The sequence below is a fragment of the Pseudomonas sp. TWP3-1 genome (genome assembly GCF_049896625.1).
Classification (GTDB): Bacteria; Pseudomonadota; Gammaproteobacteria; order Pseudomonadales; family Pseudomonadaceae; genus Aquipseudomonas.
Window position 1 is genome coordinate 169073 of record NZ_JAFCUQ010000010.1, and the last position, 53144, is coordinate 222216.

Below are 53144 nucleotides of genomic sequence, written 5' to 3' on the forward strand. Positions count from 1 at the left end.
CTTCACCTGCCATCACATCCTGATGGATGGCTGGAGCAACTCGCGGATGTTCGGCGAGGTGTTGCAGGACTACGCCGGGCACCCGGTGCCGGGCGCTCAAGGGCGTTACCGGGATTTCCTCGACTGGCTGCAACGCCAGGACAAAGCGGCCGCGCAAGCATTCTGGCGCGGGCAACTGGCGCAACTCAGCGAGCCCACCCGACTGGCCTCGGCCTGCCACGGCAAAACCCTGGCGGGCGCGGGCAAGGGCGTGCATCGCCTGACGTTCGACGCGGCATTCACCGCTCGGCTCAACGGTTTTTCGCGGCAACAGCAAGTCACGCTCAACAGCGTGGTGCAGGCGGCATGGTTGCTGATCCTGCAGCGTTACACCGGCCAGGCCACGGTCGCCTTCGGTGCAACCGTTTCGGGGCGCCCGGTGGATCTGCCGGGCATCGAACAGCAACTGGGCCTGTTCATCAATACCTTGCCGGTGATCGCCAGCCCGCAGCCAACAGTCAGCGTGGGTGACTGGGTGCGCAGCGTGCAGGAGCAGAACCTGCTGCTGCGCGACTTCGAGCAAACGCCATTGCAGGACATTCAGCGTCTGGCCGAGCTCAGCGGTGAAGCGCTGTTCGACACGTTGCTGGTGTTTGAAAACTATCCGGTTTCGGAAACCCTCGAAGCCAATCCTGGCGGCTTGCGCTTCGGCGGTCTGGAGCACCGTGAGCAAACCAACTACGGCCTGACGCTGATTGCCGGCGCCGGCGAAACCTTGAGTCTGGACTTCAACTATCTTACCGAGCAGTTTGCCGAGTGCAGCATTGTCGGGCTGGCCACGCATCTGCGAGAAGTCCTGCAGCAATTCCTCGATGCGCCGCAACAGCGCTTGGGCGAGGTCGGGTTGCTGTCTGCCGCCGAGCACGCGACGCTGGCGCAGTGGAACGCCAACCATGGCGCCTACCCGGTCGAGCGCCTGATTCATCAAAGCTTCGAAGCGCAGGTGGCCAGCCGTCCACAGGCACTGGCCCTGAGTCATGGCGGCGCGACCCTGAGCTACGCCGAACTCAACCAGCGCGCGAATCAGTTGGCCCGCCATCTGCTGGCGCTGGGGGTCGGTGCCGAGGTGCGCGTGGGCGTGGCGATGCCGCGCTCGGCCGAACTGGTGATCGCCCTGATGGCGGTGCTCAAGGCGGGCGGCACCTATGTGCCGCTGGATCCGGACTACCCGGCCGACCGTGTGGCTTACATGCTTGAGGACAGTCAGGCGAAAGTCCTGCTGACCCAGCAGTCGCTGCTGGCGCAATTGCCGCAGACCGACGCGCAGGTGGTGTTGGTCGAGGCGGGCGGTCAGGCGTTTGCCGACGCGGCGCTCGACAACCTCGACGCGCAGGGCGACTCGGCCAATCTCGCCTACGTGATTTACACCTCCGGTTCCACCGGCAAACCCAAAGGTGTGGCCATTGCGCACCGTAACGTGCAGGCGCTGATTCATTGGTCTGCCGAGGTCTACAGTGAGGCGGATCTGCAAGGTGTGCTGGCGTCGACATCGGTCTGCTTCGACCTGTCGGTGTGGGAGATTTTCGTCACCCTCGCGCGCGGCGGATCGATCGTCATGGCGCGCAATGCCCTGGAGTTGCCGGACCTTGCGGAGCGCGATCAGGTGCGGTTGATCAACACCGTGCCCTCGGCCATTGCCGCATTGCAACGCAGCGGGCAGATTCCGCACGGCGTGCGCATCATCAACCTGGCCGGTGAGCCACTCAAGCAGAGCCTCGTCGACACGCTGTACCGCGAGACTGCGGTCGAGCATGTCTACGACCTGTACGGGCCATCCGAAGACACCACGTATTCGACCTGGACGCGCCGCGAAGCGGCGGGTCAGGCGAACATCGGCCGGCCGCTGGTAAACACCGCCGCCTACTTGCTCGATGGCCAGTTGCAGGCGGCCCCGATCGGGATCGCCGCCGAGCTGTATCTGGCCGGCGACGGCATCACGCGCGGCTATCTATTGCGCCCGGGACTGACTGCCGAGCGCTTCGTGCCCAACCCGCTGTCGACGACCGGCGAGCGTATGTACCGCACCGGCGACCTCACGCGTTTGCTGGATGATGGCCGGCTCGAATACGTCGGTCGCATCGACCATCAGGTCAAGGTGCGTGGCTTCCGGATCGAGCTGGGTGAAATCGAAGCCCGCCTGCTGGCGCAGGAGAGTGTCCGCGAGGGCGTGGTGCTGGCGGTGGATGGCCACAGTGGTCAGCAACTGGTGGCGTATGTGGTGCCAAGCGACTGCAGCCTGAGCCTCGTCGAACGGGATGACTTGAGCGAAGCGTTGCAGACCTCGTTGAAAGCGCATTTGCCGGATTACATGGTGCCCGCGCAATGGCTGTTCCTCGAACAGTTGCCATTGACCCCCAATGGCAAACTCGACCGCAAGGCCTTGCCGGCACCGGACGTCAGCCAGTCGCAGCGTGAATATGTGGCGCCGTCGACGCCGCTGGAACAGCAACTCGCCAAGGTCTGGCAGGACATTCTGAAGATCGAACGGGTCGGCGTGACCGACAACTTCTTCGCTTTGGGCGGCGATTCGATCATCTCGATCCAACTGGTCAGCCGTGGCCGTCAGCAGGGGATTCGGTTTACCCCGAAAGATCTGTTCCAGCAGCAGACCGTGCAAAAACTCGCTGCTGTGGTATCGGTCGATCATGCAGATTCTGCGAGCGACGCTCCTGCAGACTATCCGTTGGCCCAACTGGATCAGGCGCAACTCGATGCGTTGCCGGTACCGGCCGACATGATCGAGGATGTTTATCCGCTGTCGCCGATGCAGGAAGGCATGCTGTTCCATACGCTGTCGGATAATGGCAGCAGTCTTTACATGCAACAGGTCAGCCTGCCGATCAAGGGCCTGGACGTGGAGCGCTTCCGCCAAGCGTGGGAATTCGTCATCGTCCGTCAAGCGATTCTGCGTACCAGTTTCCATTGGCAGGACGGTCTGGCCAAACCGTTGCAAGTGGTGCATCGCCACGCCCCCTTGCAGATGGAGGTGCTCGACTGGCGTGAACGGGATAGCAGCGAAGAGCTGATCGCCGAATTCGCCAGCAATGACCGTGCCCTCGGCTTCGATCTGGCCGATGCGCGCTTGCAGCGGATCACCCTGCTGCGTCTGAGCGACGAGCAATACCAGATGATCTGGACCAGCCATCACATTCTGATGGACGGCTGGAGCAGCTCGCGGCTGTTCGGCGAAGTGTTGCAGCACTACTCGACGGGCACGGTCAGCGGCGAGAACGGGCGTTATCGCGATTTCATCGCCTGGCTACAGGCGCAGGATCAGGACGCGCAGGAGTTGTTCTGGAAAGCGCGGCTGGCGCCGGTCAGCGAACCGACCGCGTTGAGTCAGGCGCTGCATCCGCGCCACGCCGCCGATGTCAGCGGCCACGATGCGATCTACTCCAATTGGGATCAGCAGCAGACTGCGCGGCTGTTGCAGTTCTGCCGCGACCTGCGCATTACCCCGAACACGTTGATCCAGGGCGCGTGGCTGCTGTTGTTGCAGCGCTATACCGGCCAGCGCACGGTGACCTTCGGTGCCACGGTTTCCGGGCGCCCGGAAGGTCTGGCGAATGTCGGTAACATGCTCGGCCTGTTCATCAATACCTTGCCGATCATCCAGACGCCGCAGGCGGATCAGCGTCTGGCTGACTGGCTGAACGAGGTGCAGGCTTACAACCTCGACATCCGTGACTATTCCCAGGCGCCGCTGGCCGATGTGCAGCGCTGGTCGAATCTCGGTGGCCAAAGGTTGTTCGACAGCATCATCGTGTTCGAAAACTTCCCGATCGATGATCGTCTGCAGGAGGAAAACGACACTGATCTGACCTTCGGTAAATCCATTGGTCACGGCGTCACCAACGTGCCGATGGACCTGGCGGTAATGCTCGGCGACGAGCTGTCGATCGAGTATTTGTACCTGCGCAGCCATTTCAGCGCCGAGGCCGTGGAAGGCATTCGCCAGACCATGGAAAACACCCTCGCCGCGATGATGGCGGCGCCGTACGAGCGCCTCGGTAATTTGCAGCGCCTGAGCATCGAGCAATGGCAAGCGGCCCAGTCCTGGAGCTCCGAGCCTGCGCACACGCATCAAGCGGCGCTGTTGCCGGAACTGATCAGCCGTCATGCGCAACAGCAGCCGCACGCCATTGCGCTGCAATGCGCCGGGCTGAGCCTTAGTTACGCCGAACTCGAACAACGTGCCAACCGCCTGGCACATTGCCTGATCGAGCACGGTGCGGGGCCGGAAGTGGTGATCGGCGTGGCGCTGCCGCGTTCGCTGGAAATGGTTGTCAGCTTCCTTGCCGTGCTCAAGAGCGGTGCGGCGTATGTACCGCTGGACATCGATTATCCGCCTGAGCGTCTGGCGTTCATGATCGAGGATTCACGCATGGCGTTGCTGCTGACCCAGAGCAGCCTGCGTGCCACGCTGCCGGTCCCCGAAGGGCTGCTGCGGCTGGAAATCGACCACCTCGATGCAAACCTTTACGCCGATCACGCGCCGATCTGCCGCGCACAGGAACAAAGTCTGGCGTATCTGGTTTATACCTCCGGTTCGACCGGCCGGCCGAAGGGCGTCGCGGTTACGCAGGGGCCGCTGAGCATGCATTGTCAGGCCATCGCCGAACTGTACGAAATGGACAGCAGCAGTTGTGAACTGCACTTCATGTCGTTTGCTTTCGACGGCGCGCATGAGCGCTGGTTGAGTACGCTCTACAGCGGTGGTCGTCTGGTCATCCGCGACGGCTGTCTGTGGACGCCGGAGCAGACTTACGCGGCGCTCCACGAATATGGCGTGACGATTGCCTGCTTCCCGCCGGCCTATCTCAAACAACTGGCGGAATACGCAGCGGCCAGCGGCATTGCGCCGCCGCCCGTACGCATTTACTGCTTTGGCGGCGACGCCGTGCCGGATCAGACCTTCGAACAGGTTAAGGCAGCGCTGCGTCCCGAGTACTTCACCAATGGTTATGGCCCGACCGAAACCGTGGTCACGCCGATGCTGTGGAAAGTGCCTGTCAGCCAGCACTGCGAGGCGGCTTATGCGCCGATCGGCCGTGCGGTCGGCGCGCGTTCGCTGTATGTGCTGGACGAGGATCTGAACCCGCTGCCGCCAGGTTTTGCCGGCGAGTTGTACATCGGTGGTTATGGGGTCGCCCGTGGCTACCACGGCCGACCGGATCTGACCTGCGAGCGCTTCGTGCCCAACCCGTTCGCGGCCGGCGAGCGGCTGTATCGCAGCGGAGATCTGGTGCGCCTGCGTCAGGACGGCGTGGTCGATTACGTCGGACGCATCGACCATCAGGTCAAGGTGCGCGGATTCCGCATCGAGCTCGGTGAAGTCGAAGCCAGTCTGCGTCAACTGGAAGGGGTCAGCGATGCACTGGTTATCGCCCGCGACAATGCTTCCGGCAAACAACTGATCGGTTACGTGGTGACGCCAACCGGTGAGGACATCGGCGATGAACTCAAGGCCGGGCTGCGCGCCACGCTGCCCGAGTACATGGTGCCGGCACAGATTGTCTGCCTGAGTGCTTTCCCGGTCACGCCCAACGGCAAACTCGACCGCAAGGCGCTGCCGGAACCCGACTTCACCAGCGATGAATACGTTGCGCCACGCAACCAGCAGGAAGCGCTGCTGGCTGAGATCTGGGCTCAGGTGCTGCAGGTCGAACAGGTAGGCATCAGCGACAACTTCTTCGAGCTGGGCGGCGACTCGATCCTCAGTTTGCAGGTGATTTCCCGCGTCAGGAACCATCCGACGTTACAGATGGATTTGAAGCTGCGCGATCTGATGCGTTATCAGACCATCGCCGGCATCGTCGAACAGGGCGTGGCGAAGGAGGGCGGTGAGCAACCGCAGGTGGACCTCACGCAAGTGGCGAGTGAAGGTTTGTTCAATCTGTTGCCGATTCAGGAGTGGTTCTTTGCCGAGGGCATGGCCGAAGCCCACCACTACAACCAGTCATTGTTGCTCAGTGCGCGGCAGCCGCTCGATCTGCAAGCGCTTGAGCAAGCGTTGGGCTGGATCGAAAAACACCACGATTCCTTGCGCCTGCGTTTCACGCAAGAAGGCGGGCGCTGGCTGCAACGCTATTGCACCGCCCCCGGGCAGGAAGAAGCGTTGCTCTGGCGCCGAGAAGCCGAGAACAGCGAGCAGGTCGAAGCGCTGGCCAACCTCGCCCAGCGCAGTCTGAAACTGGATGACGGGCCTGTGTGGCGGGTGATGCACGTAGCCTTGCCGGACGGTCAGGCGCGACTGTTGGTGGTTATCCATCACCTGGTGGTCGACACGGTGTCCTGGCGGATTCTGCTGGATGATTTGAAAGTCGCTTATGAAGCATGCGTGCAAGGTCTGCAACCACAGTTGCCGATTCGCAGCAGCAGTTATCGGTCGTTTGCCGAGGCGTTGCAGGCTCAGGCGCCGCTGATCGCCGAGCAGGAACTGGCGTACTGGCTGGAGCAACTGGATCAACCCGGCGTCGACCTGCCTTGCGACAACCTGCGTGGCAAAAATCAGGTGCGCCAGCAGGCGCAGGCGCGGCTCAAGCTGTCGCGCGAACACACCGAGCAGTTGCTCAAGCAGGCACCGGCGGTCTACCGAACGCAAATCAACGACCTGCTGCTGTCGGCTCTCAGTCGCGCGCTGTGCCGCTGGAGTCAACAACCGTCGGCGCTGATTCTGCTGGAAGGGCATGGTCGCGAAGACCTGTTCGAGTCCATCGACCTGAGCCGCAGCCTCGGCTGGTTTACCAGCATGTTCCCGGTACGGCTCAGCCCGGACAGCGATGACATCGGTCGTTCGATTGTCAACGTCCAGGCGCAGTTGGCGGCGGTGCCGAACAAAGGCATCGGCTACGGCGTGTTGCGGCATCTGGCGGGGGCCGGGGTGTCCAGGCAACTGGCTGATCTTCCGCAGGCACGGGTGACCTTCAACTACCTCGGGCAGTTCGACCAGAGCTTCGACGAGCAGGCGCTGTTGGTGCCGGCGTTGGAGGAGACTGGCGACAACTACAGCCTCAAGGCCAACCTGGGCAACTGGCTGGAAATTGTCGGACAGGTGTACGACGGCCAATTGGCGTTGCGCTGCATTTACAGCAGCCAGCGTTACCGGGCCGGCACCATGGATGCGCTGATGCAGGACTTTCAGCGTGAGCTCGAAGCATTGATCGAGCACTGCATGGCGCGCGTGGGCTGATCGCCGCGCAGTTGGTTATTTCCGGGGGGCGCTGCCGAGGCGCCCCCTTTTTGCTGACACAAGGATTCTGACGATGTCATTACACCCTGATCTGGAAGCCTTTCTCGACCTCGCTCAAGACAGCCAGGACGCGGGCCTGCCGGCCATGCACCAAATGACCCCGACGCAGGCACGCGAGACCTTCGAGCAGACCACCGCGCAGTTGCGCTGGAGTGCGCCCGAGGATCTCGACGTGCAATCCATCAGCGCCACCGCGCGCGACGGTGCGCCGCTGGCTCTGCGCTTATACCGCCCGCACGGTGAGCCTGCGCCGCTGCCGCTGCTGGTGTATTTCCACGGTGGTGGATTTGTGGTTGGCAGCCTCGATTCCCATGACGGTGTGTGCCGCGAATTTTGCCGGCGGACGCCGTGCGCGGTGCTCTCGGTCGGCTACCGACTGGCGCCGGAACAGCGTTTCCCGACAGCGCTGGAAGACGGCGAAGACGCCCTGTCGTGGGTGGCCGAGCAGGCTGTTGCACTGGGCCTGGACACCGGGCGCGTGGCGTTTGGCGGCGACAGCGCCGGTGCCACGCTGGCCACGGTATTGGCGCTGCAAGCGGTGGTGCAACCGCACACCGTAGCCATCGCGCCGAAGGCCCAGTTGTTGTGCTATCCGGTCACCGATGCCTCGCGCGCGCATGATTCGCGGGCACTGTTCAGCGAAGGCTATTTGCTCGAAAACGATACGCTGGACTGGTTCTATCAGCATTACGCACGCAGCCCCGAGGACTATCTGGATTGGCGGTTCTCGCCGTTGCTCGCCGAGGATCTGCACGGCGTGGCGCCGGCTATCGTGGTGTTGGCCGGGTTCGATCCGTTGCTGGATGAGGGGCAGGCTTACGTCGACAAGTTGCGTGCGCATGGGGTGAGTGTCGAGCTCGAACATTGTTCGGAGTTGACTCATGATTTGCTGCGCCTGCCTTCGGTTGTGCCTGAGGTGTTGCAGGTGCATGAGACTTTGAGTCGGGCATTGGCTCGGGCGTTGGGGTGAATATCCGTTGCTGCGGTGATGGCTGCTTAGGGTTCCGCCCTTACGGCGGGTCACCTTTTCCAGACGCCGAAAAGGTAACCCAAAAGGCTTTACCCTGACGTCCGGCCCTCGCTGTGGCTCGGGTTCCTTCGCTGCGAGACTGATCCGGGGGCATCGCCTCCGGTTGGCTGCGCTGCACCTCCTCTCGATGTGTTTGGCTGCGCCAAACGTCGCTTCGCTCCTACCCCCGGATCAATCCCTCCGCTCAGCCTGCCGACGGGCGCTCGAGATCAAGAGCGGTACGCGAGCTAACGCTCATTGTGTTGAGTGGTGAGGGGCTTTTGATGTGGCTTTTGATGTGGCTTTTGATGTGGCTTTTGATGTGGCTTTTGATGTGGCTTTTGATCTCCAGCCCCATCGGCAGGCCGTGCGGCGAAGCCGCATTCATCGAGAGGAGGTGCAGCGCAGCAAACCGGAGGCGATGCCCCTGATGGGCGCCGGAGCGAGGGAACACTGAGCCTAAGCGAAGTGCCGTACGCTAGGGAGAAGCCTTTTGGGTTACCTTTTCGGCGTTTGGAAAAAGTGACCCGCCGTCAGGGCGGAACCCTAAGAAGCCGTTACCGCAGCAACGGATAATCACCCAACCCCCAACCCCCAGCCAAAAAAAAGCCCCACCAAAGCAGGGCTTTCTTACAAACCAAACGAAAAATCAGAAATCAGCCTTGACCGACATCACGAAGTTACGCGGATCGCCATAGAAGTTACCAAAACCTTCAGTACCAATGGTGGCGTAGTAGCGCTTGTCAAACAGGTTGTTGCCGTTGAGCGCAACCGACCAGGTGTCGTCGATGCGGTAGCCGATGCGACCGTTCCAGACGGCATAACCGGCGCCTTCAATGTTGTCGCCGCCCAAAGGCGAGGTGCGGTAGGTGCCGGTCTGCGCGTTGACGCCGGCGCCGATGGTCACGCGATCCAGCGGACCGCTCAGGCTGTAATCGCCCCAGACGCGCAGCAAGTGGCGCGGCACGTAGGAGTTGTAGACCACGCCGTCCTGGGTCGCGTCGGCATCTTCCAGTACTTTGGTCTGGGTGTAGGTGTAGCCGGCCAGCAATTGCAGGCGGTCGATCACTTCACCGCTGATTTCCGCTTCGAAGCCCTGAGCGCGGACTTTGCCGGAGTTCATCGAGCAGGAACTGTCTTCGCAACGTAGATCATCCTGTGCCGCATCTTTCTGCACGGTGCGGAACAGGTTGAACTGGCTGTTCAAGCGACCGTCGTACCACTCACCCTTGATCCCCAGCTCGTAGCTTTGCCCGACCAGCGGTTTGAGGGTGCTGCCATCGAAGCTCTTGTAGCCGCCCTGCGGGGTGAAGATATCGGTGTAACTGGCGTAGGCCGTCAGGTTGTCATTGAGATCCAGCAGAATCCCGGCGAACGGGGTGACCTGGCCGGTTTCGGTGGATTTGGTGTTGACCGGGGTGCCTTCGCCACGGAAGTACTGCACCGAATCGGTATCGGATTTGTACCAGCTGACACGGCTGCCCAGCACCAGCGTCAGTGGGTCGGCCAGTTTCAACCGGGCGATCGAGTAAGCGCCGTATTGCTTGATGTGCATGTCCACCGGGCCGCCACGGGAGGCGTTGGCCAGGTAATAGCTTTCGTCAGGCTGCGGCAGGTGGTGATTCGGATTCAGCACGTTCTGACGCTGTGGCAGTGCCGCCACGGCGTAGAAGTCATCCTTGTGCGAGCGGCTGGCGTTGGCGCCGACAGTCAATTCGTGCTGCTGGCCGAAGGCGTCGAATTTGCCGTCTACGTAAGCGTCCAGACCGTAGTCGGTCTGCTCGTAATCGTAGGTGCTGCCCAGCATCAAGGTGTTCGAGCTGGTGGCACCTACCGGTACCGCGCCACTCGGGAAGGCGTATTCCATGTCCTGGGTGTTGCGCGAGAAAACCCCCGCGACCTTGAGCGACCAGTCGTCATTGAACTGGTGTTTGACATCGCCGAAGTAGGTCGCGCGTTTGCTGCGCTGGTTGTTCCACGAAGTGTTCAGGCAAGTGGAGCGCTTGAGGTGCAGGTCGGAGCCATCGGCGTAGCGTGGCAGGCCGCCCCAGCACGGCGTGGCATCGACGTCTTCATAGGCCATGCCCAGGCCAAGCGTGGTGTCGGGGCTTAGGTCGAAATCCAGAGCGCCGTAGTAGATCTGATCTTTGCGGCTGGCCACGTCGTAGAAGTACTGGCGGGTCTGCTGGGTGACCACTGCACGGCCACGGATGGTCCCGGCGTCATTCAACGGGCCGCCGGTGTCGACCTGGCCGCGATAGTTGTCCCACGTTCCCGCCGACAGCGACAACTGGGTGTGCGGGGTGTCCTGGCCGCGTTTGCGAACGAAGTTGACTCCACCGGCTGTGCCGCCCGCGCCTTTCATCATGCCGGCTGCACCGCGCAGCACTTCGACGCGATCATAAATTGCCATGTCGCTGTTGAAACTGTCGGCCTGCACGTAGCTGCTGCCGATATCCAGCGGCACGCCGTCGTACTGGTACTGGCCGGTCATGCGGAAACCGCGCGAGTAGAAATACTTGCCGCCCATCGGCGAGTCATAAACGGTGATGCCCGGCGTCTTTTCCATCACTTGTTCGATGGTGTTGAGGTTCTGGTCATCGAGCATCTTGCGGGTCATCACCGTGACCGATTGCGGCGTCTCTTTGAGCGAGTGCTCGCCCTTGCCAATGGTCACCGCGCCGGTGGTGTAGGAGTTGCTGCCTTCGGTGGTCGCCGTCAGGTGCTGCCCGCTGATATTGGTGGGTGCCAATTCCATCGCACTGCCGGTTGCCGGTGCGATCACGGTCACGGTGTTGCCGTCACGCTGATGACGCAGGCCGGTGCCCTTGAGCATGGCCGCGATTGCCGCATCGTCCGCATAGCGACCGCTGAGGGCGCTGGAACGCAGACCTTGCAGGCTTTCCGGGCTGTAGAGAATTTGCACGCTGGTCTGCTGACCGAGGGTCTGCAGGGCCTGAGCCAATGGCTGCGCCGGGATGTTCAGCGTCCATTCCTGAGCCTGGACATAGGGGGTGACGGCCAGCGTCATTGCCAGGCCGAGGCCGGTGGTGGCCAGTCGGGAGCGCGTCGCGCCGTGCATGATCAAGGCGCGGGCCAGAGGGCGGAGCATGAATCGGGATGCGGACATGAGGTTAAGACCTTGGCAGGTATAGTTGTTAATGGTTCTTATTCATCTCATTAAGACGAGGAAGCCGCGGTAAACCGGAAAACAATTTTTCCCGGTCTGGCCGCGGCTTCGTCGATCACGCGCTTTGCAGTTCGCTTTTGACCTTGCCGGCCTCCATGCGCACCAGTTGATCGGCGACGTCGAAGTACCGGTCGTCGTGGGAAATCACGATGATGGTTTTGCCCAGTCGTTTCAGGTCGGGCAGCAACTCGGTGTAGAAAATCCGTCGGAATGTCGGATCCTGATCCGCTGCCCACTCATCGAACACCAGCACCGGACGCTCTTCGAGCCAGGCATTGACCAGCGCCAGACGCTTGCGCTGGCCGGTGGACAGGTCGGTAGTGCTGAACGCGCCGTCGCGCACGCTGACCTTGTGCGCGATTTCCAGCCGTTCGAGGTAACGCGTGGCGTCTTGCGGCACCTGACGGTCGCCCTGGATCAGGTCGTCGAACAAGTAGTAATCGGCAAAGATCGTGGTGAAATTCTGGCGGTAGTCATCGCGGTTCAGCGCGCTGATCGGCTGGCCATTGACCTGAATCTCGCCTTCGGTCGGCGCGTACAGCCCCAGCAGCAGTTTGATCAGAGTGGTTTTGCCGCAGCCGTTTTCGCCAACGATGAACACGATGTCTCCCTGCTCGATACGCAGGTTGACCGGCCCCAGACGAAACGGCTCGCTGCCTTCCACGGCCGGGAAGGCGTAGCGCACATTCTTCAGTTCCAGGCTGTTGACCGCGCCAGGTTTGCTGCCTTGGTCGTCCAGCAGCAGATGCGGCTCAGGCGAGGAAAACTGCTCGCTCAATTCGGCGATCCGGCGAAAGGCGATCTGCGCGCGGCTGATGATCGGCAGCGTACTGACCAGATGTTCCAGCGGCCCTTTCATGTACAGCAGCACCAGCACGAAGCCGCTCATGACCGCTTTGTCGCTGCTGGGCCAGAACGATTGCAGCGCCAGGGCCATGCCGATCACCACAAAAAACAGCATCGAGCCAAACGACTTGGCGATCACGAAGGTGTTGATCGATTTGATCTGGGTGTCGCAGATCTTCTCGGCGGTCTTCTGGATGCCCGAGACGAACATGCGTTGGCGGCGCGGGCGATGAATGCGCAGTTCCTTGGCACCTTCGGCAATCGCGTTGTAGTGTTTTTGCAGCTCGTCCTCGGAGTCCCGCGCGGCATAAAAACCGCGCATGCCCTTGGCCCGGGCAATCGCCTGAATGGTCGTGCCGATCGCGATCGCCACTAGCATCATCAGGAACATCGGCCACGACAGCATCGCCAGATAACCGAGGCAGCCGAGGGTCACGGTCAGGGAAATCGCCAGTGGCGCAAACGCAAAAGCGAAGTCGCTGATGGTATCGACGTCGTGGGTCAGTACCGGGATCAGGCGATGGCTGCGGTAGCGTTCGATCTGGTCGATCGGCGCCGACAGCACTTTCTCTCCGAGGTCTTTGCGCAGGCGCGCGATGATGTGCTGACCGACGTAGTTGGTGCCGATGTCGGACAGGATCGTGGTCAGCAAGGCGAGCACACACAGGCCGGCAAAAATCATCACGACAGTGCGGGTCAGGCCGTCGGATGAGTGCAGGGCGTTGTTGATGGTCGCCAGCAGCACGGTGACGCTCAGGCCGCCGAGCATGCCAAGCATGATGGACACGGAGACGATCAGTCGGAAGGGCTTGAGCAGGGCGAACAATTCGTTGATCGCCCCACGCGTTGGCTTGGTCATGGAGGATTCCTGCTTCGGTGCGGAGGGAGTGCCGGTACTTAAGGAAAACGATTGATCACGGGGTTTCTTTAGACGACCGCAGACAGGCTGCGGTCGTGGCAGCGAGGATCAGAGATCGCGCACTACGCGAAAGCCGAGCCAGTCGCCCTTGCTGGTCGGCCAACTGCTGTTGCGGTTGCCGGAACGGGAAAACACCGGGGCTTCGCCCCAATCGTTGCCGCGCATGACCTGGCGCTCACAATTTTCCTGAACCCATGGGCTGCCATCGGCGGGCACGCCGGAGTAGTCCTTGTGGTAACAGTCGGCGGTCCACTCGTAGACATTGCCGTGAGCGTCATACACCCCGAACGCGTTGGCCGGGAACGTTCCGGCGGGCGAGGTGAAGTTGTAGCCGTCGGCGGCGCCGTAGGTGTTGGCGTGGCGCGAAATCTGATAGTCGCTGCCCTTGTCGAAGGGGAACGGGAAGGAACCGGTGCTGCCGCCACGCGCGGCGTATTCGCGGATCGACTCGCTCGGCAAGCGATACGCATGACCGGTCTTTTTCGACAGCCAATCGATGTAGCCCTGGGCTTCGGCGACATTCATGCACACCGCCGGATCGCGCTCGGTCTGCTTGAATTCGGGCTTGCCGGCGGTGCAGCGGCGACCGGGGCGGTCGTCAAAGTCGTAGGGCTTGGCCCCGGTTTCGCGCACATACGCGTCCCATTGGCCGACCAGTACCTGAAAGCGGCTGATGGCGAACGGCTTGCTGAACGTCACTTCATGGCGTGGACTTTCATCCGGCTCGCGACCGACTTCGTCGTCCGGCGTGCCCATGGTGTAACTGCCGGTCGGCAACACCACCATTTCCGGGCAATCCTTGCAGTCCTTGAACACTTTGCCCGCAGCGGGTGGAGTGGTGGCGTGCGCGGTACCGGGCAGGAGTGCCGCGCAGAGGGCGCTCAGGGCCAGCGCGGGCAGTGCCGTGAACGGGTTGAAGGCGTGAGGCTTTTTCATGAGTCTTCTCTGTTAAAGGAAACGGGTGCGCAGCGTCAGGCGCGCAGCGTTTTGCCCAGCACGGCGACGAACCGGTCCACTTCGGCTTCGCTGTTGAGCAGGCCGGGGGCAGTGCGAATCACCGGTCCCGCGTCACGGCTGACCGCATCGCAGATCACGCGGTTTTTCATCAGCAGCGCGGCCACTTGATCGCTGTCGCGACCCTTGACCCGGAAGAAACTGAAACCTGCGCTGAACTGCGGATCGAGCGGGGTCACCAATTCGATGTCCGGCTGTTCCTGCATGCGCTGTTTCAGATAACTGTTGAGCTGGTGGATGCGCGCCTGGACCTCGACCTTGCCCAATTGCAGATGCAGCTTGAAAGCTTCGTCGACGGCCCAGCGATGCTCGAACGCGTGATAGCCACCCGGCGTCATGGTGGTGCCAAAGTTCGTGGCTTCGGAGAAGGTCGGCACGCTCGGGCTGACGTATTTGAGCTGTTCGCTGCGGCTGCAGACGATGCCTGTGCCGCGCGGCCCGAACATCCATTTGTGCGTGCCGGCGATGAAGAAGTCGCAGTTCATCTGCGGGAAACTCAGGTCTTCGACGCCGAAACCGTGGACGCCATCGACCACGTAGATCAGCCGATCCGGGTCTTCGCGATCACGGTTGTGCTGATCGACGAGGGCTGCAATCTCGCTGATCGGCAGCTTCACGCCGCTGCCCGAATGCACCCAGGTCATACCAAGGACGCGGGTTTCGCGGCGGATGTTTTTGTTGATGGTGTCGAGCACCTGATCCATCGATATGGTTTGCGGGCGCTCGAACAGCGTCAGCTTGCGTACCCGCGTGCCGTCGCGCGCGCTACGAAAGTCGAGAATGTTGCGGGTGGAGTAATGCTCGTGAACCGTGGTCAGGATTTCCTGATCGGGACGCACCTGCACGCTGCCATAAATCATCGCCAGCCCTTCGGTGGTGCTGCCGGTGAGGGCGATCTGGCCAGACTTGGCTTGCAGGTATTTACCGGCCCAGACCCTGACGTTTTCTTCGCGCTTTTCGGTGACACCCAGATCCCAGTCCATCGCCAGTCCCGGATTGCGGTCAATCGCCGCGCGATGCATGGCGATGGCGTCGCGTACCGGTTTGGGATGCGAGGTGACGAGGAAATTGGCGAAGTGGATTGCCTCCGGATCCTGCTCGAACAGCTGGCGCAGTTGCGCCCACTTATCGGCTGGCACGGCTGGCTGGCTGCTGCCCTGGGTCTGCGTCCGGGCCTGGGCGGTCAGGCTGGCACTGAGGGGCAGGGCGGCGGCGAGTACGCCGGCCTGCTTGAGAAATGTGCGCCGATCAGTCATGGCTGGCTCGCGTCCTGACGCACGGCAAGCGCAGGTCTGGCGGCTTTCTGGACCTGTTCCCAGACCCGCAGGAAGTTGCCGCCCCATAGTTTGGCGATATCCGCTTCGGAGTAACCGCGCTGGATCAGTTCGGCGGTCACGTTGCGGATTTCCCCGACGTTTTCCCAGCCCTTGAGACCGCCACCGTCATTGAAGTCCGAGGCGATGCCGACATGGTCGATGCCGATCTTGCGCACGGTGTAATCGATGGCATCACCGAGATCCTTGAGGGTGGCTTTCGGTTCTTCTTCAAGGATGCCGTAAAGGCCGCTGGCGTACTGGCCAAGCTTTTGTTCCGACCATGCAGTAATGATCGGATCGCCCGGCATCAGGGCCATGGCGAGGTTGGGCAGCGGCGGCAGATCGAAGCGCGCACGCAACGCGTTGAGCTTGTCCTGAGTGCCTTGGGTCAGCGGCTTGAGGTATTGCGAGAACCCGACCACCTGCACCACGCCGCCGCTGTTCTTGATCAGTTGCAGTTCTTTGTCACTGAGGTTGCGCGGGATGTCCACCGCCGCCCTTGGCGCCGAGTGCGAGGCCACCAGCGGCGTTCGGCTGAGTTGCGCGACTTGCTCCAGACCCTTGGTCGACATCTGCGAAACGTCGATGATCACGCCCAGATCGTTGAGGCGGTGCACGGCTTGTTTGCCGATGTCCGAGAGGCCGTCGAGGGCATCGGGCGAATCATTGAAAAACGGCAGGGGGCGCGAGGAGTCCGCCCAGCTGTTGTTGCCGATGTAACTGAAGCCGAACATACGCATGCCACGGCCGGCCCACAGGTCGAGTTTGCTCAGGTCATTGCCCAGCGGATAGGCATTGAGCATGCTGATGAAAATCGCGAACTTGCCTTCGCCGTGCAGGCGGCGGAAATCATCGGGGGTGTAGGCGATGCCGACCTGATTGGGGAAATCGCGTACCAGACCCGAGATGATTTTGAAGCGCACTTCCTGCTGATTGCGTGCCTCTTCGACAAAGCCATCGGTAGGGCGGTGGGGCGCGTTCGGGCCGTTCCACATTTCCGGCCAGCCAAACACCGTCAAGGCTGCGCCGGACAGTCGGCCGCGGTTGGCCTTGATCAGATCGAATTGTCCGGAGCCGTCCTTGTCGGCTTCGTTGCCATGGGCGCCGAAACTCAGCGGCACGGTGATATGGCTGTCGAAGGAAATAATCCGCTCCTGCAGTTCGGTTGCCTGTTTCATCACCTTGACCGGGTAGCCCGGGTTGTTCCGGAACCAGTAATCCCAAGCCAGATAGCCCGCGCCGGCGCTGATTGCCAAGGCCAGCGGCAGGCCGATGTATAGAGCCTTTTTCGAACGTGGTTTTGTCATTGCCATCTCAGTCAGGTTCGCCGTCAAGGTGCAGGCGCAGGGGCCTTTGCTATCTGGGAGGAACGACTGAGAGGCGGAACAATTTAGTGCCTCGCAAAACAACCGCGGCAGCCGGCGCGGGATCTTTTCCGGCAGTCGATAAATTTACTGCCCCAGCAAACGTTCTAGCTTGGATAAAGCCTGCTTCATGGCTGACACAGGTAGGGCAATGACGATCTCTCGACGCTGGTTCATGGCGGGCATGGCGCTCACGGGCGCTGCGCTGCCTGCCGCTTTTTATGCACATCGTGAGCTGACTCGCGAGGACGAGCCGATCACCCCGGGCGAGGCCACGGTCGACCTCGCGGATACGGCCGGTCAGCAGTTGGCGGACAATCTGTGCGGGATCTGGGACATCCGCTTCACGGGTGCTGATGCCGGGCTCGCCGGTCTGCCACGTGACGGCGTGGAACTGTTTCTTGATATTGCCCACCGTGGCCGTGGCTTGCGCGGCTGTCTCGACACCGGCAGCCGTTTGCGCACGGAGGCGCCGTCGCAGTATCTGGTGATTGGCGATCTGGCGCCTGGCAATGGCGCCGAGTTGTATTGGCGGCTGATGCGCACCGATGCACCGCAAGCGCCGGCGGTGTATGAGCTCAAGGTGAAACTCGACGAAGTCTGGGCCGCCTTCGGCAATGCCGGCAGCGGCACGCTCACCGGGCAAGTGCTGAACCTCGATCGTCCCTTGGGGTTGCCGGAGCTGGACAATCGTTTCATCGCCATCAAGCGCCGGTTTCCCGAGGCGCGCGAGCGCACTGGCCTGAACCCGACATTGCTGGCGTGGCTGGTGTCCCCCGAGCATCGGTTGTTCCACCAGCTCTGGCATGCCTCGCGGGACAAGTGGCACAAGCTGTCCGAGAAAAAGCGTGACGCGCTGCGCGGCATTGGCTGGCAGCCCGGGCCGCGAGACAAGGAGCGCGATGCCCGTGGTCCGCGCAAGGATCGCAATGGCTCGGGGATCGACTTCTTTTTCATGCACCGGCACATGCTTGGCATTGCCCGCTCGATGCAGGATCTGCCCTCGTGGTTGCGGTTCCCCGCGCCGCAACCGGAACTCGAACGTGATCGTCAGGGTTTCGCCCGCTACTTCGACAATCACGACGGCGACGCCTTGCCGCCGACCTGGGTGACCGAGGGCGACGACGAATACACAAAATGGGTCAGCGACATCAAGGCCGCCGAGACCTACCACAGCAATTTTCAGGTGTGGGAGTCGCAATACAGCGACCCGCGTTATCTGTCGAAACTGACGCTTGGCCAGTTTGGTTCGGAAGTCGAACTCGGCCTGCACGACTGGCTGCACATGCGTTGGGCCTCGGTGGCGCGCGATCCGTCGAACGCCATTCCGGTGCCGATGGCGCGGGATCAGGCGGACTTCGCGGCGCGCTGGTATGCGCCGGAAAACGACTTCCTCGGCGATCCGTTCTCATCCCATGTGAGCCCGGTGTTCTGGCGTTTCCATGGCTGGATCGATGATCGCGTCGAAGACTGGTTCCGCGCCCACGAGCGGTTTCATCCGGGCGAGGTGAGCCGGCTCGAGGTCAACGGCGTGCCGTGGTTTGCCCCCGGGCGCTGGGTGGAGGTGGACGACCCTTGGCTTGGCCCGGACACCCATGGTTGCAGCACTGTTCCCGGCCTGCAGATGGGGCGCTCGGTGGAAATGGATCCGGAAACCATGAAGCTGGCGTTGCGCATCACCTTTGGTGACGAAGACAACATGGCCGATCTGTTGCGCAAGGTGCCACAACGACCGTGGTACGCCCGGCATCTGAAGGTCAAGGGACGCCAACTCTGAGCACAAAAAAATCGCAGCCCGGGCTGCGATTTTTTTTGCCTTGAAAAATGCCTGAACTCAAATGACTTGCCAGCCTCCGCCCAAGGCTTTGTACAAGGCGATGCTGGCTTGCAGGCGTGACAGGCGCAGTTGCACATTCAAGTCCTGGGCGGCATACAGCGTGCGCTGGGTCTGCAACACCGTCAGCAGATCTTCGGCACCGGCCTGATAGCGGCTCTGGGCGATGTCGAAGGCGGTTTGTGCCTGACTCAGTTCTTCGGTTTGCCACTGTCGCTGTTCGTCGAGGCCGCGAATACTGGTCAGGGCTTTCTCCACGTCTGCAAAGCCGTTGATGATCGCGCCGCGATAGGACTCGAGTAATTCTTCCTGGCGTGCGCTGGCCTTGTCGCGTTCGGCACTCAGTCGACCGTTGTTGAAGATGGGCGCCACCAGCCCCGACGACAAGTTGTAGAACGTCGTACGCAACAGATCAGACGCCAGATCGGCCCCGGTGCCGAGGCTCGCGGTCAGCGTAACCTTGGGCAACATCGCCGCGCGCGCGACGCTCACGTCGGCCTGCGCGGCAGCGAGTTTCGCCTCGGCACTGGCGATGTCCGGGCGCCGTTGCAGCAGGTCGCTCGGCACACCGCTGGCAATCTGCGGCCAGTGCAGTTGTGCGAACGATTGGCGGGGTATCGCCAGCGTTTGCACTGGTTGGCCGAGCAGGGCGGCGAGGGTGATCAGCGCCTCGCGCGCCTGCTGGTGCACCAGTGGCAATTTGCGTTGCTGTTCGGCCACCAGACTCTTTTGCTGGGCCAGTTCCAGCGCCGTGGCGCTGCCAGCGTCGTAGCGGGTTTGCACCAGATGTAGGACGCTTTGCGCATTCGCCAGATTGAGTTCGGCGATGCGTGCCTGCTCGCGCAGTGCCAGCGCCTGGGTGTAACTGTTGGCGACCGCGCTTTGCAAGGTCAGCTGCACCGTCGAGCGATCGAACTCACTGGCCTGCACGCCGAATACCGCGCTGTCGCGGGCCGCACGTTTGCCACCCCAGAAATCGATTTCGTAACTGGCGCTCAACTCGGCGTCGTAGTAATCGAGCGAGCGGTTGTCTGGATTGACGTCGAGTTGGCTGTAGCCTTTGCCATGCAACAATTTCTGGCGATTGGCATTCAGGCCGGCTTTGATTTCAGGCAGTAGCGGCGCGCCGGCAATCGTGGCGCTGGCCTCGGCCTGTCTGACCCGGGCGACAGCGGCGGCCAGATCGTGGCTGCCGAGTTGCGCCTGTTCGATCAGGCGTTCGAGTTCCGGACTGCCGAACTGCGTCCACCATTGTCGATTGTCTTGCGTGGCTGCTTGAGCCGCGGGCGATTGCCAGGCAGCAGGCGCTTGCACGCCACTTTCGGGACGCGCCGCCGGGGTGCTGCAAGCCGCCAGCAACAGGCTGGCGGCGAGGAGTGTCAGGTGGGCTTTCATAGGTCGATCATTCACTGGTAAGGGCCTTGACCGGATCGAGCCGGGCTGCTTTGCGGGCAGGCATGAAGCCGAAGATGACGCCGGTGGCCAGCGCGCAGCCGAAGGCGCCGCAGACCGCGATCCACTGGAATGCCATGGCCACGCCGCCGAGTTGCAGCGCGCCGCCGACCAGCAGCGCCAGACTGATTCCGGCAATTCCTCCGACCACCGAGAGCATCACCGCTTCGGTGAGGAATTGGCGCAGGATGTCGCGCTGGCGGGCCCCGGTGGCCATGCGGATGCCGATTTCACGGGTACGCTCGCGGACGGTCATAAGCATGATGTTCATCACGCCGATGCCGCCCACCAACAGGGAAATGGCAGCGATCGCCCCGAGCATCAGTGACAGCGTGCCCTGGGTGCGTGCCTCGGCCTGAATCATCGCGGCGTTATTGGTCAGCTCGAAATCCTTTTTGCCGTTATGCCGGCGCAGCATCGCTTGCTCGATCGCCTGCTCGGCCTCCTTGACCTTGCGCGCGTCTTTGGCGGCGATCACCACGTATTCCGGATTGCGGCTGCCGAACAACCGGGTGCTCGCGGCGGAGTAGGGCACGGCGATGCGGTTATCGCTGTCCGAGTCGCCGGAGCTGGAGCCTTTTTCGGCGAGCACACCAAGCACCTGAAACGGTACGTTTTCGATCAGGATGTACTGGCCCACCGGGTCGGCCACATCCTTGAGCAGCTTCTCGCGCACCTTGGCGCCGATCACCGCCACGGCTGCGGCGCTGTCTTCGTCGGCCTGAGTAAAGTAACTGCCCTGAACCACCGGCCAATTGAAGATGCTCGGGAAATTGGTGTCGTTGCCGCCCACGTAACTGGAGTGGTCAGCACTGCCGAAGCGCACGCCCGCGGTTGCACCATTGACCGGCATGATGCGATCGACCTGAGGCAGAGCAGCCAGCTCGGCGACGTCGTCAAGGGTGATGATGCCCGGTGGCGTGCGCGGGTTGGGCGCGGCGCCACTGAGGTAGATGATGTTCGAACCGAAGGCGCCCATCTGCGCCATGACCTGGCGTTTGCTGCCTTCGCCCACAGCCAGCATGACCACCACCGATGCCACGCCGATGACAATTCCGAGCAAGGTCAGGGCGGTGCGAAAACGGTTGACCCACATCACACGCCACGCCGCTTGCACCGCGTCCAGCAGTTCGCCTTTCCACGCGCCAGTCTGGGTGCTGCCGCTGTTCAGGCGCTGGCGCAGATCCACCGCTTGCAATGCGCCGGGATCGGGATTGTGCGGGGAGACTGAATGCTCGGCGCTGTCGCTGATGATCAGACCGTCGCGGATTTCGATGATGCGGTTGGCGCGCTGCGCGACCTCGCGGTCGTGGGTGATGAGTATCACCACGTGACCCTGGCCGGCGAGTTCGTCGAGCAGGGTCATGACTTCGGCGCCACTGTGGCTGTCGAGGGCGCCGGTGGGTTCGTCGGCGAGGATGATATGGCCGCCATTCATCAACGCTCGGGCAATCGAGACGCGTTGCTGCTGGCCGCCGGACAACTGATGCGGCCGGTTGCCGGTGCGCTCGGCAAGGCCCAGGCGGCCAAGCAATGCGCTGGCCCGGGCATGCCGCTCGGCAGCCGGGGTACCGGCGTAAATGGCAGGCATCTCGACGTTTTCCTGAGCTGATCCGGAAGGGATCAGGTGGTAGCCCTGGAACACAAAACCGAACGCCTCACGCCGCAGCCACGCCAGTGCGTCGGTGTCCAGTTGTGCGACGTTTTCACCGGCAAACAGGTACTCGCCGCTGGTGGGACGGTCGAGGCAGCCGAGGATGTTCATCAGCGTCGACTTGCCGGAGCCGGAGGCGCCGACGATGGCGACGAATTCGCCGGCATGAATCGATAAATCGATACCGCGCAATACCTCCACCAGTGGGCTGTCGTTACCGCCGTAAGCTTTGCGGATCTGACGCAGATCGATCAGGGGCGTGTGCATTCAGCCTCCGCTGCCGGTGGCCGGGCTGCTCAATACATGTTCGCCTTCGGCAAGCCCTTCGAGGATTTGTGTGCGCAAACGGTCGCTGATACCGGTGCGTACTTCGCGCGATTGAATCTCGCCGTTAGCGGCAACAATCTGTGCGCGTTGCCAGTCCGTGCGGTCGCTGCGTTGCAGGGCGGCGGAGGGCAGGGTCAGGGTGTTTCGCGCCTGTTGGGCGACGAAGAACACCTGGGCGGTCATGTCGGTCATCAGGGCGTTGTCGGCGTTTTCGACATCGAGCAATACGGTGTACAGCACGACACGCTCGCTGCCGCTGCGGCCGCTGGTGGGGCTGGCGCCCTGACTCTGTTCGAGCGGACGCGGCGGCACCGGCAGAATCTGCCGCACGGTGCTGCTCCAACGCCGTGTACCGCCGCTGAGAGTGGTGAAGTACGCGGTCATGCCCGGTTTCACATGGCCGATATCGGCTTCGGAGACTTCAGCCCACACCGTCATCGGTGACAGGCGCGCGATGCGCAGAATCAGCGGGGTCTGCTGCTGCGCGTTGAGCGTCTGGCCTTCGCGGGCACCCACCGCCACCACGGTGCCGGTCATCGGCGCATAGATGCGTGTATAGCCGAGCTCGGCTTCGTCGCTGCGCAGGCTCGCCTGGGCCTGGCGGATCTGCGCCTGAAACATATCCACTCGCGCCTGAGTCGCGCGAACCTCGGCGCGGGCAGTCTGCACGTCTTCTTCGCGAGTGGCGCCGCCAGCGGCAAGCTTTTGCTGGCGCTGATATTTCTGTTGCGCCAGATCGTGCTGGGCGCGTTGTTCCTGCAACTGGGCCTTGAGGTTTTCAATGGAAAAACGCCCGGCGTCGAGCTTGGCCTTTTGCGTGGACGGATCAATCTCCACCAGCAACTGACCTTCCTTGACCGCATCGCCGGCCTCGACGTGGATTTTCTGGATCTGCCCGGACGCTTGCGCGCCGACATCCACGTAGCGCCGTGGTTGCAGGGTGCCCAGCGCAGTCACGCTGTTTTCGATGTCGCCGCGCGTCACCTGCACGGTAGCCAGCGTGTCCCGGCCCGGCGGCAGAACTTGCCAGGCGGCTGCGGCAATCACAGGGATCAGACAAAGGGCGGCGAACAGGGCGCGTCGGGCGGGGCGGGGACGTTTCATGCAGGGTTCCGGCCAGTGAAATTCGGCCCGTCGTTCAGCTGGCTGAACGCTGCCGCAAGGCGCGACAGACACGGGGAGCTGTCCTGTAAACGATGAGTGAGCGCGGGAATTTAAGCGTCAACACACCAAGTTACAGGTTGCCGGGCAGGACTATTTGGTCAGCAAAGACAATCACTACTTTAAATCTATATGAGAATTACTATAAATTACGCACCTCAAGCTGCCACCATCTTGCTACTGCACTCCAGGCGTTAGCAGAGCGGTGTGCTCAAGGACAGAAACCGCGCTTTTCGCGGCCGGGAGTCATGTTGGAAAACTACTATCGCGAGCTGGTGTGTTTCCTGAACGCCAAGCTGGGCAACCGTCAGGTTGCCGAAGATGTGGTGCATGACGCCTTTGTACGGGTGCTGGAACGCTCCAGTGATACACCGATCGAGCAACCGCGGGCTTTCCTTTATCGCACCGCGCTGAATCTGGTGATCGATGACCATCGGCGCAACGCCTTGCGTCAGGTCGAATCGCTGGAAGTGCTCGACAGTGAAGAGCGCTATTTCACGCCGTCCCCCCACAGCACTCTCGATCACAGCCAGCGTCTGGAAATGCTCCAGCGCGCCTTGGCGGAGCTGCCACCGCTGTGTCGCGAAAGTTTTCTGCTGCGCAAGATCGAAGGCCATTCGCACCCGGAGATCGCTGAGCATCTGGGGATTTCCAAGGCGCTGGTGGAAAAACACATCGTCAACGCGATGAAACATTGCCGGTTGCGCATCAAACAATGGGATGCCCATTGAGCTGTTGCCGGTAAATTTTATTTCACTGTCCTCGTTCCTACTCAACAGACGACCTGCTGTTCCCGCTCAAGGGCCGGCCGGTCACCCAAGCTCTTCCTCCCTGCTGTTGAGGGGTTCATCCAGAGGACACTGGAAATGACACAGGCAATTGCATCGCCCATCGTTCACGACCTGATCGGCGTCGGCTTCGGCCCTTCCAATCTGGCGCTGGCCATCGCTCTGCAAGAGCGCGGCCCGATCCAGGGCGAACTGGATGTTCTGTTTCTCGACAAGCAACCCACCTACAGCTGGCACGGCAACACCCTGTCGACCCAGAGCGAGTTGCAGATTTCCTTCCTCAAGGATCTGGTGACCCTGCGCAATCCGACCAGTCCGTACTCGTTCGTCAACTACCTCAAGCAGCACGGGCGCCTGGTGGATTTCATCAACCTCGGCACCTTCTACCCGTGCCGCATGGAGTACAACGACTACCTGCGCTGGGTCGCCGGGCAGTTCACCGAACAGAGCCGATACGGCGAAGAAGTGCTGACCATCGAGCCGGTGCTGCACAACCATCAGGTTGAAGCGTTGCGAGTGATTTCCCGTGGCAGCGACGGCCAGCAATTCGTGCGCACCGCGCGTTCGGTGGTGGTCAGTGCTGGCGGCACGCCGCGCATTCCCGAAGCGTTCAAAGCGCTGAAGGGTGACGGCCGGGTGTTCCACCATTCGCAGTACCTGTCGCAAATGGCCAAGCAACCGTGCGTGAACAATCAGCCGATGAGCATCGCGATCATCGGTGGCGGGCAGAGCGCGGCGGAAGCATTCATCGATCTGAACGATTCGTTCCCGTCGGTGCAGGTCGACATGATCCTGCGCGGCTCGGCGCTGAAGCCGGCGGACGACAGCCCGTTCGTCAACGAAGTGTTCTCGCCGGAATTCACCGACCTGATCTTCCAGCAAAAGAGCAGCGAGCGTGAGCGGCTGGTCAACGAGTACCACAACACCAACTACTCGGTGGTCGACATCGACCTGATCGAACGCATCTACGGCATCTTCTACCGTCAGAAAGTTTCCGGTGTCGCGCGTCACGCGTTCCGCACGTTGACCACGGTCGAGAAAGCCACCGCGACCGACAACGGTATTGAACTGGCAGTGCGCAACAACGCCACCGGCGAAGTTACTGTGCGCACGTACGACGCGGTGGTGCTGGCCACCGGTTACGAGCGGCAGATGCACCGCAAACTGCTGGCGCCGCTGGAAGAATATCTGGGCGACTTCGAGGTTGATCGCAACTACAAACTGATCACCGACGAACGTTGCAAGGCCGGTCTGTACATGCAGGGCTTTTGCCAGGCCAGCCACGGCCTGAGCGACACGCTGCTGTCGATCCTGCCGATCCGCGCGGACGAGATTGCCGGCTCGCTCTATGAGCATGGCAAGCATCGTGGGCATCGTTCGATGGCGGATCTGTTGTTGGCGACTGCCAGCTAAAACCTGGTTGTCTGTAAGGGCCTCATCGCGGGCAAGTCGAATCGTCGCACCGCCGCTCCCACAGGTTTCTCCAGTGAACATAGATTTTGTGTCCACCCGAGATCCCTGTGGGAGCGGCGGTGCGACGATTCGACTTGCCCGCGATGAGGCCCTGAGCAACAGCACAAAACTGTCAAAGCTGAACCCTTCCTGAACATCCGCCACATTCCCCAACCTCATTCCTTTTGCGGGTTTACTCTCCAGAAATCGGGGCGTAAGCTTCGCGCGTTTTCATCAATAGCGGAGACCCACAGTGGGTACTTGTTCGAGTGACAGTTGTCGGCCGGTCTCGGTAACCGGCAGATTCTCGGCAAGATAACGCGCATCTTTTTGTGCCGTTGTCTCGCCGAACAGCGAGCAGCGGCATCCCGATCCTGACCGATTCCGGTCATGTCCCGACGTCCTTCTCATCGACACTGAAAAGAGCGTGATTACGACCTCATCGTCGTCATCGCAGCCCTATCGACACGCCTGTCTTTTCTGACTGGCGCGCCACGCCTTGCCGTGCCGGTTTTCCGGTAGGCAAAGGCAGGCTCGTACCTGCTTGACGGTTTCCCGGCTGACCATAGGGGCAACAGCCATGAAACTTACGCTCAAGGAATTTTTCGCAGGCTTTCTGCGTAACCGCCACATCGCCCGGCACTTCCGCCGACTGGCGTTGCTGGAAACCATCAACGACACCACGGTCAGCCGTGAAGTCCCGCCGACGCTGGCCAACGTGTTGGTCGATGCCGCGCATTGCGACAGCGGCCCGCTGCTGTCGTCGCTGGGCACTCACTCCGACGGCCTGACCGACATCGAAGTCGAAGCACTGCGTGCGCAACACGGCCTCAATGAAGTCGAACACGAGCAGCCGCTGCCGTGGTGGACCCATCTGTGGCACTGCTACAAAAACCCGTTCAACCTGCTGCTGACCCTGTTGGCGGTGATCTCGTGGCTGACCGAAGACCTCAAAGCCGCCACCGTGATTTTCTCGATGGTGGTGCTCTCGACCCTGCTGCGCTTCTGGCAGGAAAGCAAATCCAACCAGGCTGCCGACGCGCTCAAAGCAATGGTCAGCAACACCGCTACGGTGCTGCGCCGCGATGCGCCGCGCGCTGAATTGCCGATCAAGCAACTGGTGCCGGGCGATCTGATCGTGCTCTCGGCCGGTGACATGATTCCCGCCGATTGCCGGGTGCTCAGCGCCAAGGATCTGTTCGTCAGTCAGGCAGCGATGACCGGTGAATCAATGCCGGTGGAGAAATTTCCGCGCCAGCCCGATCGCGACACACGCAATCCACTGGAGCTGGAGAACATCCTGTTCATGGGCACCAACGTGGTCTCCGGTACGGCGGTTGCGGTGATCCTGACTACCGGCAACAGCACCTATTTCGGCGCATTGGCCCAGCGCGTTGGCGCCACCTATCGCGCGCCGACTTCGTTTCAGCAGGGCGTGAACAAAGTCAGCTGGCTGTTGATCCGTTTCATGTTCGTCATGGCGCCGCTGGTGCTGTTCATCAATGGTTTCACCAAGGGCGACTGGACCGAGGCGTTGCTGTTTGCGCTGTCGATTGCCGTGGGCCTGACCCCGGAAATGCTGCCGATGATCGTCACCTCGACCCTGGCCAAAGGTGCAGTGTTTCTGTCGCGCAAAAAAGTCATCGTCAAACGCCTCGACGCGATCCAGAACTTCGGTGCAATGGACGTGCTGTGCACCGACAAGACCGGCACCCTGACCCAGGACAAAATCTTCCTGGCGCGCAATGTCGATGTCTGGGGTGAAGACTCGGATGACGTGCTGGAAATGGCTTACCTGAACAGCTACTACCAGACCGGCCTGAAAAACCTCCTCGACGTGGCGGTGCTGGAACACGTGGAAGTCCACCGCGAACTGAAGGTCGGCACGGCGTTTCGCAAGATCGATGAAATCCCGTTCGACTTCAATCGGCGCCGGATGTCGGTGGTAGTCGAAGGGCGTGGCGAACCGCATCGGCTGATCTGCAAAGGCGCGGTGGAAGAAGTGCTGGCGGTGTGCAGCCGTGTGCAGCACGGCGAAGTAGAGGAAGCTTTGAGCGATGAATTGCTGGCGCGAATTCGTCAGGTCACATCAGCATTCAACGCTGAAGGCTTGCGCGTGGTGGCGGTGGCAGCTCGCTCGATGCCTGAAGGTCGCGACACTTACAGCCTGGCCGATGAGCAGGAACTGACCTTGATCGGTTATGTAGCGTTTCTCGATCCACCAAAAGAAAGCACCGCGCCAGCGCTCAAGGCTTTGGCGGCACACGGCGTCGCAGTGAAAGTGCTCACAGGCGACAACGAACTGGTCACGGCGAAAATCTGCCGCGAAGTCGGCCTCGCTCAGCAAGGCCTGCTGATGGGCAACGACATCGAGCGCATGAGCGACGCGGAACTGGCGGTGGCGGTGGAAACCACCAACGTGTTTGCCAAACTGACGCCGTCGCACAAAGAACGCATCGTGCGCATCCTCAAGGGCAACGGTCATGTGGTCGGGTTCATGGGCGATGGCATCAACGACGCCCCGGCATTGCGCACCGCTGATATCGGCATTTCCGTGGACAGCGCGGTGGACATCGCCAAGGAAGCCGCCGACATCATCCTGCTGGAAAAAAGTCTGATGGTGCTGGAGGAGGGCGTGCTCGAAGGACGGCGGACCTTCGCCAACATGCTCAAGTACATCAAGATGACCGCCAGTTCGAACTTCGGCAACGTGTTCTCGGTGCTGGTGGCCAGTGCGTTCATTCCGTTTCTGCCGATGCTGCCCATGCACCTGTTGGTGCAGAACCTGCTGTACGACATTTCGCAGATCGCGATCCCGTTCGATAACGTCGATGAAGAAATGCTCAAGCAGCCGCAGCGCTGGCAGCCCGGTGACGTCGGGCGCTTCATGCTGTTCTTCGGGCCGATCAGTTCGATCTTCGACATCACAACTTTTGCTTTGATGTGGTACGTGTTTGATGCGAACACTCCGGATCACCAGACGCTGTTCCAGTCCGGCTGGTTCGTGGTCGGGCTGCTGACCCAGACGCTGATCGTGCACATGATCCGCACGCCGAAGATTCCGTTCCTGCAAAGCCGCGCAGCCATGCCGCTGCTGGTCATGACCGGAATCATCATGGCCGTGGGCATCTTCCTGCCGATGGGACCGCTGGCGCACTATTTCAAACTGCAGGCGCTACCGTCGCTGTACTTCGTGTTCCTGCCGATGATTCTGCTGGCGTACATGGCGCTGACCCAAGCGGTGAAAGGTTTCTACATCCGCCGGTTCGGCTGGCAATAACAGCACTGCCAATTTCTGTGGCGAGGGAGCTTGCTCCCTCGCCACAGGTCGGTTCATCAAGGATTTCATCATGCAAGCCATCAACAACCTCAACCTGACCTCGCTGATCGACACCCTCGTCAGCCTCAGCGCGGCGTTCATTCTCGGCGGTCTGATCGGCTTTGAGCGCCAGTACCGGCAACGCACGGCGGGCCTGCGCACCAACGTGCTGGTGGCGGTCGGTGCGGCGATCTTTGTCGACATGGCCAACCGTCTCGCCGGGGCCGAAGGCGCGGTGCGCGTGGTTGCTTACGTGGTCTCCGGCATCGGTTTTCTCGGTGCCGGGGTGATCATGCGCGAAGAGGGCAACGTGCGTGGCCTCAACACCGCTGCGACGTTGTGGACATCCGCGGCGGTCGGCGCCTGTGCCGGCGCCGATCTGCTTGCCGAAGCGGTGCTCGGCACACTGTTCATTCTCGCGGCCAATACCTTGCTGCGACCGATCGTCAACAACATCAACCGCCAGCCACTGGACGTGGTCTCGGCAGAAGTCACCAACATCGTCTATGTGATTGCCCGACGTTCGCAGAAAAAAGCCGTGCTGGCCTTGCTCGAAGCCGAATTGGAACGCAGCAACTACCCGGCCAGCGACGTCGATGTGCATGCGTTTGGCGCCGACGAAATTGAGGTCGAAGCCACCCTGGCGACCACCTCGGTGGACGGTGATGAACTGGATGCACTGGTGGCGCGGATCTCGACTTCTACGCTGGTGGTGCAGGCGTTCTGGAGTCCGAGCACGACCGAATAAGCGTTGCTGGCCAACATATCGCAACGCAACAACCCGGATGAATGACTGGTTTTTTAGGAAAAGTCCTACAGAAGACTTCGCGTGGCGTGCGTAACCTTGGCGACCCTGAAGCAGCCACCGCCCGGGTAATCCACCGTGATCCACAAAGACTTGCGCATTCTGATCGCTGATCCACAGCACTTTCAGCGAATGATGATCGAGCGATCGTTCAATCGCCTCGGCTACTACCGCATCGCTCCGGTGCAATCGCTTATCGAACTGCTGACGCTGGTTGACAGCGAGTGCACGACGTTCGACGTGGTGCTGGTGAATGCAGATCTGGCGGCAGGTTCGCTGAATCTGGCGGAATACCTCCTCGATAACCCGCAGGTTCGTCAGTGGCTGATCTATAACGAGCCTTTGAGTGATGCGGCAACGCCGGACCTCCAGACAATCGAGCGTTTGATGTCGCGGGTCGAAGCGTCACGCAAGCAGGAGGTTGTGACCTGGAACCAGGCGTTGCCCATGCAATGCAGGGCGTGAACACAGTTTTCAGCCGGCCGCAACTGTCAGATCTGACAGGTAGATTGATCGCGATTCCCGTGCAACAGTCGTTGAGCAGCCACCGTGGCGCCAGCGTCCTACGTCTGTATGGGGAGGGGTAATGAATAAAGCGCTGATTGCTGACGATCATCCGGTGATCCAGAGCGCCGTCAGTCTGATTCTGCAAGCGTTGGGCTTCGACACGATTTATCTGGCGACCAGCGGTGTGGAAGCCTTGTCGGTGATTCGCGAACACCAGCCGGATATCGCGATCCTGGACTTGAAACTCGAAAAAGGGAGCGGCTTGGAGGTGCTTGAGCGTATCCGGTCGAGTGGCTTGAGTAGCCGGGTGCTGGTCTACTCGGCGGCGGGAAATGACCACTACATGCAGCGCTGCAGGCACGTCGGGGCAATGGGTTACGTCAACAAGGCAGCGCCATTGCAGCAGTTGCGCGATGCCATCAAGGCTCTCATGACCGGTTACACCTTTTTCCCTGAATCCGCATTCAACGGGAGCAGAGGTACGCCACACAGCAGTGAGCGCCAGATGATCGATCAATTGTCCGATCGGGAACTGCAGATTCTGGTCCAGCTGGCCGCTGGCAAAGCCAACAAGGACATCGCGGTCGAGATGTATCTGAGCCATAAAACCATCAGCACTTATAAAACCCGCCTGATGCTGAAACTTGGGCTGAGCTCGCTGGTGCTTTTGCGCGAATTTGCCACGCGTAACGGGCTGATCTGATGGCGCGCGCATGAGGCCGGGCGAAGTTGTCCTCGCGCTGCTTTTGGTAATCGGGATTGCGGCATGGGCCAGCGCCACGCCGCAGGAACTGGAAGTACTCCCCCGCGCCAGTCTTGAAAACGTCCATCTGCAACTGGACGGCAGAGACCAACAATGGCTACGCAAGCTTGCGCCATTGAGCATCGGGGTTTCAGGTGCCGATTACGCGCCGTTCGAAGTGACGCGCAATCAGCACGAGCTGGAAGGTCTTTCCGCTGATTACGCCGACATGCTTGGGCAACTGTTGAATGTTCCGGTCAAGGTGCTGCGTTACCCGAACCGTGATGACGCCATGGCCGCGCTCAAGTCCGGCACTCTCGATCTGCTGGCTACTTCGAACAATTTCGAGCGTGCCGACCCGGGTTTGACGCTGTCTCGCGCCTACGCCGAAGATCAGCCCATGTGGGTTATCCGGCACAACGCGCTGCTGCCGGCGGACCTTGCGGGCAAGCGCATCGCCATGGTTGAAGACTACTTGCCCGCGTCGACCATTCGGCAGGCATATCCCGGCGCCGTGCTGATCACGTATCCCTCGATTCTCGATGCCCTCGGTGCAGTGGCATTCGGCATGGCCGACCTGTATCTCGGCGACTTCATCAGCTCCAACTATCTGATCAACACCAACTACCGCAATGACCTGCAATTGGCCGGGCCTGCCGGGCTGGACGCCAATCCGTTCGCTTTTGCAATGGCACACGGCAATGCCCGATTGAAGCGCATCGTCGACCAGGCGTTGCTGGCCATCCCCATGGAACAGCGGCAGCTCATGGAGCAGCGCTGGAGCGCTGGCCGCGCCGACATGAGTGGACAATTGCGCGTGAGTCTCAGCCCTGGTGAGCACGATTGGCTCGAACAACATCCAGTGGTGCGGGTCGGTGCCATTGAGGATTTCGCCCCGCTGACATTCTTTGATGCTGATGGGCAGTTGCAAGGTCTCACTGCACGATTGCTGGATCTGATCACCCAGCGCAGTGGACTGACATTCGAGATCGTGCGCGGGCAGTCTCTGGATGCTCAGGTCGAGCAGCTCAAGAGCGGGACGCTGGATGTGTTGCCCGTGTTGACGCCGAGCCGCGAGCGAGAAACCGAGATGCTGTTCACTCGCGCCTACCTGAACAGCCCATTTGTGTTGATCACTGGTACGCAGGCCCATGCACCGCGCAGTCTGGGCGAGATGGCAGGCAAGCGCCTGGCGCTCTATCGCAACAATCCTCTGCGTGACTACCTGTTGGATCTCGTGCCGGATATTCGCCTGATCGAGTTGCCGAGTCCGGCGCAGGGCACGCAGGCGCTCCTTGAAGGTCAGGCGGACGCGACGTTGAGTTCGCTGCTGGTCGCGCGCTATCTGATTGATCACCGGTACCGCGAGCGATTGCGCATCGTGTCCACCTTGGGCGATACCCCGGCCAGAGTGGCCATGGCCACTGCGCAGGACGCACCGCAACTGCATTCAATTCTGAACAAGGCACTGCTCAGCATCACTCCACAGGAGATGGACGATCTGCTATCGCGCTGGAGTCATAACGTGGTTGTGCAGGACAGTTATTGGCTGCGCCATCGCCAGCAAATCCTCCAGGGGTTTGCGATGGCGGCGGGGTTGTTGCTGCTGGCCCTGCTGTGGATCGCTTTTCAGCGCCGACAGATCCGTCAGCGTCAACAATGGCTACATGAGTTGCAGCAAGCCAAGCAAGCGGCCGATGACGCCAACCGCGCCAAGACGACTTTTCTGGCCAGCATGAGCCACGAAATCCGCACGCCGATGAGCGCGGTGATCGGCACTTTGGAGCTTGCCCGCAAGCGTGCCGATGAAGGTGTCACTGATCATCTGGCTATTGAAGTTGCAGCCAGTGCCGCCCAGCACGTGATGGAGGTGATCGGCGATATCCTCGATATCGTGCAGATCGAAGCCGGGCGAATGTCTCTAGTGCCTGAGCGCGCCAATTTGCGCGACGTAGTGTTATCGGTCTGTCGGATTTTCGAGGGCCTGGCAGGGGAAAAGTCCCTGCGGTGGAACGTCGATGCTGATCCGCGCAGTGACATCGAGGTGCTGATCGACCGGACGCGATTCATGCAGGTTTTGTCGAACTTGCTGAGCAACGCGATCAAGTTCACCGACAGTGGCGAGGTGAGTTTGCAACTGCGCGTGGCTGCCGGTGGGGAAGGCCTGCTCTCGGTCAGCGTATTTGTCAGAGACACCGGTATCGGCATCAGTGCCGCAGACCTGCGGCAGTTGTTCAGTCCGTTTGTCCAGGTGGGCAATCATCCCCAGGCACCGCGAAGTGGTTCCGGGCTGGGTCTGGCCATCAGCCGCACGCTGTGTGAAATGATGGGCGGGCAGATACGCCTTGCCAGTGAGCCGGGGCGGGGGACGCGGGCCAGCATACAGGTGCAACTGCCGATAGCGTCCGCGCGAGCCGCCGACGTTGTAGCGGCGCAGGTTACTGCGCCGCAGCATCGTCAATTTGAAGTTTTAGTGGTGGACGATAACTCGGTAAACCGTTTGGTGCTGTGTCTGCAATTGGAAGAGTTGGGGCACCGTACGTGTAGCGCCAGCGATGGCCCGGCGGCCTTGGCATTGCAGCAAGGGCGGCATTTTGATGCAGTGATCACCGACATCAATATGCGCGGGATCAATGGTTATGAGGTTGCGCAAGCGATTCGCGAAGCAGAGGCGAGAGCTGGCGGGGGACGCTGTCTGATTCTCGGCTATACCGCCAACGCACAAGTCGAGGAAAAGCAACGCTGCCTCGATGCCGGCATGGATGATTGTCTGATCAAACCGATCCGCCTGGACGATTTGAGTCGGGCTTTGAGCCGCGCAATACCCTGCGCTGGCGAGACTGTCCGTTCTCAGGCCGACGCCTCGGCCGAGATCGACCTTGACCCCTTGCGGCAATTGGCGGGCGACGACCATTCGCGCATTGATCGTCTGCTCGATGAGGTTTTACGCAGCCTGCACGTCGACCTGCAATGTCTGCACGACTTGAGCCAGCAACACGATCACGCAGGCCTGAGCGATCTGGCCCATCACATCCAGGGCGGCGCGCAAATGGTCGGTGCGGCGCGGGTGGTGAATGCATGTCACGACCTTGAGCAGGCGTGCCGCGATGGCGAGGCGGCTGTAGTGGCTAGCGCAGTCGAATCACTGCGCGAAGCCATGCACAGCCTCGCGCAGCGTATTCATTCCTGATAGATCAGTCGGTTGGGGCGCCATGCCTTGGATCGAAGATCTGCGTCTATCGTTCTGCTGGTAGAACGATGCGGCTGCTTTTAACCGGCTAGTGCGACACAGGTTGCAGATTTATGATGAATTCATCAGACCTTTCTTTCAGGAGTCCGAATGAAAAACATCATCGGTATCTACACCAGCCCTCGCGGCCATTGGGTCGGCGACGGTTTTCCGGTGCGTACGCTGTTTTCCTACGACAACCTGGCGCAGCACATCAGCCCGTTTTTGTTGCTGGACCACGCCGGCCCTGCGGAGTTTTCTCCAACCACCGAGCGCCGTGGGGTAGGTCAGCATCCGCATCGCGGCTTTGAAACGGTCACCATCGTCTATAAAGGCGAGGTCGAGCATCGTGACTCCACCGGCAGTGGCGGCAAGATCGGCCCAGGGGATGTGCAGTGGATGACCGCTGCTTCCGGGATTCTCCACGAGGAATTTCATTCCACAGACTTTGCCAGAACCGGCGGCACGCTGGAGATGGTCCAGCTGTGGGTCAACCTGCCGGCCAAGGACAAAATGGCCGCTCCGGCTTACCAGACGATTCTTGACGGTGACATCCCGAACATTGCGCTCAAGGACGATGCCGGCAGCCTGCGCCTGATCGCCGGTGAGTTCGACGGCCACACAGGCCCGTCTCGCACCTTCACGCCGATTGATCTGTGGGACCTGCGCTTGAACGCCGGCAAGTTGCTGACGCTTGATCTGCACGACGGTCGCAACACCGCTCTGGTTGTGTTGCGCGGCGCTGTGCGGATCAACGATCAGCAAGTCGCTGCTGCTGGCCAACTGGTGTTGTTCGAACGCGCTGGCCACGAGCTGACGCTGCAAGCCGAGGCCGATGCCATGGTGTTGGTGCTCAGTGGTGAGCCGATTGATGAACCGATCGTTGGTCACGGCCCGTTTGTGATGAACAGCGAGCAAGAGATCCATCAAGCCTTCGCTGACTTCCAGTCCGGGCGGTTCGGCCGGATGCCTGTCTGAAATCTACTAACCCTGTGGGAGTGCGCCTGCTCCTGCAGGGTTTTGAAGAGGTTTTGAGGACCGTATACATCCCGCCAAATCAATTGCTCCTACACTGAGCCCAATCTGTGCGATCTTCTCGCGATTGGCCCCTGTCGGAGTTGTTTGATGCTGTCTCTGCTCACCGAACATCCGTTGTTTTGTGCATTGATCCTGATCCTCGTCGACCTCGGGCTGTGGCGGCTGATCAGCTCGCGCGGCAGCGAGTGGAAGCTGCTGGTGCGGGTGCTGATTTTCACCCTGTTCAGCATCGTGCTGTTCAACGAAGGTCTGAATCCGATGGAGCCGGCGCCGTGGGCCGACAACGTGCCGCTGCATCTTGCTGCGACCGGGTTGCAGATTGGCTGGTGGCTGTTCGGTGCGCGGACGCTGACGGTGTTGCTCGGCGCGGTGATGATGCAGCGGGTCGGGCACACCGGGCGCTTGTTGCAGGACTTGCTGGGTGCGGTGATCTTCCTGATCGCGATCATTGCGGCATTGGCCTACGTACTCGATCTACCGGTCAAAGGCGTGCTGGCGACTTCCGGCGCTTTGGCGATCATTGTCGGTCTGGCGTTGCAGAGCACCTTGAGCGACGTGTTTTCCGGGATCGTCCTCAACACCACCAAGCCCTATCAACTGGATGACTGGATTTCCATCGACGGCACCGAAGGGCGGGTCACCGATATCGACTGGCGCGCCACGCGTCTGCAAACCAGTCAGGGCAGCATGGCGGTGATTCCCAACTCGCTGGCGGCCAAGGCCAAGATCATCAACTTCAGCCGCCCGAGCGACATGTTCGGAATCTCCATCAGCCTGCAAGTCAGTCCGCATGCGCGGCCGAACACGGTGATCGAAGCGCTGGAGCGCGCCATGCAGGGTTGCCGTCCTTTGCTCGACCACCCGGCGCCGAACGTGTCACTGAAAAGCTCGGCCAGTGGCGGCGTGGAGTATGAAATCAGTGGCTTCGTCGCTTCGATGAACGAAAAGCGCACGGTGCGCAATCAACTGTTCGATCTGGCCTATCGGCACTTGCAGGCGTCTGGAGTCAACCTGTTGTCGAGCGTCGAACCCAGCCCGCCCGCGCACCTGTCGCGGCCACGCGGGTTGCTCCACAGTTCGCCGATTTTCTCCACGCTGCGTGAGGAAGAAAAAGAAACGTTCAGCCAGAACATGACCCTGCAAACCTTCCGTGCCGGCGAGACGATTCTCGGCGCAGGCGAGGTCAGCGATCACTTGTTCATCATTGAATCCGGCGTGGTCAGCGTGACTCTGACGCGCCACGGCGTACCGTTCGAATCCGGGCGCATGGGGCCGGGCGAGGTGATCGGCGAGGCCGGGATTCTTTCCGATTCATCAGTGCCGGCCGCTTTCGCCGCAAAAACCTTTTGTGCGATGTATCGCATCGAGAAGACATATCTCAAGCCATGCCTGGACGCTCGCCACGACATCAACGACGCCATGCAGACGCTGCTCGATTATCGCCTGCACAAAGCGCAAGCGCTGACGCAGGACGCGCCGGTGATCGTGCCGAAGAAGGGCTTTTTGCAGTGGCTGCGCAATCGGGTATGAGCAGGCAAATCCAACGCAACCACTTCGGCACGGTGGCGGTCACAGCTTAACCGTCACTGGCAGGAGCTTGCGTCGATGAAAAAGCTGCGGATCGCCACCTACAACGTCAACGGGCTGCGCGCGCGGCTGCCGAATCTGCTGGAGTGGCTCAAGCGCGAACAACCGGACATCGTCTGTCTGCAAGAACTGAAGCTGGTCGACACTGCATTTCCCGCTGCAGAACTTGAGGCGGCGGGCTACGGTGCAATCTGGCACGGTCAGGTGGCGTGGAACGGTGTGGCGATTCTCGCTCGCGACGCGCAACCGCTGGAGAGTCGGCGCGGCTTGCCCGGCGATCCGGATGACAATCAAAGCCGATATCTGGAAGCCGCCGTGCACGGCATTCTGGTCGGCTGTCTGTATTTGCCCAACGGTAACCCGCAACCGGGGCCGAAGTTCGATTACAAACTGGCCTGGTTCGAACGCTTGATCAGCTACGCCAAGGATCTGCAACGCAGCGATCATCCGGTGGTGCTGGCCGGTGACTACAACGTAGTGCCCACGGATATGGATATCTACAACACCCGCTCATGGCTCAAGGATGCACTGCTGCAACCTGAGAGCCGCGAGTGCTATCAGCGCCTGCTCGATCAGGGCTGGACCGATTCGCTGCGGCATCTGTATCCCGAGGATCGGCTGTATACGTTCTGGGATTATTTCCGCAACCATTGGCAGAGCAATTCCGGGTTGCGCATCGACCATCTCCTGCTCAATCCGGCGCTGAGTCCTTATCTGCATGAGGCCGGGGTTGATGCGTGGGTGCGCAACGAACCTCACGCCAGCGATCACGCGCCGACCTGGATTCGCATCGATTCTCGCAAGAAGCGATAGTGGCGATTGGCGAAATCAATTGTCGAAGCGTGGCTCGGATCCCGTATACATGGCGACCATCAGCGGAACGATCCGCAGCCACTGCATAAGGACCGAGCAATGAGCGAGCCACGCCTGACGGACGTCAAACTGTATCTGCAACGCCTGGGTTTCGAGCAACCTCCCGCGCCGACACTCGATACCTTGCGCCAATTGCAACTGCGCCACACCGGGGTTTTTCCCTTCGAAAATCTTTCGACCATCAGCGGCGAAGCGGTGCTGATCGATCTGCCATCAGTGCAGCAGAAAATTCTGCACGATGGACGGGGCGGTTATTGCTACGAACTCAACAGTCTGTTTCTGGCGCTGCTGCTTGAGCTGGGTTTCGATGCGCGTGGTATCAGTGGTCGGGTAGTAATGGCTCAGCCCGAAGGTGCATGGACGGCGCGCACGCACCGCGTGAGTCTGGTGACCATCGACGGGGTGCGTTACATCACTGACGTAGGCTTCGGCGGCATGGTGCCCACCGCACCGTTGTTACTCGACACTGAAAGCGAGCAAGCCACGCCGCACGAACCCTATCGCATCGAAAAGCAAACTGACGGTTACATGCTCTCGGCCAAGGTCGCTGGCGAGTGGCGCCCGATGTACCTGTTCGATCTGCAGCGCCAGGAAGACATCGATTTCACCCTCGGCAACTGGTACGTCTCGACGCATCCGGAATCGCCGTTCGCTAACCGTCTGATGGTCGCGCGCACTGGCGATGGCTGGCGGCGTACGTTGAACAACGGGAGTTTCGCGATTCATCGTATGGGTGCCGAGAGCGATCGGCGCGAGGTGGTGGATGTAGAGGATCTACTCGATCTGCTTGAGATTGAGTTCGGAATACGGGTCGCGAGCCCGCAGTTGTTGAGGCCGGTGCTCAGACGCCTTATCGACCCCGGTCAGGGATCCTCAGCGTAAGCATCGACCTGGATAATGAAGTGATCGATACTGGCCCACGACTCTCGTTGCCTGACCTCTGTTTCCTCTGAGCCAATGCTGATCAGGTAGTTGATGCCTGTTGTTGGATCTCTGAAGCCATTTTGGGTCGAGTCCCAGACACAACAGGCGCGCGTGATCGGCGATATCCCGAAGTGCTGCTCAAGGTACTTTTCGGCTTTCGAAGCATTGGCTCCGGAAACTTCATAGCTGGCTGAAAATGGCTGGCCCATGCGGTCCAGTGCCTGCTTGCAGCCTTGAAATTCAACAAATGATGGCTTGTCTCCGAGCCTCGACAGAAAGTCATCACAAGTAAAGTCGGCGCTGGCGCTGTTGGCAATCACCAACAACAGCGCGGGTATCAATCGAGCAAGGATTAGCTGTTTCACTTATTTCTCCACCAGCAGTTCGCCGACATATTTGCCGCCTTCACCTTTGACTCGTCGGCTAATCAGGTAGTCGTAGACGTCATTCCATTTGGCCAACTCATAGAAGGTTACGCAGCCCTCGGAAATGTGGCCAACGTGAATGTAACGGCTGCTATTGCCCTTCTTGCCCTGTAGTTCGATTGGAAACCAGACGTCTGTGCAATGCAGATTGGCTTTGACCTTGTAGCCGCCCGTCGGCACGTTGGCATGGGAGCGGTCGGGGGCCATGATCCGGTGGCGGCCAGGAGGTATCGGCGTGTAGTTCTCATCCCAGATGGTATTGAGTGTCACCTTGGCCGTCTGGCCGTTGAAGCTGACTTGCGCCCACTGCTGCAGGCGCCGGCCTTTGAACTCTGATACGGCATATGCCGGAGCACCCACATATTTGACTTTCACGGTTGCCTGGCCAGAGGTCGGGGCGTCCGTCAAAAACTGCATCGCGTTTTCGCTTTTCAGGCTGGCAGTCTCTCCGGCGAACTCCGAGTTGCCATCGGCAATCCGGAAATACGTCCGACCTCCGGACTCTTTGATGAGGGTGACTTTGGTGAACTCGCACAAGGCCACCAGCACGCCGGTCGAATCCAGCTTTACCGCCAGCCAACCGTCGTCGTTCGCGCGCTTGGTGTACTTGGTGATGACGGCTGCAGTGTGAGTACTGCCGGACTGGGCGTTCGAGGTTGCCCGGTTATTGCTCAAGATTGCCTGCGCCATGCGAGTTACAGCTCCTTTAAGTTTTCAGCTGATCGACGTTGAATACTCAAGCAAGGTCGTCGGGTTCAAGATGAAGTTGCTCGCTGGCACGGGTGGATACCCGCCTGGTCAGTCCGAGTTCATTGGTTACTCCGCGAAATACGATGCCCGATGCCGTCGTGATTTTGTAAGCGAAGTCCGGGACCGGTTCCCCGTCGGCGTCCAGCAAAGTGAACTGCTCGTCGAAGCCCAAGTTGATCGGTAGAACGGGGCTGATCGGCGCGCCACCGCCGCTATGGCCAATGATGACGGTTCCGGAACCACCGACGATAACGTCGCCGTGGGAACCCAGGCTGCCTTGAATGGCTGCATTTTTTCCGTTGATGAAGACAGTGGCGGAGGTATTGCTACTGATTGCGCTGCCGCAGGAGGCCGGGTCACCCAGTCGGGCGGCTGGCAAGCCGTCAAAAAATACGTTCGGGGAGCCGGCGGTGATGGTCTGTCCGGCGTGTGCCGGGCACGAGGTGGCGTCTGTTGCGCGTGCGGCTGGTTTTCCACTCATGCTGAAGTCCTTTTCTGGGCCTTGGGGGCGGGATCTACCGTTAGTCCATACGGCGTCGTGGCTGGATCCTGACACGCGCGGGGCGAGGACTCAACCTTGTTCGTCGGTTGCGGATTAGATGACGCACGGCTGTAAAGTTGTATACAACTCTATGGACATTTGTCCTGAGTCTTGCATACAGTGTGCGCATAACAAAAACCAGGGAACCCCCCAACCATGAAAACGCCCCATGTTTCACACCAACGGCCCGAGGACGAGAATCTCGGGGTCGGCGCGAATATGGCTTACGGCCTGCAACATGTTCTGACCATGTATGGCGGTATCGTCGCGGTGCCGCTGATCATCGGCCAGGCGGCCGGTCTGTCGCCGGCAGACATTGGTTTGTTGATTGCTGCTTCATTGTTTGCGGGGGGGCTGGCGACGCTGCTGCAAACCCTCGGTGTGCCGTTTTTTGGCTGTCAGTTGCCGCTGGTGCAGGGCGTGTCGTTCTCTGGTGTTGCGACCATGGTCGCGATTGTCAGCAGTGGCGGGGAGGGTGGCTTCCAGTCGGTGCTCGGCGCGGTGATTGCCGCGTCACTCATAGGACTATTGATAACCCCGGTGTTCTCGCGAATTACCAAGTTCTTCCCGCCGCTGGTCACCGGGATTGTGATCACCACTATCGGCCTGACGCTGATGCCCGTGGCCGCACGCTGGGCGATGGGCGGCAACAGTCACGCGCCGGACTTCGGCAGCATGCAGAACATCGGTCTGGCGGCGGTCACGCTGGTGCTGGTGTTGCTGCTGAGCAAGGTCGGCAGCTCGACCATCTCGCGCTTGTCGATTCTGTTGGCGATGGTGATCGGTACGGTGCTGGCGGTGTTCCTCGGCATGGCCGATTTTTCCACCGTCACCCAAGGCCCGATGTTCGGCTTCCCGACGCCGTTTCACTTCGGTATGCCGACCTTCCACTTCGCAGCGATCCTGTCGATGTGCATCGTGGTCATGGTGACGCTGGTGGAAACCTCGGCGGACATTCTCGCCGTCGGTGAAATCATCGGCACCAAGGTCGATTCCAAACGTCTGGGCAACGGCCTGCGCGCCGACATGCTGTCGAGCATGTTTGCACCGATCTTCGGCTCGTTCACTCAAAGTGCCTTTGCCCAAAACGTCGGGCTGGTGGCGGTGACCGGGATCAAGAGCCGCTTTGTGGTGGCCACCGGGGGCTTGTTTCTGGTGATCCTCGGCCTGCTGCCTTTCATGGGACGGGTGATCGCGGCGGTACCGACTTCGGTTCTGGGCGGCGCCGGCATCGTGCTGTTTGGCACCGTGGCGGCGAGCGGCATTCGTACGCTGTCCAAGGTCGATTACCGCAACAACGTCAATCTGATCATCGTCGCCACTTCAATCGGCTTCGGCATGATCCCGATTGCCGCGCCGAGTTTCTACGATCAATTCCCGAGCTGGTTCGCGACCATTTTTCACTCGGGCATCAGTTCGTCGGCGATCATGGCGATATTGCTGAATCTGGCGTTCAACCACTTCACCGCTGGTAACTCTGACCAGCAGTCGGTGTTCGCAGTCGCAGAGGAGCGCACCCTGCGCTATCGCGACCTGGCGGCACTACGCGAAGGGGACTACTTCTGCGACGGCAAACTGCATGACTGCGACGGCAAGGAAGTCCCGGTGATTGAAGTGGACGCGGATCACGGCCACGGTGCGCCTAAATTGCAGAGTAAAAGCAGCGAGCATGTCTGACTGCTTTGACGTTTGAAAAAGGGCCGATCTGGTGACAGATCGGCCCTTTTCATTTGGGCGGATATCAGTCGACCGCGTTGAATCTCCGGTTAAATGCCACCACGTCGGCGTGGGAAGGATTACTGGCGAAGAGTTCAGGCAAGCGCACATTAAACTCCTCCCGTTTCGGCGCTGCGGCTCCTTTCACTGCTGCGGCCAGTGCCGGACGCATTTGAGCAGCCGTGTAATCGCAGCAGTAAGCTGGAGTGCATGGCTGTTGCCGCCATGAATCCTCAAGGCTTGCGCTGTCCACCGGATCGAAGCCAACGTCGTCAACGAGCTGCATCACGAGCGTTTTCTGATGGGCATCGTCGCCCGCCACAGCTACGCCCAGACGGCCCTCTGTCCCTTTCGGCTGACCAAGATTTTCCAGCGAGTAAGCCAGGAGATTATTGAATGCCTTGATGACGGGTCGGCCGATCTGCTCGCTGACCCAGACGCTTTCCGTCTGACCCGATTCCAATGAGCGAATCCGCGCGTCTCTCAGGCCTGGGTAGTAGTTGCTGGTGTCGACCACTGGAACCGAGGAGGGCAGTTCGGATAGCAGGTCTTTTGGCAGCGTTGCCATTGCAGGCAGAGGAACGGCAAGTATCACAGCATCGGCGCCGTCTATTGCGCCTTTGAGGTCGGCAGGGGTGACGCCGGCTTCTCTTGCAAAGCTGCTGACGGCAGCTTTGCCCCGGGAGTTGGCCACGCTGACTTGATGGCCAGCAGCGGCGAGCCGACGAGCAAGATTGCCGCCAATAGATCCGATTCCAACGATAGCGATTTTCATGGTTTGTCCAGAGACTCAAAGTCCGGCTACGGTATTATCGATGCTGCAAAATTCGCAAGAACCGACGTTTTTGTCTGTAACCCACCAAAAGGTAAGTGATGATGGATCGCGAGTGGGAATGTCAGAACCCAATACGGCGCCAGGCATGGTCCGCCGCTGTCAACGCCACCCTTCGCGTGCTGGAGGGAAAGTGGAAGATCGTCATCATCAATGAGCTGATGGCCGCCAAGGGCCGTCCGCTTCGGTTTTCCGAACTGGAGAAACTGATTCCTGATGTCACGCAGAAGATGCTGATCCAACAGTTAAAAGGGCTGCAACAAGACGACATCGTCCATCGAACCGTTTATCCAGAAGTGCCTCCACGGGTGGAGTACGCCCTGACAGAGCTCGGTCATGCACTTGCCCCGACGATGACTGCTCTCATCGACTGGGCTGAACTCCGGCACCTGCACCATCTAGAGCGTGCCAAAACCGATGCCCCATAGTGCCTCTCAGGCACGCCGTCCCCCCTCAGTGGAGGTCTGCCGCGTGACACCTGCGAAAGGGGCGGCTAATGACTAAATTACAATTTGGTCACAAGTTGTCAACCACCTTGGGGATGAGTAAGCTGCTCGCATGAATCAGCCATCAGTTTCTTCGCCCAGCGCCCGAGGCCCCGTCGATCACGACATTCGAGACCAGATTGTCGCGGCGGCCAACGAGCATTTCAGTCAGTACGGTTATGGCAAAACAACCGTTTCTGACCTGGCCAAGGCCATCGGATTTTCCAAGGCTTACATCTACAAATTCTTTGAGTCCAAGCAGGCGATTGGTGAAGCAATCTGTAAAAATTGCCTGACGGAGATCGTCACGGCAGTGGAGCAGGCCATCAACGTAGAGGGCATTTCGCCGACCGAACGGTTTCGGCGTCTGGTCAAAACCGTGATCGCTACAGGTGTGAGCCTGTTCTTCAACGACCGGAAACTCTATGACATCGCAGCGTTTGCGGCGTCAGAGCGCTGGCCCAGTTCAGAACTCTATGACGCTCAGATCAAGAACTTCGTGATGCAAATCGTGCGTGAAGGGCGAGAACTGGGAGAGTTCGAGCGCAAGACACCGCTGGACGAAACGGTAGAGGCGATTCATCTCGCGCTGCGGCCCTTCATCAATCCTTTGCTCTTGCAGCACAACCTCGATGTTGTTGAGCAAGCCCCTTCTCTGATCTCCAGTCTGGTTCTGCGCAGCCTGATGCCTTGAACCTTTGCTGACGGATGCACTACGCATCCGTCTCAGCTTGTACGCCTGAAAAACCGATATCAGTCTTTTCTGCTGTGTTCTGATCCAGTGGAAAGTATGCACCTGTCCGATTAGTGACGATTGACTTAATTGGTCACTTGAATGAGCATGACGCATCCGTTACCGGGAGATCTTTATGATCCTGCGCCATCGCTTGTCACTCGCTGTCATTCTCGTCTTGCCGTTTGCCCTGGCCGCCTGCAACAAGGCCACGCCTGCCGATCCTCGCCTTCAAGTGCCTTTGGTGCGTATCGGTGTGGTTCAGCCAGCCGGGGCCGCTGCACGGATATTCACGGGTATCGTCGCGGCGCGCGTTCAGAGCGATCTCGGTTTTCGAGTGCCAGGGAAAGTCTCGGAGCGTCTGGTGGATGCCGGGCAGACTGTAAAGCGCGGTCAGGCACTCATGCGCATCGATGCCAACGACTTGACGCTGACGGCGAGGGCGCAGCAGGCAGTGGTTCTGGCGGCGACAGCTCAAGCCCGGCAAGCCGTCGATGATGAGCTTCGCTACCGTAAGTTGGTGTCCGTCGGGGCGGTGTCTGCTTCAGCGTACGCAGGGTACAAAGCGGCTGCCGACTCGGCGAAGGCCCAGCTCAACGCTGCCCGAGCTCAAGCTGATGTGGCAAAAAACGCGACCGGTTACTCGACGTTATTGGCTGATGCCGATGGCGTTGTGGTGGAAACCCTGGCTGAGCCGGGACAGGTGATTGGCGCTGGTCAGGTGGTGGTGCGTGTTGCTCACTCAGGGCAGCGCGAGGCGGTGATCCAGTTGCCCGAAACGCTCCGTCCAGCCCTGGGTTCTGTGGCTACGGTTGAGCTCTACGGACCCAACCAGCGTGGCGGCAGCGCTCGTTTACGTCAGTTGTCCGATTCTGCCGACCTGCAGACCCGAACCTTTGAAGCGCGTTATGTGCTGGAAGGGGATCTTTCCCAGGCCACTTTGGGTTCGACGATATCGGTGGGTATCGCGGATTCGAATGTGGTTGATGCCAGGGAGTTACAAGTGCCCATCGGAGCCCTTTATGACGCGGGTAAAGGCCCCGGTGTCTGGGTGGTTGAGGGAGAGCCGGAGCATGTGGTGTGGCGCCCGATCAGCGTTCGCAGCCTGAATAACGAGGACAGCGTGCGCGTGGCGGGCGATCTGCAAGTGGGTGATCGAGTTGTCGCACTGGGTGCGCATCTTTTGCGTGAGGGAGAGAAAGTCAGGACTGAACTTGTCGGTACGACGCAAAAGATGCTGGGAGAGGTGAGTCGATGAGCGGCTTCAATCTTTCGGCGCTGGCAGTACGCGAGCGCTCAATCACCCTGTTTTTGATCCTGCTGATTTCTGTAGGCGGGTTGTATGCGTTCTTCATGCTGGGCCGTGCGGAAGACCCCGCGTTCACCATCAAACAAATGACGGTGGTCACCGCCTGGCCTGGGGCGACGGCCCAGGAGATGCAAGACCAGGTGGTCGAAAAACTTGAAAAACGCATGCAGGAACTGCGTTGGTACGATCGGACTGAAACCTTTACTCGCCCCGGACTGGCGTTCACCACGGTTTATCTGCTGGATAGCACGCCGCCCTCAGCCGTTCAGGAGGAGTTCTATCAGGCGCGCAAGAAAATCCTCGATGAGCAAAAGGGGTTGCCGTCCGGGGTGATTGGCCCGATGGTCGATGACGAGTATTCCGATGTGACCTTCGCGCTCTATGCGCTCAAGGCCAAGGGTGAGCCGCAACGCCTGTTGGTGCGCGAAGCCGAGAGCTTGCGCCAGCGTCTGCTGCATGTGGCGGGTGTGAAGAAGGTCAATATCATCGGTGAGCAGGCCGAGCGCATTTTTGTCGAGCTGTCCTACGAGCGTCTGGCGACACTGGGCATTTCCGCACGAGACATCTTCAGTGCCTTGAACACGCAAAACATGATGACGCCGGCCGGCTCGGTAGAGGCGAAGGGGCCGCAGGTTTTCATTCGCCTGGATGGCCCATTTGATGACCTGCAGAAGATTCGTGATACCCCACTGATGGTGGAAGGCAGAACCCTGAAGTTGTCCGATGTGGCTGAGGTCAAACGCGGTTATGAGGATCCGGCGACGTTCCTGATTCGCAACAATGGTGAGCCGGCATTGTTGCTCGGCGTGGTCATGCGCGATGGCTGGAACGGTCTGGATCTGGGGAAGTCGCTGGAGACCGAGGCGACAGCGATCAACGAGCAGATGCCTTTGGGCATGAGCCTGACCAAGGTCACGGATCAGGCGGTGAATATTGGCGCATCCGTCAACGAATTCATGCTGAAGTTTTTTGCGGCCCTGGGCGTGGTGCTGCTGGTGTGTTTTCTCAGCATGGGCTGGCGGGTCGGCGTTGTGGTTGCCGCGGCGGTGCCGCTGACCCTGGCGGCGGTGTTCATTGTGATGGCGGCCACGGGCAAGGACTTCGATCGAATTACTTTGGGGTCGTTGATTCTGGCGCTGGGACTGCTGGTGGACGATGCAATCATTGCCATTGAAATGATGGTGGTGAAGATGGAGGAGGGCTACGACCGAATCAAGGCGTCTGCTTACGCCTGGAGCCACACGGCCGCGCCGATGTTGTCGGGGACGTTGGTGACGGCTATCGGTTTCATGCCCAACGGGTTTGCCAAGTCGACAGCTGGTGAGTACACCGCGAACATGTTCTGGATCGTTGGCATTGCGCTGATCACTTCATGGGTGGTGGCCGTGGTGTTTACCCCTTACCTGGGGGTCAAACTGCTGCCGCAGATCAAAGTGCCTGAAGGCGGGCATGCGGCGATTTACGGTACGCCGAACTACCAGCGGTTCAGGCGCCTGCTGGGCAGTGTGATCCGCCGCAAAGGTCTGGTGGCTACATCCGTCGTTGGCCTGTTTGTAGTTGCGATTCTCGGCATGGGTGTGGTCAAGAAGCAGTTCTTTCCAACGTCCGACCGGCCTGAGGTGCTGGTTGAGGTGCAGATGCCTCACGGCACGTCTATCGAACAGACTGATGTGGCAGCGGCCAAAGTCGAGGCGTGGCTGGCTCGGCAGCCGGAGGCCAGGATCGTCACCGCTTACATTGGTCAGGGCGCGCCGCGCTTCTATTTGGCAATGGCCCCTGAGCTACCCGATCCATCCTTTGCAAAAATCGTCGTGCTGACCGCGAGTCAGCAAGAGCGCGAGGCGCTCAAGCTGCGCCTCAGGCAAGCCGTGGCCGATGGCTTGGCGCCTGAAGCCCGGGTGCGCGTGACGCAGTTGGTATTTGGCCCCTATTCACCGTATCCAGTGGCCTTTCGGGTGATGGGCGCGGACCTTGCTGTGTTGCGGGATATCGCCGCGCAAGTGCGTGAAGTCATGACTGCCAGCCCCATGATGAGGACTGTCAACACCGACCTGGGCGAACGCGCGCCGGCACTTCATCTCACGCTGGATCAGGATCGTCTGCAAGCATTCGGCTTGACCTCGGCCGATGTCGCGCAACAGCTGCAATTTCTGCTCACGGGGGTGCCTGTCACCGAGGTGCGTGAGGACATTCGTTCGGTGCAGGTGGTCGCTCGCTCGGCGGGAGATACGCGTCTGGATCCAGCGAAAATTGCCGCCTTCACGCTGACCGGCGCCCATGGGCAGCGCGTGTCGCTGTCCCAGGTCGGCGCGGTGGATGTGCGGATGGAGGAGCCCGTTCTGCGACGTCGTGATCGTACGCCGACCATCACCGTGCGTGGTGACGTGGCTGAGGCTCTTCAACCTCCCGATGTTTCCAATGCCTTGATAAAGCAGCTGCAGCCCATCATCGACAAACTGCCGGCGGGGTACCGGATCGAGTTGGCCGGCTCGATCGAGGAGTCGGGTAAAGCGAACAAGGCATTGCTGCCGTTGTTCCCGATCATGATTGCGCTGATGTTGCTGACCATCATCATCCAGGTGCGCTCGATGTCGGCAATGATGATGGTGTTCGCCACCGCGCCGTTGGGCCTGATTGGAGTGGTACCCATTTTGCTGCTGTTCCAGCAACCGTTCGGGATCAACGCCTTGGTGGGGCTGATTGCCCTGTCCGGGATTCTGATGCGCAACACGCTGATTCTCATTGGCCAGATTCACTCCAATGAGCAATCCGGCCTTTCGCCTTACAACGCTGTGGTCGAAGCCACTGTGCAGCGCGCGAGGCCGGTGATCCTCACGGCGCTGGCGGCGATGCTGGCGTTCATTCCGCTGACCCATTCGGTGTTCTGGGGGACGCTGGCCTATACCCTGATTGGCGGTACGTTTGCCGGCACCGTGCTGACCCTGGTGTTCCTGCCAGCGATGTACGCCCTCTGGTTCAAGATCAAGCCTGAGCCAGCGCATACGGAAGACTGAAACGAAAAAACCCGCCAGAGGCGGGTTTCTTCGAGGATTCAAAGACTGGAAAAAAATCTCTGAATCTATGTTTGGCTCCACAACCTGGACTCGAACCAGGGACCCAGTGATTAACAGTCACTTGCTCTACCAACTGAGCTATTGCGGAATTGGTGCGTATGTTACTGATTCAAAAAGAGAAGTCAAGCATCAGTTATTAACTTTCACGATTCATCAGGACGGACGGTGGTTTGTCAGCGATTGGCGGTTACCAGAATCGCCCGAGAGGTCTACCATGGCCGCCCGGAAGTGGTCACACGCGCTGCCGGCCATTCGCCGATAAGGTACGCGCCACATGAATCACACATCACTGCACATCGAGGTGTCCGCATGACCACCGCTCAAATCAGCCTGCCCAAGGGCGTCGGCCCGCACGCCGAAAAACTCTTCGATGCGATCACTCAGGCCAGCACCGCTGAAGAATTGAACCGCGCGGGCGGCAAGGCTGAAGGCTTTGTCCTCGGCCTGGAAACTGCCAAAGCCATCAAAAGCCAGATCGCCGAGTCGCTGTACGTAGTCTACGACGACGCTGCCACCCAGCGCGCAACCGAACTGGCTTAACCGCCGAACGTGACGGTGCCGAGCATCAGTTTGGCGTAGAGCATCGTCGCGCCGAGTTGCACCAGCCACAGCGCCAGGCCGCCGAGAAACACTCCAGCCGCGACTTGCAGCACCAGATTGTTGCTGCGTTTGGCCGGGGAGCGGGGGATGAAGTCATCCATTTCGTCGCGGTCGGCACGCAGGTCATCGTTTTTCATGTTGTCTCTCTGAAATATCGTCTGTGTGCAGTCTAGAGCTTATGGACGGTTTTCTTCAGACAAATAAAAACGGGAAGCCCTGAGGCTTCCCGTTTTTCGTCACGCAACCGGATCAGATCACCTGAACGATGGCATCGGTTACCGCTTTGATGTTGCGCTGGTTCAGCGCGGCCACGCAGATGCGGCCGGTGTCCAGAGCGTAGATGCCGAACTCGTTGCGCAGGCGATGCACCTGTTCGGTGGTCAGGCCGGAGTAGGAGAACATGCCGCGCTGACGACCGACGAAGCTGAAGTCGCGTTGCGGGGCTTTTTCTGCCAGCAGGCTGACCATCTGCTCGCGCATGCCGCGAATGCGCAGACGCATTTCGGCCAGTTCGGCTTCCCACTGGGCGCGCAGTTCCGGGCTGTTCAACACCGCAGCGACAATGCTTGCGCCGTGGGTCGGCGGGTTGGAGTAGTTGGTGCGGATCACGCGTTTGACTTGCGACAGCACGCGCGCGCTTTCTTCTTTCGATTCGCTGACGATCGACAGGGCGCCGACGCGCTCGCCGTACAGCGAGAACGATTTGGAGAACGAGCTCGAGACGAAGAAGGTCAGGCCGGACTCTGCGAACAGACGCACAGCAGCGGCGTCTTCATCGATACCGTCGCCGAAGCCTTGGTAAGCCATATCGAGGAAAGGCACGTGACCTTTGGCGCGCACGGCTTCCAGTACGTTGTTCCAGTCCGCCGGGCTCAGATCGACGCCGGTCGGGTTGTGGCAGCACGCGTGCAGGACAATGATCGAGCCGTTCGGCAGGGCGTTGAGGTCTTCGAGCAGGCCGGCACGGTTCACATCGTGGGTGGCGGCGTCGTAGTAGCGGTAGTTCTGCACCGGGAAACCGGCGGTTTCGAACAGCGCGCGGTGGTTTTCCCAGCTCGGGTCGCTGATCGCCACGACCGCATTCGGCAGCAGTTGCTTGAGGAAGTCAGCACCGATTTTCAGAGCGCCGGTCCCGCCGACAGCCTGAGTGGTGACTACGCGACCGGCAGCCAGCAGCGGCGAATCATTGCCGAACAGCAGCTTTTGCACAGCCTGGTCGTAAGCGACGATGCCATCGATTGGCAAATAGCCACGCGAGGCATGCTGAGCAGCGCGGGTGGTTTCGGCTTCGATAACGGCGCGCAGAAGTGGAATTCGCCCCTCTTCGTTGCAGTAAACACCAACGCCCAGGTTGACCTTGTCGGTGCGGGTGTCTGCGTTGAATGCTTCGTTGAGGCCCAGGATCGGATCACGGGGTGCCATTTCGACAGCGGAGAACAGGCTCATTTTTGCGGCGGCTCTGAATGGAGTGTGGAGGGACGTGTAGCGCTCCAGCCGAATGCACTAGAGCGGTGCACAAACGGGGAGCTAGTATAGAGGCCATCATCGACCGATGGCGACAGGCGAATCGGCTTTTGGCGTAAGTTTTTCCGATTATTTCTCGACCGTTAGTCGATTGCCCGTGTCAGAGACTTTACCGGATGTAGGACGTTTGCCTTGAAAGGCGAGGCAATCGACTCCACATTCAACACAATCTTCGTTTTTCCTCGGGCGACATTGCTCGTTTGCGGTCTTTTCCGTGGCGCGCCGGTTGATCCGCAGCGTCGCGACCCAGAGGTATTTATGTCCGAATTCCAGCTTGTCACCCGTTTCGACCCTGCTGGCGACCAGCCGGAAGCCATTCGCCAATTGGTCGAGGGCATCGAGGCCGGGTTGGCGCACCAGACGCTGCTCGGCGTAACCGGTTCGGGCAAGACCTTCAGCATCGCCAACGTCATCGCCCAGGTGCAGCGCCCGACGCTGGTGCTGGCGCCAAACAAAACCCTGGCCGCGCAGTTGTACGGCGAGTTCAAGGCGTTTTTCCCGAACAACTCGGTCGAATACTTCGTTTCCTACTACGACTACTACCAGCCTGAAGCTTACGTGCCGTCGTCCGACACCTTCATCGAGAAGGATGCGTCGATCAACGACCACATCGAGCAGATGCGTCTGTCCGCGACCAAAGCGCTGCTGGAGCGCAAGGACTCGATCATCGTCACCACGGTGTCGTGCATCTACGGTCTGGGCAGCCCGGACACCTATCTGAAAATGGTGTTGCACATTGATCGCGGCGACAAACTCGATCAGCGCGCCCTGGTGCGCCGCTTGGCGGATTTGCAGTACACGCGCAACGACATGGATTTCGCCCGCGCGACCTTCCGCGTGCGTGGCGATGTGATCGATGTTTATCCCGCCGAATCCGATCTGGAAGCGATCCGCATCGAGTTGTTCGATGACGAGGTCGAGAGCATTTCCGCGTTCGATCCGCTGACCGGCGAAGTCATCCGCAAGATGCCGCGTTTCACTTTCTACCCGAAGAGCCACTACGTAACGCCGCGCGAAACCCTGCTCGGCGCCATCGAGGGCATCAAGGTTGAATTGCAGGAGCGCCTCGAATACCTGCGCAGCAACAACAAACTGGTGGAAGCCCAGCGGCTGGAGCAGCGCACGCGTTTCGATCTGGAAATGATCCTCGAACTGGGTTACTGCAACGGCATCGAAAACTACTCGCGCTACCTTTCGGGTCGCGATTCCGGCCAGGCACCGCCGACCTTGTTTGACTACCTGCCGGCCGATGCCTTGCTGGTGATCGACGAATCCCACGTCAGCGTGCCGCAGGTCGGCGCGATGTATAAGGGAGACCGTTCGCGCAAGGAAACGCTGGTCGAGTACGGCTTCCGTCTGCCCTCGGCGCTCGACAACCGGCCGATGCGTTTCGACGAATTCGAAACCATCAGCCCGCAGACGATTTTTGTCTCGGCCACGCCGGGCAACTACGAGGCGGAACACGCGGGCCGAGTGGTCGAGCAATTGGTGCGTCCGACCGGTCTGGTCGACCCGCAAATCGAAATCCGTCCGGCGCTGACCCAGGTCGATGATCTGCTTTCGGAAATCGGCAAACGCGTGGCGCTGGAAGAGCGGGTGCTGGTCACCACGCTGACCAAACGCATGTCCGAGGACTTGACCGATTACCTCGCCGATCACGGCGTGCGCGTGCGCTATCTGCACTCGGACATCGACACCGTCGAACGCGTGGAGATCATCCGCGATTTGCGTCTCGGTGCTTTCGACGTGTTGGTCGGGATCAACCTGCTGCGTGAAGGTCTGGACATGCCGGAAGTGTCGCTGGTGGCGATTCTCGATGCGGACAAGGAAGGCTTCCTGCGTTCCGAGCGCTCACTGATCCAGACCATTGGCCGCGCGGCGCGAAACCTCAACGGTCGGGCGATTCTCTACGCGGACCGCATCACCGGTTCGATGGAGCGCGCGATTGGCGAAACCGAACGGCGTCGCGACAAGCAGATTGCCTTCAACCTCGCCAATGGCATCACCCCTAAGGGTGTGTTCAAGGACGTCGCCGATATCATGGAAGGCGCTACCGTGCCCGGCTCGCGCAGCAAAAAGCGCAAAGGCATGGCCAAGGCTGCCGAAGAGAGCGCCAAGTACGAAGCCGAACTGCGCTCGCCGAGCGAAATCACCAAGCGCATTCGTCAACTCGAAGAGAAGATGTACCAGTTGGCGCGTGATCTGGAGTTTGAAGCGGCGGCGCAGATGCGGGATGAAGTGGCCAAATTGCGCGAGCGCCTTTTGGCTGTTTGATCTTTATCGCTTCCGATGGCCTCATCGCTGGCAAGCCAGCTCCCACAGGTTTCTCTGGCGTTCACACATGTTGTGTACACCTTCAATCCTTGTGGGAGCTGGCTTGCCAGCGATGAGCATTGGTATCTACACATCTAAGTTCTTCGGCTGGCCATCCAGCCGATGGCTTCTTTAGCAAAAGCCGCCAGCTCCTCTGGGGTGTGTTGCTCCAACGTCTCACACATGGCCAAAAGCATGTAT

Annotated in this window: 36 protein-coding genes and 1 tRNA gene (1 of these 37 cut by a window edge); 22 read left to right on the plus strand and 15 right to left on the minus strand. The window is 60.4% G+C overall.

The window, feature by feature from the left end; translation table 11 throughout:
* From ACP7BN_RS15835 to ACP7BN_RS15845, 3 genes are all read left to right on the plus strand, one after another.
* On the plus strand, window positions 1-7231 hold the 3' portion of the coding sequence (locus tag ACP7BN_RS15835) for a non-ribosomal peptide synthase/polyketide synthase (protein ID WP_426205167.1). Its footprint begins 5096 nt before the window's first position; 7231 of the gene's 12327 nt are visible here — the last part of the coding sequence; its start codon lies beyond the left edge, outside the window; it ends in the stop codon at window positions 7229-7231.
* Between the two features lie 73 nt (window positions 7232-7304).
* Window positions 7305-8261 carry an alpha/beta hydrolase gene (locus ACP7BN_RS15840; RefSeq protein WP_426205168.1) on the plus strand — a complete coding sequence of 319 codons (957 nt, stop codon included), beginning with the start codon at window positions 7305-7307 and terminating at the stop codon, window positions 8259-8261.
* 325 nt (window positions 8262-8586) lie between these two features.
* Window positions 8587-8757, plus strand: coding sequence for a hypothetical protein (locus ACP7BN_RS15845; protein WP_426205169.1), 171 nt, complete (start codon window positions 8587-8589; stop codon window positions 8755-8757).
* A 192-nt stretch (window positions 8758-8949) separates the two neighbouring features.
* Here the strand turns inward: ACP7BN_RS15845 and ACP7BN_RS15850 are convergent, their stop codons facing one another.
* The 5 genes from ACP7BN_RS15850 to pvdM form a co-directional block, all read right to left on the minus strand.
* The gene (locus ACP7BN_RS15850) at window positions 8950-11430 is read right to left on the minus strand and encodes a TonB-dependent siderophore receptor (RefSeq protein WP_426205170.1); all 2481 of its coding nucleotides are present in this window, start codon (window positions 11428-11430) and stop codon (window positions 8950-8952) included.
* A gap of 115 nt (window positions 11431-11545) precedes the next feature.
* Window positions 11546-13195, minus strand: a complete 1650-nt coding sequence (locus ACP7BN_RS15855; RefSeq protein ID WP_426205171.1) for a cyclic peptide export ABC transporter — start codon at window positions 13193-13195, stop codon at window positions 11546-11548.
* 108 nt (window positions 13196-13303) lie between these two features.
* A complete protein-coding gene (locus tag ACP7BN_RS15860; protein ID WP_426205172.1) occupies window positions 13304-14191 on the minus strand; it encodes a formylglycine-generating enzyme family protein in 888 nt (295 codons plus the stop codon).
* 35 nt (window positions 14192-14226) lie between these two features.
* Window positions 14227-15525, minus strand: a complete 1299-nt coding sequence (locus ACP7BN_RS15865) for an aminotransferase class V-fold PLP-dependent enzyme (RefSeq protein ID WP_426205173.1) — start codon at window positions 15523-15525, stop codon at window positions 14227-14229.
* Window positions 15522-16892: a pyoverdine-tailoring dipeptidase-like protein PvdM gene (pvdM, locus tag ACP7BN_RS15870; protein ID WP_426205174.1), complete on the minus strand. Its 1371-nt coding sequence runs from the start codon at window positions 16890-16892 to the stop codon at window positions 15522-15524. The genes ACP7BN_RS15865 and pvdM overlap by 4 nt, the downstream gene beginning before the upstream one ends.
* A gap of 208 nt (window positions 16893-17100) precedes the next feature.
* Between pvdM and ACP7BN_RS15875 the strand changes: the two genes are divergently transcribed.
* Window positions 17101-18726, plus strand: coding sequence for a PvdJ/PvdD/PvdP-like protein (locus ACP7BN_RS15875; protein WP_426205175.1), 1626 nt, complete (start codon window positions 17101-17103; stop codon window positions 18724-18726).
* A gap of 57 nt (window positions 18727-18783) precedes the next feature.
* Here ACP7BN_RS15875 and ACP7BN_RS15880 read toward each other — a convergent pair whose 3' ends face one another.
* Genes ACP7BN_RS15880 through ACP7BN_RS15890 form a run of 3 tightly spaced genes read right to left on the minus strand, consistent with a single transcriptional unit; the run spans window position 18784 to window position 23320 of the window.
* Window positions 18784-20178, minus strand: a complete 1395-nt coding sequence (locus tag ACP7BN_RS15880; RefSeq protein ID WP_426205176.1) for an efflux transporter outer membrane subunit — start codon at window positions 20176-20178, stop codon at window positions 18784-18786.
* Between the two features lie 7 nt (window positions 20179-20185).
* Window positions 20186-22156: a MacB family efflux pump subunit gene (locus ACP7BN_RS15885; protein ID WP_426205177.1), complete on the minus strand. Its 1971-nt coding sequence runs from the start codon at window positions 22154-22156 to the stop codon at window positions 20186-20188.
* On the minus strand, window positions 22157-23320 hold the full coding sequence (locus ACP7BN_RS15890) for an efflux RND transporter periplasmic adaptor subunit (protein ID WP_426205178.1): 1164 nt from the start codon (window positions 23318-23320) through the stop codon (window positions 22157-22159).
* A gap of 305 nt (window positions 23321-23625) precedes the next feature.
* Here ACP7BN_RS15890 and ACP7BN_RS15895 point away from each other — a divergent pair, with 305 nt between their 5' ends.
* From ACP7BN_RS15895 to ACP7BN_RS15945, 11 genes are all read left to right on the plus strand, one after another.
* Window positions 23626-24108, plus strand: a complete 483-nt coding sequence (locus tag ACP7BN_RS15895; RefSeq protein ID WP_426205179.1) for a sigma-70 family RNA polymerase sigma factor — start codon at window positions 23626-23628, stop codon at window positions 24106-24108.
* A gap of 135 nt (window positions 24109-24243) precedes the next feature.
* Complete coding sequence (locus ACP7BN_RS15900; RefSeq protein WP_426205180.1) at window positions 24244-25578, plus strand: lysine N(6)-hydroxylase/L-ornithine N(5)-oxygenase family protein; 1335 nt, start codon at window positions 24244-24246, stop codon at window positions 25576-25578.
* Between the two features lie 619 nt (window positions 25579-26197).
* The gene (mgtA, locus tag ACP7BN_RS15905; RefSeq protein WP_426205181.1) at window positions 26198-28897 is read left to right on the plus strand and encodes a magnesium-translocating P-type ATPase; all 2700 of its coding nucleotides are present in this window, start codon (window positions 26198-26200) and stop codon (window positions 28895-28897) included.
* A 70-nt stretch (window positions 28898-28967) separates the two neighbouring features.
* Complete coding sequence (locus tag ACP7BN_RS15910; protein WP_426205182.1) at window positions 28968-29684, plus strand: MgtC/SapB family protein; 717 nt, start codon at window positions 28968-28970, stop codon at window positions 29682-29684.
* 135 nt (window positions 29685-29819) lie between these two features.
* Window positions 29820-30206, plus strand: coding sequence for a hypothetical protein (locus ACP7BN_RS15915; RefSeq protein WP_426205183.1), 387 nt, complete (start codon window positions 29820-29822; stop codon window positions 30204-30206).
* A gap of 121 nt (window positions 30207-30327) precedes the next feature.
* Window positions 30328-30951: a response regulator gene (locus ACP7BN_RS15920; RefSeq protein WP_426205184.1), complete on the plus strand. Its 624-nt coding sequence runs from the start codon at window positions 30328-30330 to the stop codon at window positions 30949-30951.
* 10 nt (window positions 30952-30961) lie between these two features.
* A complete protein-coding gene (locus ACP7BN_RS15925; protein ID WP_426205185.1) occupies window positions 30962-34180 on the plus strand; it encodes a transporter substrate-binding domain-containing protein in 3219 nt (1072 codons plus the stop codon).
* 150 nt (window positions 34181-34330) lie between these two features.
* Window positions 34331-35197: a pirin family protein gene (locus ACP7BN_RS15930; protein WP_426205186.1), complete on the plus strand. Its 867-nt coding sequence runs from the start codon at window positions 34331-34333 to the stop codon at window positions 35195-35197.
* A 147-nt stretch (window positions 35198-35344) separates the two neighbouring features.
* Complete coding sequence (locus ACP7BN_RS15935) at window positions 35345-36787, plus strand: mechanosensitive ion channel domain-containing protein (protein WP_426205187.1); 1443 nt, start codon at window positions 35345-35347, stop codon at window positions 36785-36787.
* A gap of 75 nt (window positions 36788-36862) precedes the next feature.
* Complete coding sequence (locus tag ACP7BN_RS15940; protein ID WP_426205188.1) at window positions 36863-37657, plus strand: exodeoxyribonuclease III; 795 nt, start codon at window positions 36863-36865, stop codon at window positions 37655-37657.
* Between the two features lie 99 nt (window positions 37658-37756).
* Entirely contained in the window at window positions 37757-38599 is an 843-nt protein-coding gene (locus tag ACP7BN_RS15945) for an arylamine N-acetyltransferase family protein (protein ID WP_426205189.1), read from the plus strand.
* Here ACP7BN_RS15945 and ACP7BN_RS15950 read toward each other — a convergent pair.
* Genes ACP7BN_RS15950 through ACP7BN_RS15960 form a run of 3 tightly spaced genes read right to left on the minus strand, consistent with a single transcriptional unit; the run spans window position 38581 to window position 40297 of the window.
* On the minus strand, window positions 38581-39006 hold the full coding sequence (locus ACP7BN_RS15950) for a DUF4952 domain-containing protein (protein WP_426205190.1): 426 nt from the start codon (window positions 39004-39006) through the stop codon (window positions 38581-38583). The two genes, ACP7BN_RS15945 and ACP7BN_RS15950, sit on opposite strands and share 19 nt — an antisense overlap.
* Window positions 39007-39756, minus strand: coding sequence for a hypothetical protein (locus ACP7BN_RS15955; RefSeq protein WP_426205191.1), 750 nt, complete (start codon window positions 39754-39756; stop codon window positions 39007-39009).
* Between the two features lie 46 nt (window positions 39757-39802).
* A complete protein-coding gene (locus ACP7BN_RS15960) occupies window positions 39803-40297 on the minus strand; it encodes a PAAR domain-containing protein (RefSeq protein ID WP_426205192.1) in 495 nt (164 codons plus the stop codon).
* A 216-nt stretch (window positions 40298-40513) separates the two neighbouring features.
* On the opposite strand from ACP7BN_RS15960, the gene ACP7BN_RS15965 reads away from it, so the two are divergent.
* Window positions 40514-42034: a nucleobase:cation symporter-2 family protein gene (locus ACP7BN_RS15965; RefSeq protein ID WP_426205193.1), complete on the plus strand. Its 1521-nt coding sequence runs from the start codon at window positions 40514-40516 to the stop codon at window positions 42032-42034.
* A 64-nt stretch (window positions 42035-42098) separates the two neighbouring features.
* Here the strand turns inward: ACP7BN_RS15965 and ACP7BN_RS15970 are convergent, their stop codons facing one another.
* On the minus strand, window positions 42099-42848 hold the full coding sequence (locus ACP7BN_RS15970) for an NADPH-dependent F420 reductase (RefSeq protein ID WP_426205194.1): 750 nt from the start codon (window positions 42846-42848) through the stop codon (window positions 42099-42101).
* A gap of 101 nt (window positions 42849-42949) precedes the next feature.
* Here ACP7BN_RS15970 and ACP7BN_RS15975 point away from each other — a divergent pair, with 101 nt between their 5' ends.
* From ACP7BN_RS15975 to ACP7BN_RS15990, 4 genes are all read left to right on the plus strand, one after another.
* Window positions 42950-43333, plus strand: coding sequence for a winged helix-turn-helix transcriptional regulator (locus ACP7BN_RS15975; RefSeq protein WP_426205195.1), 384 nt, complete (start codon window positions 42950-42952; stop codon window positions 43331-43333).
* 130 nt (window positions 43334-43463) lie between these two features.
* A complete protein-coding gene (locus ACP7BN_RS15980) occupies window positions 43464-44084 on the plus strand; it encodes a TetR/AcrR family transcriptional regulator (protein WP_426205196.1) in 621 nt (206 codons plus the stop codon).
* Window positions 44085-44259: 175 nt separating this feature from the next.
* On the plus strand, window positions 44260-45381 hold the full coding sequence (locus tag ACP7BN_RS15985; protein WP_426205197.1) for an efflux RND transporter periplasmic adaptor subunit: 1122 nt from the start codon (window positions 44260-44262) through the stop codon (window positions 45379-45381).
* Window positions 45378-48446: an efflux RND transporter permease subunit gene (locus tag ACP7BN_RS15990; protein ID WP_426205198.1), complete on the plus strand. Its 3069-nt coding sequence runs from the start codon at window positions 45378-45380 to the stop codon at window positions 48444-48446. Before ACP7BN_RS15985 ends, ACP7BN_RS15990 begins: the two co-directional genes overlap by 4 nt.
* Window positions 48447-48518: 72 nt before the next feature.
* Here ACP7BN_RS15990 and ACP7BN_RS15995 read toward each other — a convergent pair.
* Window positions 48519-48594 (minus strand) — tRNA-Asn (locus ACP7BN_RS15995).
* Window positions 48595-48815: 221 nt separating this feature from the next.
* Here ACP7BN_RS15995 and ACP7BN_RS16000 point away from each other — a divergent pair.
* Window positions 48816-49046 carry a hypothetical protein gene (locus ACP7BN_RS16000; protein ID WP_420648719.1) on the plus strand — a complete coding sequence of 77 codons (231 nt, stop codon included), beginning with the start codon at window positions 48816-48818 and terminating at the stop codon, window positions 49044-49046.
* Here the strand turns inward: ACP7BN_RS16000 and ACP7BN_RS16005 are convergent.
* Together ACP7BN_RS16005 and ACP7BN_RS16010 are read right to left on the minus strand one after the other, a co-directional pair.
* Window positions 49043-49243 carry a hypothetical protein gene (locus tag ACP7BN_RS16005; protein WP_420648718.1) on the minus strand — a complete coding sequence of 67 codons (201 nt, stop codon included), beginning with the start codon at window positions 49241-49243 and terminating at the stop codon, window positions 49043-49045. The two genes, ACP7BN_RS16000 and ACP7BN_RS16005, sit on opposite strands and share 4 nt — an antisense overlap.
* Before the next feature lie 112 nt (window positions 49244-49355).
* Window positions 49356-50552, minus strand: coding sequence for an amino acid aminotransferase (locus ACP7BN_RS16010; protein ID WP_420648717.1), 1197 nt, complete (start codon window positions 50550-50552; stop codon window positions 49356-49358).
* A gap of 336 nt (window positions 50553-50888) precedes the next feature.
* On the opposite strand from ACP7BN_RS16010, the gene uvrB reads away from it, so the two are divergent.
* Window positions 50889-52904 (plus strand): excinuclease ABC subunit UvrB, encoded by a 2016-nt coding sequence (gene uvrB, locus ACP7BN_RS16015; RefSeq protein WP_420648716.1) that lies wholly within the window; start codon window positions 50889-50891, stop codon window positions 52902-52904.
* Window positions 52905-53144 lie beyond the last annotated feature (240 nt).

Coding starts and splice junctions, on each gene's coding strand:
- pvdM (WP_426205174.1), bottom strand. CDS start 16,892: ATGACAAAACCACGTTCGAAAAAGGCTCTATACATCGGCCTGCCGCTG.
- ACP7BN_RS15940 (WP_426205188.1), top strand. CDS start 36,863: ATGAAAAAGCTGCGGATCGCCACCTACAACGTCAACGGGCTGCGCGCG.
- ACP7BN_RS15910 (WP_426205182.1), top strand. CDS start 28,968: ATGCAAGCCATCAACAACCTCAACCTGACCTCGCTGATCGACACCCTC.
- ACP7BN_RS15840 (WP_426205168.1), top strand. CDS start 7,305: ATGTCATTACACCCTGATCTGGAAGCCTTTCTCGACCTCGCTCAAGAC.
- ACP7BN_RS15920 (WP_426205184.1), top strand. CDS start 30,328: ATGAATAAAGCGCTGATTGCTGACGATCATCCGGTGATCCAGAGCGCC.
- ACP7BN_RS15860 (WP_426205172.1), bottom strand. CDS start 14,191: ATGAAAAAGCCTCACGCCTTCAACCCGTTCACGGCACTGCCCGCGCTG.
- ACP7BN_RS15945 (WP_426205189.1), top strand. CDS start 37,757: ATGAGCGAGCCACGCCTGACGGACGTCAAACTGTATCTGCAACGCCTG.
- ACP7BN_RS16005 (WP_420648718.1), bottom strand. CDS start 49,243: ATGAAAAACGATGACCTGCGTGCCGACCGCGACGAAATGGATGACTTC.
- ACP7BN_RS15850 (WP_426205170.1), bottom strand. CDS start 11,430: ATGTCCGCATCCCGATTCATGCTCCGCCCTCTGGCCCGCGCCTTGATC.
- ACP7BN_RS15865 (WP_426205173.1), bottom strand. CDS start 15,525: ATGACTGATCGGCGCACATTTCTCAAGCAGGCCGGCGTACTCGCCGCC.
- ACP7BN_RS15885 (WP_426205177.1), bottom strand. CDS start 22,156: ATGCACACGCCCCTGATCGATCTGCGTCAGATCCGCAAAGCTTACGGC.
- ACP7BN_RS15925 (WP_426205185.1), top strand. CDS start 30,962: ATGAGGCCGGGCGAAGTTGTCCTCGCGCTGCTTTTGGTAATCGGGATT.
- ACP7BN_RS15960 (WP_426205192.1), bottom strand. CDS start 40,297: ATGAGTGGAAAACCAGCCGCACGCGCAACAGACGCCACCTCGTGCCCG.
- ACP7BN_RS15980 (WP_426205196.1), top strand. CDS start 43,464: ATGAATCAGCCATCAGTTTCTTCGCCCAGCGCCCGAGGCCCCGTCGAT.
- uvrB (WP_420648716.1), top strand. CDS start 50,889: ATGTCCGAATTCCAGCTTGTCACCCGTTTCGACCCTGCTGGCGACCAG.
- ACP7BN_RS16000 (WP_420648719.1), top strand. CDS start 48,816: ATGACCACCGCTCAAATCAGCCTGCCCAAGGGCGTCGGCCCGCACGCC.
- ACP7BN_RS15890 (WP_426205178.1), bottom strand. CDS start 23,320: ATGAAACGTCCCCGCCCCGCCCGACGCGCCCTGTTCGCCGCCCTTTGT.
- ACP7BN_RS15970 (WP_426205194.1), bottom strand. CDS start 42,848: ATGAAAATCGCTATCGTTGGAATCGGATCTATTGGCGGCAATCTTGCT.
- ACP7BN_RS15895 (WP_426205179.1), top strand. CDS start 23,626: ATGTTGGAAAACTACTATCGCGAGCTGGTGTGTTTCCTGAACGCCAAG.
- ACP7BN_RS15975 (WP_426205195.1), top strand. CDS start 42,950: ATGGATCGCGAGTGGGAATGTCAGAACCCAATACGGCGCCAGGCATGG.
- ACP7BN_RS15985 (WP_426205197.1), top strand. CDS start 44,260: ATGATCCTGCGCCATCGCTTGTCACTCGCTGTCATTCTCGTCTTGCCG.
- ACP7BN_RS16010 (WP_420648717.1), bottom strand. CDS start 50,552: ATGAGCCTGTTCTCCGCTGTCGAAATGGCACCCCGTGATCCGATCCTG.
- ACP7BN_RS15930 (WP_426205186.1), top strand. CDS start 34,331: ATGAAAAACATCATCGGTATCTACACCAGCCCTCGCGGCCATTGGGTC.
- ACP7BN_RS15935 (WP_426205187.1), top strand. CDS start 35,345: ATGCTGTCTCTGCTCACCGAACATCCGTTGTTTTGTGCATTGATCCTG.
- ACP7BN_RS15900 (WP_426205180.1), top strand. CDS start 24,244: ATGACACAGGCAATTGCATCGCCCATCGTTCACGACCTGATCGGCGTC.
- ACP7BN_RS15880 (WP_426205176.1), bottom strand. CDS start 20,178: ATGAAAGCCCACCTGACACTCCTCGCCGCCAGCCTGTTGCTGGCGGCT.
- ACP7BN_RS15955 (WP_426205191.1), bottom strand. CDS start 39,756: ATGGCGCAGGCAATCTTGAGCAATAACCGGGCAACCTCGAACGCCCAG.
- ACP7BN_RS15990 (WP_426205198.1), top strand. CDS start 45,378: ATGAGCGGCTTCAATCTTTCGGCGCTGGCAGTACGCGAGCGCTCAATC.
- mgtA (WP_426205181.1), top strand. CDS start 26,198: ATGAAACTTACGCTCAAGGAATTTTTCGCAGGCTTTCTGCGTAACCGC.
- ACP7BN_RS15965 (WP_426205193.1), top strand. CDS start 40,514: ATGAAAACGCCCCATGTTTCACACCAACGGCCCGAGGACGAGAATCTC.
- ACP7BN_RS15875 (WP_426205175.1), top strand. CDS start 17,101: ATGACGATCTCTCGACGCTGGTTCATGGCGGGCATGGCGCTCACGGGC.
- ACP7BN_RS15855 (WP_426205171.1), bottom strand. CDS start 13,195: ATGACCAAGCCAACGCGTGGGGCGATCAACGAATTGTTCGCCCTGCTC.